Source organism: Streptomyces sp. NPDC012888 (genome assembly GCF_042900645.1).
Lineage (GTDB): Bacteria > Actinomycetota > Actinomycetes > Streptomycetales > Streptomycetaceae > Streptomyces.
Genome location: NZ_JBIBBM010000003.1, coordinates 1 through 57,377, shown reverse-complemented (window position 1 = coordinate 57,377; position 57,377 = coordinate 1). Strand labels below are relative to the sequence as shown.

Below are 57,377 nucleotides of genomic sequence, written 5' to 3'. Positions count from 1 at the left end.
TCGACGGAGGTGTAGGCGCCGTCCGGCCCGCGCTCGCCGTCCTTGCCCAGCACGAGGTCGATCCGCCCGAAGAGGAAGTCCTCGAACTCGTTGTTGAGCCGGTTGAGGTGGATGCCGGCCCGGTAGACCTGCGCGTCGCGCTCGGCGAGCGCCCCCGGGGTGCCGACCTGGCCCCGCTTGGCCGCGTCGTTCATCAGGAACTCCGCCTCGTCGATCTTCTCTTCGAGGCGGCGGTACACCTGGTCCAGGTGAGTCTGCTCCACCGCGATCTCCCGATCGCGGACGGAGTCCGCCGTGCTGTCGACTGCGTCTACAGCGGCATCCTGCGCGGCCACCAAGGCCCCCTTCTGACGTGCGTGGGCGACCGTCAACCGTACGCGAACCGACCGGCCGTCCGCACGCCCGTCCCGCGCACCCCCTTACGGGCTGCGTGCCGCCCCGGCGCGCCGGCGGTGCCGGGCGACCCGCTCGCGGTTGCCGCACAGCTCGCTGGAGCACCAGCGGCGGCGCCGCCCGCGCGAGGTGTCCAGATAGATCCGCGTGCAGCCGTCGCCCTCGCAGGCCCGGAGCAGGGCGAGGTCGGCGGGGGCGGTGAGCAGCTCCACGGCGTCCCGCGCGACCGCGGCGAGCAGCGCGGCGCGGTCCACGCGGCCGCTCAACTCCCTTACGAGCCGCCCCTCTTGTCCGCGTACGGCACACAGTCCGGGGGGTGGCCCGGCCGCCGCCGCGTTGACCCGCTCCAGGGCCGGTTCCTCGGGCCGGCTGCCGCCGAGCTCCGCGCGCACCAGGGTCCGGAGGTCGGCGCGAAGGTCCCGGAACGCGGCCGGCCAGTCGGCGCCGAGACCGCCGAGGGGGGTGCCGTACGGGACGAGCCCGGCACCGGTCAGCCACAGGCGCAGCGCGGCGCCGTCCCGGAGGCCCTCGGGGGGCCCGGCGGTGGCCACCAGGTCGAGGCAGACCCGCCCGGAGTCGAACCACATGCCCGTCACCCGCCCAGAGTGCCCCCGGCGGGGGCCGGGCGGAAGACCCCCTACACGGGCGGGGGGTCGTCGTGCAGCAGGCGCTGGAAGAGGTGGTGGTCGCGCCAGGCGCCGGCGACGTGGAGGTAGCGCGGGGCAGTGCCGTACCGCTCGAACCCCGCCTTGGCGAGGACGCGCTGGGAGGCCAGGTTGTCGACGAGCGTGCCCGCCTCCACGCGGTGCAGGCCGACCTCGTCGCGGGCGATCCGGAGGACCTCCTCCAGGCCCGCGTGGGCCAGGCCGCGGCCACGCCGGGCGTGGTCGACCCAGTAGCCGACGCCGCCGCTGCACAGCGGGCCCAGCGTGATGCTCCCCAGATTGATCGCGCCGACGACGCGGCCGGTGGCGGCCTCGACGAACAGGAACGGCCGCAGCCGGCCGTCGTCCTGCTCGGCGAGCATCCCCTCGATCCGGGCGGCCTGCCCGGCCTCGGTGTAGTAGGAGTCGGGCCGGTCCGGCTCGACGCCCCGCATGTTCTCCCGGTTCCGCACCAGCGCCTCGGCCAGCCCGGCCGCGTCCCCGGCCCGCAGCCCCCGCATCTCCACCCCGTCAAAGATCACCCCCGCACGCTACGCCGCCCCCCGCCCAGGCCGGTACCCCTGCCGCCCCTCACCCCCGCCCCCGCGGGGCGGCCACCCCGGGCCCCGCCCAGCCGACCGGCGCCGCCGACGATTGAGGCGCGGGGCACGGGGCAGCGCCCCGCCCGGCCGGGTCACGCCGTGTCGTACTTCGCCGCCGTCGACGGGTCCAGCGACAGCCGGTACCCCCGCTTGACCACCGTCTGGATCATCTTCGGCGCCCCCAGCGCCCCCCGCAGCCGCGCCATCGCCGTCTCCACCGCGTGCTCGTCCCGCCCCGCCCCCGGCAGCGCCCGCAGCAGCTCCGCCCGGGGCACCACCCAGCCCGGCCGGCGGGACAGTGCCCGCAGCAGTGACATGCCGGCCGGCGGCACCGCCCGGAGCTCGCCGTCGACCAGTACGGCGTGGCCGCGGATCTCCAGCCGCCGGCCGGCCACCGGCAGGGTCCTGGCCCGCGCCGGCAGCTCCTGGCACAGCAGCTGCACCAGGGGCCCCAGCCGGAACCGGTCCGGCTGCACCGTGGGCACGTCCCGCGCCTGCAGCGGCAGCGCGGTGACCGGCCCCACGCAGGCCGCCAGCACCCCGCCCCGCAGCGCGCCCAGCACCAGCTCCCCCATGTCCCGCTCCTCCGCCCGGGAGATCAGCGAGGCCGCGGCCGGGGCCGAGGTGAAGCTGACCGCGTCCACACCGCCCGCGGCCACCGCGTCCAGCAGCCGGTCCAGCGGTCCGAGGTCCTCGGGCGCCATCCACCGGTACACCGGTACGACGACCACGTCCGCGCCGGCCGCCCGGAGCGCCTCCACGAACCCGGGCAGCGGCTCCCCGTGGAGTTGCAGGGCGACCCGCCGCCCGGCCACCCCGGCGGCCAGCATCCGTTCCAGCACCTCCGCCAGCGACTCCGACTCCGGGGACCACTCCTCCACGAGCCCGGCGGCCCGGATCGCCCCCTTCACCTTCGGCCCGCGGGCCAGGAGTTCGGCCCCGCGGAGCCGCGCCAGGAGTTCCTCCCCGATCCCCCAGCCGTCCGCCGCCTCGATCCAGCCGCGGAACCCGATCGCGGTGGTGGCGACGACGACGTCCGGCGCGCAGCCGATGAGTTCCTTGGTCGCGGCGAGCAGTTCGCTGTCGTCGGCCAGCGGCACGATCCGCAGGGCCGGCGCGTGCAGTACCGCCGCTCCGCGCCTGCGGAGCAGCGCGATGAGTTCGTCGGCCCGCCGGGCCGCGGTGACCCCGACGGTGAATCCGGCGAGCGGCCCGGGTCCGGCGGTGTGGGCGTCGATCATCGTGACCTGCCTAGTGGCGCAAATGTGGTGGCGGCTGCGGCGAGAACGAGCCTGCCAAGGTGGCATGTCAGGCTCGGTTCACGCGTATTTCGCCCCGGTTACACGCTGGCCCGCCCGCTCACACCGTCGTGAGCTGCGGCTCGGCCCTTTCTCCGGCCGAGGGGGCCGGCCCTGGCCCGACCGGCCGGCGAAGGTATACCGCCCAGGTGACCAGGCAGCACGCGGCGTAGAAGGCGAGGAAGGCGGTGAACGCCGCCGTCCCGGAGCCGGACGTCGCGAACGCCTCCCGGAACGCCAGGTTGATGCCCAGCCCGCCGACCGCCCCGACCGCCCCGATGAGCCCCATCGCGGCCCCGGAAAGCCGCCGCCCGTACGCCGCGGCCTCCTCCCCGGCCATCCCGCGGGCCAGCGCCTTCGCCTGGAAGATGCCCGGGATCATCTTGTACGTGGAGCCGTTGCCCAGCCCGCTCAGCAAGAACAGCGCCATGAACCCGCCGAGGAACACGGGCAGCGACTCCCGCAGCGAGGCCGCGATGACCACCCCCGTGGCGGCGGCCATCGCCACGAACGTGGCCAGGGTGATCCGGGCCCCGCCGAAGCGGTCCGCGAGGGCGCCGCCGACCGGCCGGATCAGCGAGCCCAGCAGTGGTCCGGTGAAGGTGAGCGAGGCGGCCTGGAGCGGGGTCCGCCCGAACTGCGTCTGCAGCACCAGCCCGAAGGCGAAGCCGTACCCGATGAAGGAACCGAAGGTCCCGGTGTAGAGGAAGGCCATGATCCAGGTGTGGCGGTCGCGCAGTGCCTCGCGGACCGCGCCGGTGTCGTTGCGCACCGGCGCCAGGTTGTCCATACGCAGCCAGGCCAGCGCGGCCGCCACCACGATCAGCGGGACGTACGCGGCGAGCAGCAACCGCGGGTGGCCGGCCCCGGCCGTGCCGATGACCAGCAGGCCGGCCAGCTGGATGACGGGCACGCCGATGTTGCCGCCGCCCGCGTTGAGGCCGAGCGCCCAGCCCTTCCGGCGGAGCGGGAAGAAGGCGTTGATGTTGGTCATGGAGGAGGCGAAGTTGCCGCCGCCGACGCCGGTGAGCGCGGCCACCAGCAGGAAGGTGCCGTACGAGGTGCCCGGTTCCATCACCACCAGCGCGGCGACGGTCGGGGCGAGCAGCATCAGCGCGCTGCAGACGGTCCAGTTGCGGCCGCCGAAGCGGGCGACGGCGAAGGTGTACGGCACCCGCACCAGGGCCCCGACGAAGGTGGCGGTGGCGATCAGGAAGAACTTCCCGGCCGGGTCGACCCCGTACTCCGGGCCCATGAAGAGGACCATCACGGACCACAGGGACCAGACGGAGAACCCGATGTGCTCGGAGAACACCGAGTAGACCAGGTTCCGCCGGGCGGTCCGCTCCCCGGTCTCCTTCCAGAACACCTCGTCCTCGGGGTCCCACCGCTCGATCCAGCGTCCCCCGGTGCGGGCCGGCTTTCCGGTCATCACGCCTCCACAGCTGTCGCGTCCGTAGAGCCAGACCGTAGGGTCGGCGCGTTTCGCGCCCGGTCCCCGGACGGTGACCGCCGGGAAACCTTGCTCTCACCCCCGGCCGGTGCCGGATGTGAGCGGTTCCGGCCGCCAGCTGCCGGCCGGTACGTCGAGCCAGCCGTGCGCGGCGGCGAGCTCCGCGGCGGCGGTGCGCAGCGCGTCGATGCCGGGGTGGTGGACGCCCCTGCGCCACACCATGGACAGCGGGGACAGCGGGACCGGGTCTACCAGGGGCCGGTTGACGCTGCCCGGCATGCGGACGAAGTCGACGGTCGCCAGGACCGGGTTGCGGGTCTTGGCCATGACCCTGCGGAACTCCTCCTTGCCGACGGCCACCGGCGCGGGCGGGGCGATCTTGATGTCCCGGCCTTCGAACAGGGCCTCGGCGAGGTCGGTCCACTCCAGGGTGCGCGGGTTGCCGGCGCCCGCGTAGACGGACTCCCCGGTCAGTGCGGCCAGCGGTACGGTCTCCAGCCCGGCCAGCGGGTGGTCGTCGGGCAGCAGCACGGCCAGCGGCTCGTACCGTACGGGGTGCCGGTCGAGCCGGGCCCGCACTCCGGCGGGCAGGCCGCCGGCCCGGCCGAAGGACACGTCGAGCCGGCCCGCGAGGATCTCGGCGGCCGCGTGGGTCAGACCGCTCTCGAAGCGGGCCATCAGCTCGACGCCGGGGGCGAGTTCGCGGGCGCGTTCCAGGACGGTGCGGGCGGTGCTGGGCCCGTCGGTGTTCAGGTCGACCAGCAGCGGCCGCGCGTGGCCGGCCGGGCCGGCGAAGGCGGCGGCGAGCTCCTCGTGGGCGCGCAGCACCCGTCGGGCGTGGGGGACCAGCCGTTGTCCGTCGGGGGTCAGTTCGACGTGGCGGGTGCTCCGCACGAACAGCTCGGCGCCCAGTTCCCGCTCCAGCCGGCGCACGTCGCGGCTCAGCGCCTGCTGGGCGACGTACAGGCGGGCGGCGGCGCGGGTGAAGTGCAGCTCTTCGGCGACGGCGAGGAAGCCGCGCAGCAGCCGGGGTTCGAGATCGGGGATCGGCACCGCAGGAGATTAACAACACGGGCGCGTGAACGGAGCCCGGACAGGTGTTGGACCGCCCGGCCCGGGCCCGGCGAAGGTGGGGGCATGACCGTTTCGGCCCCCACCCGCTCCCCCGCCCCGTCCACCCGTCCGCCCGTACGCCCCGCCGCGGGGCGGCCGTTGATGACGGCCACCGGCCAGACGCTGGTGCTGGTCGCCCCCGGGCCGGGCCCGGGAGGCGGGCCGCGGCGCGCGCCCCGGACGCCCCGTGGCCGCGGCCCGGTCGCCCCCTACCGGGAGCTGTTCCGGCTGCCCGGGACCCGCGGGTTCACCGCCGGCAACCTGATCGCGCGGCTGCCGATGGGCATGTTCGGGGTCAGCGCGGTGATGATGATCGCCGGTGAGCGCGGCTCGTACGCCCTGGCCGGGGCCGTCACCGCCACCGGTCTCGCGGCCACCGCGCTGGTCGCGCCGTGGACCGCCCGGCTCGTCGACCGCCACGGTCAGGCCCGGGTCGCCCTTCCGGCCACCGTGCTCGCCGTACTGGGCAGCCTGGCCCTCGTGCTCTGCGTCCGTACCGGGGCGCCCGACTGGACCTTGTTCGCCTGCTACGCGGCCACCGCGACCACCCCCAACATCGGCGGCATGTCCCGGGCGCGCTGGACGCACCTGCTGCGCGGCGACAGCCGGGCCCACCACACCGCGATGTCCTTCGAACAGGCCGCCGACGAGGCCTGTTTCATGCTGGGGCCGGTGGTGGCGGCCGCCCTGTGCAGCGGGCTGTTCCCGGAGGCGGGGACGCTGGCCGGGGCGGTCCTGCTGCTCGCCGGCATGCTGCTGTTCCTCTCCCGGCGGGCCACCGAACCGCCGGTCGCTGCCGCGGCCGCCGGCACGCGCTCGCGCTCTCCGCTGCGGACCCCGGGCATGCGGCCGCTGCTCGTGCTGTTCCTCGCCCTCGGCACGGTGTTCGGTTCGATGGAGATCGCCTCCATCGCCCATCTCGACGAGCGCGGACTGGGCGCCGCCGCCGGGCCGGTGCTCGCCCTGCAGGCAGCCGGTTCCTGCGCGGCCGGCCTGCTGTACGGCACGCTGCGCCCGCGCGGGCTGGGCACCTGTCTGGTCGCGCTGGCCTGCGCGATGTGCCTGCCGGCGGTCGCGGCGGCGGCGGGTCCGCTGCCGGTGCTGGCCGCGGCCCTGCTGGTGGCGGGCATGGCGACGGCGCCGACCATGGTCACCGCCATGTCGCGGGTCCACCGGCTCACGCCGCCGGAGCGGCTGAACGAGGGCATGACCCTGGCCGTGACGGCGATCCTGGCCGGGATCGCGGGCGGGGCGGCGGCGGGCGGCTGGGCGGTGGAGCACCTCGGCCCGGTGACGGCGTACGCGGTGCCCGCCGCGGCGGCCCTGATCGCCCTGGTGACCGGCTCGGCCCAACGCGGCTCCGGCGTCCGGGTGACCCGGGTCGCGCGTTGACGGAGGCGGTGTCATCATCCGCTCTCTACTGGGGGGACCTTCACCCACCGGCCCGGTCGCGCCCCCTCGGGGCCCGGTCCCGGGCCCGTGCCGTTCCCTTGCGGAGGAACCCCCTTGCCTGCTTCCCGCTGCCTTCCCGCGGCCATGGTCGTCGCGGCCGTCACCGCGACCTGTCTGGTGCCGGCCGCCCCGGCCCTGGCCGACTCGTCGAGCATCCGCTTCGCGCAGCCGTACCTGCCCTCGATCGCTCCCGGCCGGACCGGACGGATCGTGATCGTGGCGTCCAACGGCGCCGACGCGGCGACGAGTTCCGCGTTCCGGATCACCGCGCCGGAGCGCACCACGTTCCCGGAGGCCCGCTTCTACTGGAACGACCAGCGGGCCGCAGTACCGTGCACCCGGTCCGCGGACGCGCGCCGGCTGACCTGCCAGGCGGGCAGCCGGGCCGGGTTCCTGTTCCCGGCGAACACGCGGACGCGGCTGGGCGTGGTGCTGAAGGTGGACGCGAACGCGCCCGAGGGCACCACCCTGGACGGCGGCGAGTGGGCGACGGGCACCGACGAGCCGGTGCTGTTCGGGGTGGCCACGCCGGTCACCGGCCCGCGCGGGGAGAAGGGCGACCGCGGCGACGACGGCCGCCCCGGCCACGACGGCCGTCCCGGTCACGACGGGAAGCCGGGCCGCCCGGGTCACGACGGCGAGCCGGGCCGCCCCGGCCCCAAGGGCGAGAAGGGCGACAAGGGGGACAAGGGAGACCGGGGCGAGCGCGGCCCGCAGGGCGAGCCCGGCGACCGCGGCCCGCGCGGCGACGAGGGCCCCCGCGGCCACGAGGGCCCGACCGGCCCCCGGGGCCCCGCCGGACCTCAGGGCCCCGCCGGACCTCAGGGCCCGACCGGACCTCAGGGCCCTGCCGGCCCCGCCGGAGGCCCCGCCGGGCCGCAGGGTCCCGCCGGCCCCCAGGGACCGCAGGGCCCGGCCGGCCCCCAGGGCCCCAGGGGCGAGCAGGGCCCCAAGGGCGAGAAGGGACACCCGGGCCGCAAGGGCGAGAAGGGCGAGAGGGGCGACCAGGGCAAGCCGGGACGCCCGGGCCCCAAGGGCGACCAGGGCAAGCGCGGCCCCGTCGGCCCCCAGGGCCCCCAGGGCCCGCAAGGCCCCGCCGGCCCCGGAGGCGGACCCCAGGGCCCGGCCGGCCCGCAGGGACCCCAGGGCCCGGCCGGCCCCCGCGGCCCCAAGGGCGACGACGGCAAGCCGGGCGACTGCAAGTGCGGCAAGCACGACGACGGCAAGGGCGGGCACAGGGTCAGGAACAAGGCCCGTGTCGTCTCGTCCGCCCACAAGCTGACGGTCCGCTCCGGCCCCGGCACGACCTACCGCCTGACCGGCACCGTCAAGAACGGCTCGGTCGTCCCGGTCCAGTGCAAGGTCAAGGGGCAGACCGTCGACGGCAACGCGATCTGGTACAAGCTCGCCGACGGCCGCGGCTGGATCCCCGCCCGCCACGCCCTCAACCTGAACAAGATCCCCTACTGCTGACCCTGTCGTCGGACATGACGAAGGCCCCGCGACCGACCGGTCGCGGGGCCTTCGCGGGCCGCGACCCCCTGGCGAGTGACTGCAAGATGACTGCACTGACGATAAAATGCAGTCATGACTGCATTCACGATCCGGGAAGTCCCCGACGACATCGCCCGCCGGATAAAGGTCCGCGCCGCTGAGGCCGGACAGTCCCTCCAGAGTTACCTGCTCGCCCTCGTCACCCGAGACGCGACCCAGCCCACGCTCGGCGAGATGGCCGACCGTGCCGAGCGCTACGCCACCGAGGACATCGACATCCAGGACGTTCTCGACGCCATCGACGCAGGACGAGCGGCCCGTTGATCGTCGTGGACGCCTCCGCCCTCGTCCTGTTCCTCACGGACAGGGGCTCCCGTGGCGCCGCAGCCCGCCGGCGCATCGGCGAGGAAGACGCTCTCGCCGCTCCCTACCTCCTGGACACGGAGGTCGCATCCGCACTGCTGGGCTTGGCCCGCGGCGCCAGAATCGACCCCCTGAGCCTCGACGACCACTTCAGGACCTACGAGGGGCTGCGCGTACAGCGGCACGAGACAAGCTCGCTACTCCCCCGGATCCGGAAGCTGTACGCCAACCTGTCCGCCTACGACGCCACGTACGTCGCCCTCGCCGAGGCACTGGGCGTCCCCCTGCTGACGGCGGACGCTCGCATCAAGCGGGGCGTCCGGAACCCGCGTTGCGAGATCGAGGTCATCACCGCCAACGGCGACCAGCCCCCGCACCCGGGATGACGAAGGCCCCGCGACCGACCGGTCGCGGGGCCTTCGCCCACATGGGATGAGTGGAGATGGCGGGAATCGAACCCGCGTCCAACGGTGCAGAACCAGGGCTTCTCCGTGTGCAGTCCGCTGCGCTTTTCTCGGCCCCGGAGATCACGCGGACAAGTCTCCGACGGGCCCAGTCACTGTTTGGTTTCCCTCCAACCCCCGTGACCGGGGCTAGAGGTTTAGTTCCCTAGCTGATGCCAGGATCCGGGTCGGGAACAGCCCCGGGCTGACACTTCGCGAGTCGCTACTTAGGCAGCGAGGGCGAAGGAATCGCGCTTGGTGTTGGCGATTATTGGTTTCGGCGCGTGGTTTACGAGATCATTGCCGCTTCCTCGACACGCTTCCCCTGCTTCGACATCCGCTGTCGAAACCGATCATCCCCATGTTGATTTATCAAGGTGTGCACCCGCTGTGGGGTGCGGGGCCCATCGTACGTGACCAACACGTACGGTCGCCAGCCTATTCCGCGTGGGTCAGCCGAGCTGGGCCGCGCGCTGCCGGCGGCGGGCCGCCGCGATGGCCCGGCTCGCCTCGCGCGTGTCCTGCTTCTCGCGCAGCGTCTGGCGCTTGTCGAACTCCTTCTTGCCCTTGGCCAGCGCGATCTCGCACTTCACCCGGCCGGACAGGAAGTACAGCGAGAGGGGCACGATCGTGTGACCCGTCTCGGAGGACTTCTGCTCCAGCTTGTCGATCTCCTCGCGGTGCAGCAGCAGCTTCCGCTTCCGCTTCGCGTGGTGGTTGGTCCAGCTGCCCTGGAGGTACTCGGGGACGTGGATGTTGTGCAGCCACGCCTCGCCGCCGTCGATCTGCACGAAGCCGTCCACCAGCGAGGCCCGGCCCATCCGCAGCGACTTCACCTCGGTGCCCATCAGGACCACGCCGCACTCGTACGTGTCGAGGATGTGGTAGTCGTGCCGCGCCTTCTTGTTCTGCGCGATGAGCTTGCGCTCCGGCCCCTTGTCCGGGGTCTTCTTCTTGGCAGGCTTGCCCTGCACGTTCACGAGTCCCTTTGCCATAGTGCGGTCATTTTCGCACTACGAGCCCCCTCTGAGGCCACTCAATACCGTCCGGGCCCGCTCCTCGGCCCGGGCCCCGCCCGCCGCCAGGTCCGGGGTGATCCCGCACGCGTCCAGGCTGCGGCCGCCCGGGGTGCGGTACGTGCCCACCGTGAGCTCGGCCACCGAGCCGTCCGGCAGCTCGGTCGGCATCTGGACGGAACCCTTGCCGAAGGTGCGGCTGCCCACCGTGACGGCCCTGCCGCGGTCCTGGAGGGCGCCGGTGACCAGCTCCGCCGCGCTCATCGTGCCCCCGTCGACGAGGGCGACCAGGGGGCGGGCGGTGTCCCCGCCGGGCTCGGCGTACAGGGCGCGCTGGGAGCCCCGTACGTCGTAGGTGGCGACCAGGCCGCCGTCCAGGAAGGCGGACGCGGCCTGCACGGCCTCGGTGACCAGGCCTCCGGGGTTTCCGCGCAGGTCCAGCAGCACACCGGCGCCCGGCGGCGCGGCCCGTACCGCCTCGCGGACCAGGGCGCCCGAGCCCCGGGTGAAGGCGGCGACCTTGATCAGGGTGATGCCGCCGGGCAGCGGGCGGACGGTCACCGGGTCCGCGCGGAGTTCCTCGCGGAGCAGGGTCCGGGTGGACTCGCGGCCGTCGCGGGTGAAGCCGATCACCACCGGGGTGCCGGCGGATCCGCGGAGCAGGGCGACCACCTCGGCGGCCGGCATGCCGGTGACCCGGTGGCCGTCGACGGTGAGGAGCCGGTCCCCGGCCCGCAGGCCGGCCCGGGCGGCGGGGCCGCCGGGCTGCACCCGGTCGATCTCGACGCGGCCGTCGTCGCGGCGGCCGGCCCACAGACCGACGCCGGTCCAGCGACCGTCCAGGTCCTCGGCGAAGGCGGCGTACTCGGTGCGGTCGTAGACCACGCCCCAGCGGTCACCGCTGCGGCTGACCACCTCCTGGGCGGCCTTCTTGCCGGACTTGCCGTCGGCCGCGGCCTCGGCGGCGGCCCGGGCCACCGCCTCGCGGTCGGCGGTACCGGGGCGCGGGGCCGGTACGGCGGGGGCGGCGGGGGCGGCTGACGCCGCGTACGCGCCGCCCGCCTGGGCGAAGTCGGTCGTACGGTCCTGGCGGGCGCCTAAGCAGCCGGTGCTGGCCGCCGTGCCGAGGGCACCGAGCAGAGCCAGCGTGAGAACGGCCCCGCGACGCAGGTCACGGGGCCGGGGACAGAAGGCTGGGGGACCCGGCATGGCGCCGAGTCTAGGACAAGCCCCGTGACGGCACGCCCGGTTGGCCGTCCCCCTCACGGGGCGCTCGTCACACCTTCAGGTACTTGCGCAACGCGATGAACGCGGCCAACGAGGGCATCAGCACCCCGATGACCAGCACCAGCGGCAGCTTGGTGAGCACCGAGTCCCAGCCGATGAAGTTGATCAGCTCCATCTTGTCGCGCAGGGCGGCACCGTGGTCGATCACGAAGTACTGGCCGGCCCCGAGCATGCCGCAGGCCAGTACGGCGCCGATCAGACCGGCGAAGGCGGCCTCCATGATGAACGGCACCTGGATGTAGAAGCTGGAGGCGCCCACCAGGCGCATGATCCCGGTCTCCCGCCGACGGCTGAACGCCGAGACCCGCACCGTGTTGACGATCAGCAGCAGCGCCACGACCAGCATGATCAGCATGATGCCGAGGGCGGCGTAGTTGAGGTAGTTCAGCATCCGGAACAGGTTGTCCAGGTAGGAACGCTGGTCCTGCACCGAGTGCACGCCCGCCCGGCCGGCGAAGGCACTGGTGATGACCTTGTACTGCTCGGGGTCCTTGAGCTTGACCCGGAACGACTCCTGCATCTGGTCCGGGGTGATGGTCGAGGCCAGCGCGGTGTGCCCGTACTGCTCCTTGTAGTGCTTGTACGCCTCGTCCGCCGACTCGTACCGCACCGACTCGACGATCTGGAGCTTCTTCAGCTCGCCCTCGATCTGCTGTTTCTGCTCCCCGGTCACCGCGCCCCTGGAGCAGACCCCCGCGCCGGTTCCGGCCGCCCCGGAGGCCTCGGAGCCCGCCGCGGCCCTGCCGCTGTCCTCGGCGTCGTTCTTGTTGCAGAGGTAGATGGTGACGTTGACCTTGTCGTACCAGTAGCCCTTCATCTTGCTCACCTGGTCGCGCATGAGCAGGGAGCCACCGAAAAGGGCCAGCGAGAGGGCGACGGAAATGATGACGGCGAAGGTCATCGTCAGGTTGCGGCGGAGACCGACGCCGATCTCCGACATGACGAACTGGGCGCGCATGGCGTCTCTACGGCCTTCCGGGGTTCTGGTCTTTCAGTGCTGGTAGCCGTAGACGCCGCGCGACTGGTCGCGGACGAGACGGCCCTGTTCGAGCTCGATGACGCGCTTGCGCATCTGGTCGACGATCTGCTGGTCGTGCGTCGCCATGATGACGGTGGTGCCCGTGCGGTTGATGCGGTCCAGCAGCTTCATGATCCCGACGGAGGTCTGGGGGTCCAGGTTTCCGGTGGGCTCGTCCGCGATCAGCAGGGCCGGCCGGTTGACGAAGGCCCGGGCGATGGCCACGCGCTGCTGCTCGCCGCCGGACAGCTCGCCGGGCATGCGGTTCTCCTTGCCGCCCAGGCCGACCAGCTCCAGGACCTGCGGGACGGCCTTGCGGATCTCGCCGCGCGGCTTGCCGATGACCTCCTGCGCGAAGGCCACGTTCTCGGCGACGGTCTTGTTGGGGAGCAGCCGGAAGTCCTGGAACACGGTGCCCAGCTGGCGCCGCATGTGCGGGACCTTCCAGTTGGAGAGCCTGGCCAGGTCCTTGCCGAGGACGTGGACCTGGCCGTGGCTGGCCCGCTCCTCGCGGAGGATCAGTCTGAGGAAGGTGGACTTCCCGGACCCGGAGGAACCGACCAGGAAGACGAACTCACCCTTGGTGATCTCCAGGGACACGTCCCTGAGTGCGGGGCGATTCTGCTTCGGATAGGACTTGGAGACGCTGTCGAATCGGATCACGGTGCACCACGGTCGCCGGGAGTAGGTGTGCGAGACCATACGCGAACCGGCGCGGGGCCGGGACCCGGCGTCACGAGTTGCCCGATATATCCCCGGGATGTCCTGACGGGCCGCGCCCGATCCCTCGGGAGCTGGCACAGTGGTAGGGGGAACGCTTGGGTTCCCCCCACCGTTGTACGAGGGGACGAGAGGAGGAGAGCGCATGACGTATGACCGGCTCGTGTGCGCGAACTGCGCGGCGCCCGTCAGTCAAGGCCGCTGCCCGGTGTGCCGGGCGAACCGGGAGCGCCTCCAGCAGGAGGGCCCCTTCGCCGGCCTGAACCCCATGGCGCTCGTCGCGCTCATGGTGGTGCTGGTGGCGGCTCTGGCCCTGGTGGCGCACCAGGCGGCGTAGCAGCCGCCCGGGTGGCTCTCCGCCGCGTCCCGATCATGCATACCGGAAGGGCCCGGACGTCCTAGGACGTCCGGGCCCTTCTCGGATCACTCGTGGGATCACTCGTGGGATCCCCACCACGCTCACGCGTCGGCGGTCTCCTGCTGCTTGCGCCAGCGGATGCCGGCCTCCAGGAAGCCGTCGATCTCGCCGTCCAGCACGGACTGCGGGTTGCCGACCTCGAACTCGGTCCGCAGGTCCTTGACCATCTGGTACGGGTGCAGCACGTAGGAGCGCATCTGGTTGCCCCAGGAGTTGCCGCCGTCACCCTTGAGGGCGTCCATCTTGGCCTGCTCCTCCTGGCGGCGCCGCTCCAGCAGCTTGGCCTGGAGGACGTTCATGGCGCTGGCCTTGTTCTGGATCTGCGAGCGCTCGTTCTGGCAGGACACCACGATGCCGGTCGGGATGTGCGTGATGCGCACCGCCGAGTCGGTGGTGTTGACGCCCTGGCCACCGGGGCCGGAGGCCCGGTAGACGTCGATGCGCAGCTCGGTCTCGTCGATCTCGACGTGGTCGGACTGCTCGACGACGGGCAGCACCTCGACGCCGGCGAAGGAGGTCTGGCGGCGGCCCTGGTTGTCGAAGGGCGAGATGCGCACCAGGCGGTGGGTGCCCTGCTCGACGGAGAGGGTGCCGTAGGCGTACGGCGCCTTGACCACGAAGGTGGTGGACTTGATGCCGGCCTCCTCCGCGTACGAGGTCTCGTAGACCTCGGTGGAGTAGCCGTGGCGCTCGGCCCAGCGCAGGTACATGCGCTGGAGGCGCTCGGCGAAGTCGGAGGCGTCGACGCCGCCGGCCTCGGCCCGGATGTTGACCAGGGCCTCCCGCTCGTCGTACTCGCCGGAGAGGAGGGTACGGACCTCCATCTCGTCCAGCGCCTTGCGGACGGAGACCAGCTCGGTCTCGGCCTCGGCGCGGGTCTCCGCGTCGTCCATCTCCTCGGCCAGCTCGAACATGACCGCGAGGTCGTCGATGCGGCTGCGCAGCGCCTCGGTCTTGCGGACCTCGGCCTGGAGGTGGGAAAGACGGCTCGTGATCTTCTGGGCAGCCTCGGGGTCGTCCCACAGGGACGGGGCCGCGGCCTGCTCCTCGAGCACGGCGATGTCTGCCCTCAGCTTGTCGAGGTCCAGGACGGCCTCGATCGACCCCATGGTCGAGGAGAGGGACTTCAGCTCTTCGGATACGTCGACGACTGCCACGGGTCCAGCGTAGCCGGTCCTCAGACGGGGCCGGTCGGCGTACCCTCAGGGCTATGCCCCTTCTCCTCGTGAAGCGACGCCATGTGGATCTCATGCGTGTCACCACCACGAGCTGTCCGCCGCCGGGCCAGAACCAGCATTGAGCCTGATTCGTCTTGGTCCTGTGAGCGGCTCCCGCGGCCCGGCGCCCACCCCGCGCGCGCGGCCCCACCCACCCGCTCCTCCCACCACCCCTGGGAGTCAGGACCCCGTGACATCCGAAACGGAGCTGTCATGCCGTCCGCGCACACGTCCCTCACTTCCCGTTCCTCCTCTTCCTCCCTGCCCGTGCTCGACCTCTCGCTGGCGGACGATCCCGCCCGGCGGGACGCCTTCCGCGAGGAGCTGCACGCGGCCGCCCGGGACACCGGGTTCCTGCACCTGACCGGGCATGGCGTCACCGACGCCGAGATGGCCCGCATCCTCGAGCTGACCAGGGCCTTCTTCGCGCTCCCGGAGGCCGACCGGCTGTCCGTGAGCAATCTGGACTCGCCGCACTTCCGCGGCTACACCCGCATAGGGCACGAGCTGACCGGCGGCGCCTCGGACTGGCGCGACCAGCTGGACGTGGGCGCGGAACGACCGGCCCCCGTGGTGGGCCCGGACGACCCGCCGTACCTGTGGCTGGAAGGGCCGAACCAGTGGCCGGCGGCGCTGCCGGAGCTGCGGGACGTGGTCCTGGGCTGGCAGGAACGGCTGGCGGCGGTGGCGCACCGGCTGCTGCGGGAGCTGCTGGCGTCCATCGGGGCGCCGGAAGGTTTCTTCGACGAGGCCTTCGCGGACCGGCCGCACCTGCACACGAAGCTGGTCCGCTATCCGGGGTCGGCGCCGTCGGGTGCGGACCAGGGCGTGGGCGCGCACAAGGACTACGGCTTCCTGACGCTGCTGCTCCAGGACGCGGTGGGCGGGCTCCAGGTGGTCAAGGACGGCGGGTTCCTGGACGTGCCGCCGATGCCGGGGGCGTTCGTGGTGAACCTGGGCGAGCTGCTGGAGATCGCGACGGAGGGCTACCTGAAGGCGACCGACCACCGGGTGGTGAGCCCGCCGGGGTCGGTGGAGCGGTACTCGGTGCCGTTCTTCTACAACCCGCGGCTGGACACGGTGGTGGAGACGGTGCCGGGGGACTACCTGAAGAAGGCGCCGGGACTGTCGGCTGACGAGGCGAATCCGCTGTACCGGGAGTTCGGGCGGAACGAGCTGAAGGGCTACGTCCGCGCCCACCCGGCGGTGGCCCGCCGCTGGCACCCGGACCTCCTCGCCTAGCCCCCGCCGGGTGCTCCGCCCGGGCCCGCGCATCAAGCCCGACCGGCGCCTGAGCGGGCCCGACCGGGGCACCGCCCGGGCGCGTGGAGCGGCGCCCCGCAGCGCCGGTCCTGAGCGCCGAGCAGGCTAAGGGCCGGGCAGGGGGGCCGTCGGGGTCGAGGTGGGGTTGGGGCGCGGGGGCGGGGCGTCGTCGGTGGTGGCGAGCCAGCCGCCCAGGCCCACCGCCGCGGCCAGCGCGGCGGCCGCGCCGCCGAGGACCAGGCGCCGCCGGCGCACCGTGTCGGCGCGGTGCCGCGCCGAGCCGGGCCGGTGGCCGCCGGCCGGGCGCGGCACCCGGGCGGTGCCCAGCGCGCCGCCCGCCAGCTCGTCCGGCCCCGGCACGCGCATGGAGGTGTGGGTGTCCCGGTTGGAGTCCGTCGCGGAGCCCGGCACCAGCGGCACCACACCCCGCCGCCGCACCGGTTCGGCCGCCGCCGGCTCCTCCGCCGCGACCGGCTCGGCCGTCTCCAGGTCGTCCGGCTCGTCCACGTCCAGCGGCGGCATCCCGGCCAGCAGCGGCTGGAGCTCGCGCAGCCGCGCGGAGAGCTCGGAGGCCCGCAGCCGCGAGGCCGGCCCCTTGGCCAGGCACTGGACGATCAGCTGCCACAGCTCGTCCGGGATGCCGGGCAGGGGTACGACCGTCTCCGTGACGTGGCGGCGCAGCACCGCGCCGGGGTGCCCGCCACCGAACGGCGTGAAGCCGGCCAGCAGCTCGTACAGGACCGTGGCCAGCGCGTATATGTCCACCGCGGCGCGCGGCGGCAGGCCTTCGACGATCTCGGGGGCGAGGTAGTCGGGCGTGCCGATGATGCGGGTGCGGTTGGCGGTGGCCGGCGCCCCGCCCCGCCCCGGCGCGTCGATCAGCTTGGCGACGCCGAAGTCGGTGAGGAGGGCCGGGTGGGCGCCGCCGGGCCCGAGCGGGCCCTGCATGTCGAGCAGGACGTTCTCGGGCTTGACGTCGCGGTGCACGACCCCGGCCGCGTGCGCCGCGGCCAGCGCGTCCGCGACGTCGGCGACGATCGCCACGGCCGCCTCGGGGGCCAGCCTGCGTTCGCGGTCGAGCCGGGTCCGCAGGTCGGTGCCGCGGACCAGGTCCATGACGAGGGCGAGGTCGTTGCCGTCCACGACCAGGTCGCGGACGGAGACCACGTGCGGATGTTCCAGGCCGAGCAGCGCGCTGCGCTCCTGGACGAAACGTCCCACCAGTTCCTGGTCGGACGCGAGGTCCTCGCGGAGGAGCTTGACGGCGACGGGTCCGTCCGGGCCCTCCCCGAGCCACACCGTGCCGGCACTGCCGCGTCCCAGGATCTGGTGGGCGGTGTACCGGCTGCCGATCTTCCGTGCCACGACTGCTCCCTCAGCGGCTGGCGTACGTGCCAAAACTACGCGGCCGAGCGGGTGTCGGGCGCCACCAGGGCGCTCGATTCGTGGTGACCTTCACTTCTGCGGGCGAAATCACGCCCCGGATGTCGACAAATCCACGAACTGGGCGCTACTGGGCGCCGGAACCAGTCCCTCCGGTGCCTCCGCCGCCGCCCGTGCCGCTGCCGAGCTCGCCGATCCAGTCCACGATCCCGGAGCCCCAGGACCACAGCTGGTCCCACCAGCCGCGGCCGGTGCCCACCCACTCCTGGAGCGGGGTCAGCTCCCAGACCAGCCAGCCCGCGACCACGAAGATCACGATCATGAACAGGCAGCCCTTGAGGCAGCCGAGCCCCGGGATGTGCATCGGGTTGGCGCTGCGGCGGCGCGGCTCGCGCGGCTCGCGGGGCGCCGGCGCGGGCCGCTGCGGGGGCGGGGCCTGCGGGGGCTGGTACTGCTGCCGGGGCGGCTGGGGGTGCTGGGGCTGGGGGTGCTGCGGCGGGTGCGCCACCGACGGCTGCGGCTGGTAGGCCTGCGGCGGCGGGTAGCCGTAACCCTGCGGAGGCTGCTGCTGCGGGTAGCCGTAACCCTGCGGAGGCTGCTGCGGGTACGGCTGGGGCTGCCGCGGGGGCTGCGGCTGCGGGCGGGGCCTGCGGGCGCCGGGCTCCTGGTACGGCGGGGCCGGCGGCGGCGTCTGGCGCTGCGGGCGGCGGCGCAGCGGGTCCTCGCTGGGGTCGAGGTACTGGATCTGCGTCTGCTCGTTGCGGTCCCGCGCGGCCCGCATCTGCGTCTGCCACGGGTGCGGCGCGTCCGGCCGCTGTACGGGCGGCATGACGGAGGTCGCGTCGGCGGCCCCCGGCGCCCCGGTGGCGGGCAGTACGGAGGTGGCGTCCTCGGATCCGGGCGCGCCGACCGGCGGGAGCACGCTGGTCGCGGCGTTCGGGTCGTACGCGCCGGCCGGCGCGGGCGAGGCACTGCCGGCGGGCAGCACCTGGGTGGCGTCGGCGGTGCTCGGCGTCTCGGGGACGGGGGCCGGCGACGGGTCGGGGGCCAGCAGCGCGCCGACCCCGAGGGCGGCCTCGATGTCGGCGGGGGCGGAGTGCACGCCGATGCCTGCGGCGACCACGCGCAGGCCGCGGGCCAGGGACTGGGCGCTGGGGCGCTCGTCCGGCTCCTTGCGCAGGCAGCGCTCGATCACGGTCCACAGCGGCTCGGGCACGCTCGACGGGCGGCGCGGCTCCTCGCTGAGGTGGCGGTGCAGGACCTCCAGGGCGGTGCCGCCGGCGAACGGCGGGCGGCCGGTGACCAGCTCGTAGAGCAGGATGCCGGCGCCGTAGATGTCCACGGCGGAGGTCTGCGGGCGGCCCTCGGCCGATTCGGGGGCGACGTAGGCGGGGGTGCCGACGAACTCGTGGGTGCGGGTCAGACCCGGGGAGTCGGCGAGCCGGGCGATGCCGAAGTCGGTGAGCATCGGCCGCATCTGCCCGCCGCTCTCGTCGAGCAGGACGTTGGCGGGCTTGAGGTCCCGGTGGACCACGCCGTCGGCGTGGCTGGCGGCGAGGGCGTCCGCGATCTGGGCGGTCAGCAGGCTCGCGGCGACCGGGGTGAACGGGCCGTTCTCCCGGATGTACCGGTGCAGGTCGGGGCCGTCGACCAGGTCCATCACCAGGGCGAGGAGGTCTCCCTCGACGACGAGGTCGCGGGTGCGGACGATGTTGGGGTGGGTGAGGCGCAGGAGTACCGACCGCTCGCGCAGGAAGCGCATCACGATGTCGGCGTCGTTGGCCAGCTCCTCCTTGAGGACCTTGATGGCGACGACCTCGCCGGGCCCGCCGGGCTGGCCGGCGTCCTGCTGGCGCGCACGCCAGACGGTGCCCGTGGCGCCGCGTCCGAGCGGCTCCTCGAGCAGGTACTTGCTGCCGACTGGCCGCACGTCTCGCGCTCCCCTGCTGTCGTTTGTTGCTGTCGGCCCACTCTAGGGGGTGTCCCCGGGATAGACGCGGGGTACCGGGCGTTGGTTGCCGTACACATGTGCGAAGGGTGACGTCCCCGGTGTATGCCGGAGGCGGTTTACGTCCGTACTTGCACGACGGGGCGATCGATCAAGATCATTTGTTGCCGGGTGCCGGGCGTGTTGCGCGCGACAGGTGCGAGGATGCACCCAGTACGACGGAACGAGGGGACGGGAGCCCCGAGTTCCGCCAGACCTGACCGGACGGAGGCGTCCGCGCCGGGTGGGGGGCGGACCGGGCGGCGCAGCCGGCCGTCCGGGACCCCGCCGGGCGTCGCACGCACCGCGCAGAAGGGACCGCGACGGCGATGCAGATCCGGCTGACCGTCATCGGGCCGCGCCACGGCCACCAGACCGCGCCGGCTGCCTGTGACGTGCTCGTCACCGCGCCGGCCGGCACCCCGCTCTCCGCGGTCGCCTCGGGCCTCGCCGCGACCGTCGGCGGCCCCGAGACGCCCGCCGCGGGCGCGGCCGGGTCCCCGCGCGGCGGCACGGTCGTCCTCTACGCGGGTGCGGAGCGCCTCGACGCGCAGCGCCGGATACTCGGCGAGCCCCCGCTGGTGGACGGTGCCGTGCTCGGCCTGCACGCGCCGGTGCCGGACGACGCGTACGACGCCTACGCCGCGCAGCCCGGCCCGCCGGCCCAGCTCCAGGTGGTGGCCGGCCCCGACGCGGGCGGGGTGCACCTGCTCCACCCCGGCCGGATCCGCGTCGGCCGGTCCGCCGGGGCCGACGTACCGCTGGACGATCCCGACGTGTCGCGGCTGCACTGCGAGGTGCTGGTCGGCGAGGACGGGCGGGTCGGCGTGGCCGACCTCGGCTCCACCAACGGCACCGCGGTGGACGGCGTGCCGGTGGGCGCCGACCCCGTGCTGCTGCCCCCCGGCGCGCTGCTCCGGGTGGGCGAGTCCACCCTGCGGCTGTGCGCGGCGGCGGCGCGGGCGCTGCCGCTGACCCCGGACCTGGAGGGGCACCTGATCCTCCCGGGCCGGGCGCCGGCCGCGGGCGGGAACGACGGCCCGGGCGACTCGGCTGCGGGCGGCGCGGGTGCGGCCGCCCCGGGCGCGGGCTCGGGCGGCGCGGCCCCGGGCGGACCGGGCGCGGCGGGCCCGGCCCCGGGCGGACCGGGCGCGGTGGCGGTGCCGTCCGTCGCGGCCGGCCACTTGCGGGTCCCGGCGGCCGTGGAGCCGGAGGGCCGCCCCCTCCCCCACCCGCCCCTCGCCGGGGAATCCCCCGGCCGGGCCGCCGCCCCCGGGCCCGTCCCGGGCCACCTCCCCGGGGCCCCCGGCCCCGCCCATCACCCCGCCCATGGCCTCGCCCATGACCCCGCCCATGGCCTCGCCCATGACCCCGTCCAGGACCCGGCCCGCGACCCCGCCCGCGGTGGCGCGAAGCCCGAGGGCGGCCGCCGGCGCGGGATCGGGGCCTGGGCACGGAAGTGGGTCGGCCGGGAGACCGCCGCCGAGGAGGAGCCGGTCGCCGGTGGAACTCCGGCCGCGCACCTGCCCGGTCCCGACAACCCCGCCGCTCTGCTGCTCGCGGCACTGGGCCCGACCGGCCGACTGTGGCCGGGCGTCCACGACCACGGCGGGGCCCCCGGCCCGGCCGGACCCGCAGGCCCGGCCCCCGCCGCCGGGCACGCCGCCGGCCCGGCACAGGGCCCGCACCCCGCCGGCCCGGCACAGGGCCCTCGCCCCGGCGGACCGGAGCAGGGCGCCCCGGGGGCGTCCGGGCTCTCCTCCGTGACGCTCGGGGTCGGTTGCCGGGTGTCGCTGCGCGCGACGGCCTCCCTCGCGCTGGGCGGCCCCCGGCCGCGGGTCGTCGGCCTGGCCCGCGCCGTCCTGGCCCAGCTCGCCGCCGCCCACGCCCCCGGCGAGCTGGAGATCGTCCTGCTGGCCTGCGACCGGGCCCGGACCCCGCAGGAGCGGCTGGGTGACTGGGGCTGGCTCGGCTGGCTGCCGCACACCCGCCCCGCGCACGGCCAGGACTGCCGGCTGCTGCTCGCCTACGACCGCGAGCAGGCGGCCGCCCGTACCGCCGAACTGTCCCGGCGGCTCGACGACGGCCCGCTCGGCCCCGGCTGGGCCGCCGCCGACGCCGGAGCGGTCCGGCGGGCCGCCGCCGGGTACCGCGGCCCGGCCACCGTCGTCCTGCTCGACGGCGACCCCGGGCCCGGGCCGCTGCGCGACCTGACCGGCCGGCTGGCCTCGCACGGGCCCGCCGCCGGCATCCACCTGGTCGTACTGGCCGAGACCGCGGCCGCCTCCCCCGCCTCGCCGGTCACCGACACCTTCGAGGCGGCCTGCGCCGCGGCCCCCGCCTTCCGGGACTGCGGGACCGCCGCCCTGCTGAGCGGGGACGTGGCCACCGCCGTCCGCTGCTTCACGGTGGCCGGCGGACGGCTCCAGGGCCCCGGCCCGGCCGCCACCGCCGACGCGGTCTCCGCCGCCTGGGCCGAACGGTTCGCCCGGGCCCTCGCCCCGCTTCGGCCCGCCGCGGGCGGCGCCGAACGGGCCCGACCGGCAGCCGCCGAACTGCCGCAGAGCGCCCGGCTGCTGGACGAACTGGGTCTGGCACGGGCCACCCCGGCCTCCCTGATGGCACGCTGGGCCGCCGCCACCGACCAGGGTCAGGCCGTCGGCGGGCACGCCGAGGTCGTGCTCGGCAGCGGGCGGCGCGGCCCGGTCGGCGCCGAACTCGTCGCCGAGGGGCCGCACCTGCTGATCGAAGGGCCGCCCGGCAGCGGCCGCACCGAGCTGCTGCGCTCCGTCGCCGCCTCCCTGTCCTCGGCCGCCCGTCCCGACCGGCTCGGGCTGGTCCTGCTCGACGGGGCCGGCGGGGAACGCGGCGAGGGCCTGGGCCCCTGCACCGACCTGCCGCACGTCTCCGCCCACCTGGTCGCCTCCGACCCGCTGCGGATGCGCGAGTTCGCGCAGGCCCTCGGGGCCGAGCTGAAGCGGCGCGCCGAGCTGCTGGCCGCCGACGGCGGGCTGACGTTCGGCGAGTGGCACGCCCGCCGCGAGGTCGGCGAGCGGCTCGTCCCCCCGCGCCAGCCCAGCGCCGGCGAGCTGCGCGGCGACCTCGACCCGCCGCGCTCGGGCACCCTGCGGCTGCGGGCCGGCACCCGCACCGAGCAGGCCGCCGGCCCCAGCCCGCTGCCCCGGCTGGTGGTGCTGGTCGACGACTTCGACGCGCTGGTCGCCCCCGGCCTCGGGAGCGCCGGCCGCCCGGCCGCCGGCTCGGTCGTACGGGCCCTGGAGGCGGTGGCCCGCGAGGGCGGCCGCCTCGGGGTGCACCTGGTGGCCGCCAGCGCCCGCCCGGAACGCACCGCCGCCACCGAGCTGGCCCGGCTCACCACGCTCCGCGCGGAGCTGGGCGCCCCGGACGAGCCGGGCCCGGGCCGGGGCGTACTGCGGTACGCGGACGGCCGGAGCGTGCCCTTCCAGGCCGGCCGGGTGACCGGCCGGATCCCCCGTACGGCGACCCAGCGGCCCACCGTGGTGCCGTTGGAGTGGGACCGGATGGGCGACCCGCCCGCCCGCCGCCCGGTGCGCGAGCTGGGCAACGGTCCGACCGACCTCGCGTTGCTGGCCAGCGCCCTGGAACGGGCGTCCCACCTGGTGTCGGCGGTGCCGGTGCTGTTCCCGCCGGCGCCGTGACGGGAGCCGCCGGCAGGGGCACGCGGTATTGCGGGGGGCGGGCGGACCGGCGTATGCCTTGTGGCACGGAACACATCACCGGCATCGGGGGCCAACCATGCGCAGCCGCGGACGGAGCCGTACGACCAAGCACGCCTGGGTGGCGCTCGCCGCCACCGGGGCACTCGCGCTGAGTGCCTGCGGCGGCGGGGGGACGAAGGACGGGACCTCGCCGGGCGGGACGCCCGGCCCGGCCGCCCCCGGGGTGTCCTTACCCTCGCTGTCCGGCGAGAAGGTCGAGGTCGCGGCGGTGTGGACGGGCCCGGAGCAGGAGAACTTCGGCAAGGTCCTGAAGGAGTTCGAGAAGCGCACGGGGGCCACGGTCAGCTTCGTGCCGGCCCAGGACCCGATCGTCAACTTCCTCGGCACGAAGGTGGCGGGCGGGCAGCCGCCGGACGTGGCGCTGCTGCCGCAGGTCGGGGCGCTGGTGTCGGCGGTGCAGAACAAGTGGGCGCAGCCGGTCGGCCCGGAGGCGCGGGCGCAGCTCGACAAGCACTACTCCAAGGGCTGGAAGGAGCTCGGCGCGGTCGGCGGCACCCAGTACGGGGTGTACTACAAGGCCGCCAACAAGTCCCTGGTCTGGTACAACGCGAAGGCGTTCGAGGCGGCGGGCGCGAAGGTGCCCAAGACGTGGGCGGAGTTCCTCGCGACGGCGGACACCCTGTCCGCCTCCGGTGTGCCGGCCGTGTCGGTGGCGGGCGCCGACGGCTGGACCCTGACCGACTGGTTCGAGAACGTCTACCTGTCCCAGAGCGGCCCGGACATGTACGACAAGCTGGCCAAGCACGAGATCAAGTGGACCGATCCCAGTGTCGGCGAGGCGCTGCGGACCCTCGCCTCGCTCTTCGGCCGGAAGGACTTCCTGGCGGGCGGTCAGACGGGGGCCCTGGCGACGGAGTTCCCCAAGTCGGTGACCCAGACCTTCACGGGCGGGGACCGGCCCGCCGCGGCCATGGTGTTCGAGGGCGACTTCGTGGCGGTGAACATCGGCCAGACCGACGCGAAGATCGGTGAGGACGCGCTGGTGTTCCCGTTCCCGGCGGTCGGCGCCAAGGCGCCGGTGGTGTCGGGCGGTGACGTGGCGGTGGCGCTGAAGCCGTCGAAGGGCGCGCAGGCGCTGCTGACGTTCCTGGCGTCACCGGACGCGGCGGAGATCCAGGCCCGTGAGGGCGGCTTCGTGTCGCCGAACAAGTCGGTGCGGCCGGAGGCGTACCCGAACGACATCCAGCGGGAGATCGCCGGGGCTCTGATCGCGGCGGGCGACGACTTCCGGTTCGACATGTCCGACCAGGCTCCGGCGGCGTTCGGCGGGACGCCCGGCTCGGGCGAGTGGAAGGCGCTGCAGGACTTCCTGAAGAACCCGTCCGACGTGTCGGGGACGCAGGCCAGGCTGGAGGCCGACGCGGCCAAGGCGTTCGGGCGCTGATCTCCGGTGTCGGGACGCATGGCGGCGCCCGTCCGGCCGGGCCGCCGGGGCCGGGATCAGGATCGGGGCGGGGATCAGGGCCGGCGCCGGGGTCAGGGCCGGGCCCGGGGTCAGGGGCGGCGGCAGCGGCTGGTGGCGGCGGCGTTCCTGCTGCCGGCGCTGGTGCTGCTGGGCGCCCTGGTGGTGCAGCCCATCGGCTTCTCCGTCTACCGCAGCCTGTTCGACACCTCCGGCACGGAGTTCGTGGGGCTGGGCAACTACGCGGAGCTGCTGCGTGACGAGGCCACCCGTACCGCCCTGGGCAACACGGCGGTGTGGGTGGTGCTCGCACCGGTGACGGCGACCGCGCTGGGACTGGTCTTCGCGGTGCTGACGGAACGGGTGCGCTGGGGCACGGCGTTCAAGCTGCTGGTGTTCATGCCGATGGCGGTCTCGATGCTGGCGGCGGGGATCATCTTCCGGCTGGTGTACGAGCAGGACCCGGACCGGGGCGTCGCCAACGCGGTGTGGGTCGGGGTCCACGACACCTTCGCGGAGGCCTCGGCGTTCCCGAAGGCCCGGCCGGGGCGGGACTCGCCGCTGGTGCCGGCCGGCGGGGGCGCCTACGTGACCCGGGATCCGGTGCGGGCCGGTGCGCCGGTACTGCTGCCGCTGGTCGGTGTGGCCCCGGACGCGCTGCCGGCGGGCACGCGGCCCGCCCGCTCGGCGGAGGCCGAGCCGGGACGGGTGACCGGGACGGCCTGGCAGGACTTCACCCGTGGTGGCGGCGGGCGGACCAACGCGGTGGACCCGTCGGAGTCGGGGTACGCGGGGATGCGGATCGAGGCGGTGAAGGACGGGAAGGTGGTGGACTCCGCCCGGGCGCGGGCGGACGGCACGTTCACGATGTCGGCCGACGCCGACGGGGCGCGGCTGCGGCTGCCGGCCGACAACTTCCGCGAGGCCTACGCGGGGGTGGACTGGCTGGGGCCGGCGCTGGTGACCCCGGCGGTGATCGGGGCGTACGTCTGGATGTGGGCCGGGTTCGCGATGGTGCTGATCGGGGCCGGGCTGGCCGCGGTGCCGCGGGAGCTGCTGGAGGCGGCCCGGGTGGACGGGGCGAACGAGTGGCAGGTGTTCCGGCGGATCACCGTGCCGGTGCTGGCACCGGTGCTGGTGGTGGTGCTGGTGACCCTGGTGATCAACGTGATGAAGGTGTTCGACCTGGTCTTCGTGATCGCTCCGGGGTCGGTGCAGGACGACGCGAACGTGCTGGCGCTCCAGCTGTACCGGACGGCGTTCGGCACGGACGCCGACCAGGGGCTGGGCAGCGCGATCGCGGTGGTGCTGCTGGTGCTGGTGGTGCCCGTGATGCTGGTCAACATCCGCAGGCTGCGCAGGGAGGGGAAGCGGTGAGCGTCCGCGCACAGCAGTCCTGGGCGGCCCGGCTGGCCGGACGGGCCGCCGGCGGGGCGGTCCGCGTCTTCCTGGTCCTGGCCGCCCTGTTCTGGCTGCTGCCCACGCTGGGGCTGCTGGCCTCCTCGTTCCTGGCGCCGACCGACCTGAACCGGGAGGGCTGGTGGCAGGTGCTGGGCGCGCCGGCCCGGCTGACCGTCGAGAACTACCGGAACCTGCTGGCCGACGACACGGTGACGGGGGCCCTGCTGAGCACGGTCGCCATCACCGTGCCGGCGACCGTGCTGGTGGTGGTGCTGGGCGCGTTCGCCGGATACGCCTTCGCCTGGCTGGAGTTCCCCGGCCGGGACTGGCTGTTCCTGCTGGTGGTGGGCCTGTTGGTGGTCCCGGTGCAGGTCGCGCTGATCCCGGTGTCCGAACTCTTCGGGGCGGTCGGACTGTTCGAGACCACGGCGGGGGTGGTGCTGTTCCACACGGCTTTCGGCCTGCCGTTCGCGGTGTTCCTGCTGCGGAACTTCTTCGCCGAGATCCCGCGTGAGCTGCTGGAGGCGGCCCGGCTCGACGGCGCGGGTGAACTGCGGCTGTTCACCCGGGTGGTGCTGCCGCTGGGCGGGCCGGCGATCGCCTCGCTGGGCATCTTCCAGTTCCTGTGGGTGTGGAACGACATGCTGGTCGCGCTGGTCTTCGCGGACTCCGCGAACCCGCCGATCACGGTCGCCCTGCAGCAGCAGGTGAGGCAGTTCGGCAACAACATCGACGTGCTCGCGCCCGGCGCGTTCCTGTCGATGGTGATCCCGCTCGTCGTGTTCTTCGCGTTCCAGCGGCAGTTCGTGACGGGGGTGATGGCGGGGGCGGTGAAGTAGGCCCCTCGGCGCCGGGACGCCACGATGTTGACGCTCCGTAACCCGATTGCCACGTCCCGCGTAACCCGGTGATCTCCAGGACGGTTCCCGGGCAATATGCCCGCGCCGACCAACCCTGGATGTGCCGTGCCCCGGTTCAGCGTCATCGTGCCCGCGTACAAGGTCCAGGCGTACCTGCAGGAGTGCCTGGACTCGGTCCTGTCCCAGTCGTACCCGGACCTGGAACTGATCGCGGTGGACGACGCCTCCCCGGACGCCTGCGGTGAGATCGTCGACGAGTACGCGGCGCGGGACCCGCGGGTCACGGCCGTCCACCTGGCGCACAACCTGGGCCTCGGTCCGGCCCGCAACGCCGGCGTGGCCCGGGCCACCGGGGACTACCTGCTCTTCCTGGACGGCGACGACACCCTGACGCCCGGGGCCCTGACGGCCATCGCGGACCGGCTGAAGGCCACCGGCTCCCCGGACGTGCTGGTGTACGACTACGCCCGCACGTACTGGACCGGGGAGACCGTCCGCAACCAGCTGGCCCACCGGCTCGGCGAGGAGGGTCCGGCCAGCTTCCGGCTGTCCGACCGGCCCGCGCTGCTCGGCATGCTGATGGTGGTGTGGAACAAGGCGTACCGGCGGGAGTTCGTGGAGCGCGAGGCCCTCCGCTTCCCGAGCGGGCTGTACGAGGACACCCCCTGGACCTATCCGGCGCTGCTGGCGGCGGAGTCGGTGGCCGTCCTGGACCGGGTGTGCGTGCACTACCGCCAGCGGCGGACGGGCTCCATCCTCACCACCACCAGCGCCAGGCACCTGGAGATCTTCGACCAGTACGACCGGGTGTTCGCCTTCCTCGACGGCCGGCCCGAACTGGCCCGCTGGCGGCCGGTGGTGCACCGGCGGATGGCCGAGCACTACTGCGCGCTGTTCGCCGACCGGGTGCGGCTGCCGCGGGCTTCGCGGGCCGAGTTCTTCCGGCGTGCGGCGGAGCAGCTGCGGCGGCACCGGCCGCCGGGGCGCGGGGGCGCGCCTGCCACGGCCGGGCGGGCGGACCGGCTGCGGCACCTGCTGATGCGGCTGGGTGCCCGGCGTACGTACCGGACGCTGTCCCGGCTGCGGAAGGCCGGCCTGGCGGCGGGCGGCTGGGCGGCGTCGGGCCGGCGGGGGCTGCGGGAGACCCTGGGCCGGCTGCACTACCGGACGCAGCGGCTGCTGCCGCTCCGCTCGGACCTGGCGGTGTTCAGCGCGTACTGGCACGGCGGGTACGCCTGCAACCCGGCGGCGATCGAGGCGAAGCTGCGGGAGCTGGCGCCGGGGATGCGGACTGCGTGGATCTGCGGGCCCGGGCACGCCTCCTCCCTCCCCGCGGCGACGACCGCGCTGACTCCGGGGTCCTTCGCGTACTGGACGGCGCTGGCCCGGGCCCGCTACCTGGTCACCAACGTCAACTTCGACCGCTCCCTGGTGAAGCGGCGGGGCCAGGTCATGGTGCAGACCCAGCACGGGACCCCGCTGAAGCGGGTCGGGCTGGACCTCCAGGACCGGCCGGCGGCGACGCCCACGGGCGACTTCGCGGGCCTGCTGCGCAGCGCGGACCAGTGGGACTACCTGCTGTCCGCGAACCGGCACTCGACCCTGGTGTGGGAGAAGGCGCTCCCGGCCTCGTACACCACGCTCGAGTACGGCTATCCGCGCAACGACGTGTTCCACCGTGCCACCGCCGAGGAAGTGGCGGAGCTGCGGGACCGCCTCGGTGTGCCGGCCGGCTCCACGGTCGTCCTGTACGCGCCGACCCACCGCGACTACCGGCGCAGCCGGCCGGAGCACCTGGACTTCGAGCGGGTGCTCCGGGGTCTGGGGCCGCGCTTCACCATTCTGGCCCGCGCGCACCTCACGTACGGGGACGTGCCGCTGTCGGCGGACCCGCACCCGCGGCTGATCGACGTGTCCGGGTACCCGTCGGTGGAGGAGCTGTGCCTGGCGTCCGACGCGCTGGTCACCGACTACTCCTCGCTGATGTTCGACTACGCGGTGCTGGACCGGCCCGTGGTGATCCACGCGGACGACTGGGAGGCCTACGAGGCGGCGCGCGGCACGTACTTCGACCTCCGGGCGTTCCCGCCGGGCGCGATCGCCCGGACCGAGGACGAACTGGTGGACATCTTCACCACCGGGCACTGGCAGGGGTCGCGCTCGGCGCAGCTGCGGGCGGCGTTCCGGGCGAGGTTCTGTGCGCTGGACGACGGGTACGCGGCGGAGCGGGTGGTGCGGCGGGTCTTCCTGGGCCAGACCGCCGACCTCCCGCCGGTCGTCCCCCTGCACGCCCGCCGCCCCTGCCCCCTCCCGCCCCCACCCCTCCCCGCCCTCACCCCCACGCTCTGGCCCTGACCCCACCGCCGCGTCCGGCCCGAGCAGCGCTCGAACGGCCCCGGCGGAAGCTCTGCCCCGAACCCCCAGCGCCCCGAACGCCGGCGAGACCGGAATCGCCGGGCCACAGCACGAAGCAGGGCCGCACCTCGAGCCCGAGCGGCGATCGAGCGGGCCGGTCCGGAAATAGAGACGGCCTAGGCGCGAAGGCCCGCCACGACCGCGGCGGCCAGGTCGTCGAGGTAGCGGGGGGACACCGCGTCCCGGACCACGGTCTGGCGCCAGTACAGCGGCCCGATCGCCAGGTCGAGCGCGTGGTCCGGGTCGGTGCCCGGCGCCAGCTCACCCCTGGCGACGGCTTCGGCCACGATGCCCTCGGCCATCCGCCGCTGCCCCTCCAGCAGCGCCCCCCGCACCGCCTCCGCGATCTCCGGGTTCCGCGCCGCCTCGACCAGCAGGTCGGGGATGACCGCCGAGGCGACCGGGTGCCGCAGCACCTGGGACATGACCTCCAGCAGGGCACGTACGTCCCCGTGCAGCGACCCCGTCGCCGGTACCGGCAGCCCCTCCTCCGCGAACGCGCCGATCAGGTCCAGCACCAGGTGCAGCTTCGACTTCCAGCGGCGGTACACCGCCGTCTTGCCCACGCCGGCCCGCCGGGCGATCGCCTCGACCGACATGCGGGAGAAACCGACCGCCGCCAGCTCCGCCAGCACCGCCGCCCTGATCGCCTCGGTGACGTCCTCGCGGAGGACGGCGGCGCCCGCCGGAGCCCGACGGGGCTGCGGACTGGCGGCGGCAGACGGCGGCGACGGCTGGTTGGTCATGGACAGAGCATAGCCGCGTACGACGCCACCCTACCGTCACGACGATACGGTTGCGTTCCGTCGCACCCGGCCCTAGTCTCGCCGTAGCGACGATACGGACCCGTTCCATCCCGTTCCCTCATCGGCGAAAGCGACCCACCCGTGCCCACCACGACCCCGCTCCGCTCCTCCGGGCAGCTCGCGGAACTCGCGGCCGCCCACGGCCTGACCGTCAGCGGCGCCCGCCCCACCCTCCCTGCGTACGTCCGGGAGCTGTGGGGCCGCCGCCAGTTCGTCACCGCGTTCGCGACGGCGCGCATGACCTCGCAGTACAGCACCGCCAGACTCGGCCGGCTCTGGCACCTGGTCACCCCGAAGCTCAACGCCCTCGTCTACTACTTCGTCTTCGGCGTGGTCCTGCACGCGAGCAAGGGCGTCCCCGACTACGTCCCCTTCCTCCTCACCGGCGTCTTCGTGTGGGACTTCATCAGCAGTTCCGTCAGCGCCGGCACCCGCGCCGTCCACGCCAACCTCGGCCTGGTCCGCGCGCTGCACTTCCCCCGCGCCGGCCTCCCCCTCGCCGTCGTGCTGCAGCACTTCCAGCAGCTGCTGGTCACCATGCTCACGCTGGTCGTCGTCCTGATCGGTTTCGGGCAGACGCCCGGCCCCGCCTGGCTGCTGGCCGTGCCCGCCCTGCTCCTGATGGCCGTCTTCTGCGCGGGCTGCGCCCTGGTCACGGCGCGGATCGGCAGCAGGATCCCGGACGTCAGCCAGCTGATGCCGTTCGTCCTGCGCACCTGGATGTACGCCTCGGGGGTGATGTGGTCCATCGACCGGTTCCTGCGGCACGACGACCTGCCCCGCTGGGTCTCGACGGCGCTCGAGTGCAACCCGGCGGCGGTCTACATCGACCTCGTCCGCTTCGCCCTGATCGGCAGTTTCGGCGCGCAGGACCTCCCGCCGCACGTCTGGCCGCTCGCCGCCGGCTGGGCCCTCCTCGCGGGCGCCGGCGGATTCGTCTACTTCTGGAGGGCGGAGGAGGACTACGGCCGTGGCTAGCCCGACGACGGCCCCGGCGGCCACCCGCGTCCCCACCGTTCCCACCGTCATCGCCGACGACGTCCACGTCGTCTACCGGGTCCACGGCGGCGGTGCCCGCGGCGGCGCCACCGCCGCGCTCGGCCGGATCCTCGGCCGCCGCCGGCGCGCCGAGCACGCCGTCCGCGAGGTGCACGCCGTGCGCGGGGTCAGCTTCACCGCGTACCGGGGCGAGGCCATCGGCCTGGTCGGCACCAACGGCTCCGGGAAGTCCACCCTGCTCAAGGCGATCGCGGGCCTCCAGCCCGTCACCGCGGGGCGGGTCTACTCCCATGGCCGGCCCTCGCTGCTCGGCGTCAACGCCGCCCTGATGAACGACCTCACCGGGGAACGCAACGTCATCCTCGGCGGCCTGGCCATGGGCATGACCCGGCGGCAGATCGACGAGCGCTACCAGGGCATCGTCGACTTCTCCGGGATCAACGAGAAGGACGACTTCGTCTCCCTGCCCATGCGCACGTACTCCTCCGGCATGGCCGCCCGGCTGCGGTTCTCCATCGCCGCCGCGAAGGACCACGACGTACTGATGATCGACGAGGCCCTGGCCACGGGCGACGCGGCGTTCCAGCGCCGCAGCCGGAAGCGCATCGAGGAGCTCCGCGCCACGGCCGGCACCGTCTTCCTGGTCAGCCACGGCCTCGGCACGGTCCGCGAGACCTGTGACCGGGCGATCTGGCTGGAACGGGGCGTCGTGCGCATGGACGGTCCGTCGGCGGAGGTCTGCGACGCGTACGAGGCCTTCACTCGCCGCTAGGCAAACCCGCGCAAGCGGAAGGCCCCGCCCCACCCGGTCACGGGGGAGGCGGGGCCTTCGCGGCCGGGACAGGTCAGGCGTGGGCGCGGAGCAGGGAGCGCATCGTCCGCATGGCCACCGACAGGTTGGCCAGGTCGAAGTCGTCCGAGCCCTGGATCTCGTCCAGCGTGGTCCGGGCACGGCCGATGATCGCCGAGTTCCGCTCCTCCCAGGACTTGAACCGCTGCTCGGGCGTCGAGTCGCCGTCGCCCACCGCCAGCACGTCCGACGTCAGGGCGGCGTGCGCGGCGAACAGGTCCTCGCGGATGGCGGCGCGGGCCATGGACTGCCAGCGGTCGGCCCGCGGCAGCTCGATGATCCGGTCCATCAGCTCGGTGATGTCCAGCCGGTCGGCCAGGTCGTAGTACACCTCGGCGACGTCCAGCGGGGCCTTGCCGGTGCGGTCCGCGATCGCGACCACGTCGAGCGTCGGGAAGGCGGAGGAGAACCCAGCCACCTTGGCCGCCAGCTCCTCGGGCACGCCCGCGTCCGTCAGCTCGTCCATCACCTGCTGGTACCACTCCTGGTCCGCGCCGCGCAGCAGCTTGGGCAGCTCGGCCCAGACCTGCGCCACCCGGTCACCGAAGAACTCGATCGTCTCGGTGATCTGGAGCGGCTGCGGCCGGTTGTTGAGCAGCCAGCGGGTGCCGCGCTCGACCAGGCGGCGGGAGTGCAGCCGGATCCGGGTCTGGACGTCGGCCGCGACGTGCGTGTCGAGGGCCTCCACCGCGTCCCACACCTCGGCCAGGCCGAAGATCTCACGGGCCGACAGCTGGGCCCGGACGATCTCCTCCAGGGAGGCGCCCGTCTCCTCGCGGAGGCGGTGCAGGAAGGTCGAACCACCGGTGTTGACGGTGTCGTTGACCAGCAGGGTGGTGATGATCTCGCGGCGCAGCGCGTGCGCGTCGATCTGCTCGGCGAACCGGTCCCGCAGCGCGGCCGGGAAGTAGGCGTGCAGCAGGCGGCGCAGGTAGGGGTCGTCCGGCAGCCCGGTGTGGATCAGCTCGTCCGCCACCGTGATCTTGGTGTAGGCGAACAGGACGGCCAGCTCGGGCTGGCTCAGGCCCTTGCCCGAGTTGAGCAGCTCCCGGATCTGCCGGTCGTTGGGCAGGAACTCCAGGGCGCGGTCGAGCTTGCCGTCCCGGCCCAGGCGGCGCATGAAGCGCTGCTGGGCGTGGAGCAGGCTGGGCGCCTGGGCGGCGCCGTTGGCCAGGGCGGTGTTCTGCGCGTAGTTGTTGCGCAGCACCAGCCGGCCGACCTCGTCGGTCATCTCGGCGAGCAGCTTGTTGCGCTGCTTGACGGTCATGTCGCCCTCGGTGACGAGCGAGTTGAGCAGGATCTTGATGTTCACCTCGTGGTCGGAGGTGTCCACGCCCGCGCTGTTGTCGATGGCGTCGGTGTTGACCTTGCCGCCCTCGCCGCCGGCGCCGGAGCGGGCGAACTCGATCCGGCCCAGCTGGGTCAGGCCGAGGTTGCCGCCCTCGCCGACGACCTTCACGCGCAGGTCGGCGCCGTTGACGCGGATGGCGTCGTTGGCCTTGTCGCCGACGTCCGCGTGGGATTCGCCGGACGCCTTGACGTACGTGCCGATGCCGCCGTTCCACAGCAGGTCGACCGGGGCCTTCAGGACGGCCTGCATCAGCTCGGCCGGGGTCATCTTGGTGACGCCGTCCTCGATGCCGAGGGCCTCGCGCACGTGGGCGTTGACCGGGATGGACTTGGCCGAGCGGGGGTGGATCCCGCCGCCGGCCGACAGCAGCTCGGTGTCGTAGTCGGCCCAGGAGGAGCGGGGCAGGTCGAACAGGCGGCGGCGCTCGGCGTACGAGGTGGCCGCGTCCGGGTTCGGGTCGATGAAGATGTGCCGGTGGTCGAAGGCGGCGACCAGGCGGATGTGCTCGGAGAGCAGCATGCCGTTGCCGAAGACGTCGCCCGACATGTCGCCGACGCCGACGACGGTGAAGTCCTGCGTCTGGGTGTCGTGGCCGAGCTCGCGGAAGTGCCGCTTCACGGACTCCCAGGCGCCGCGGGCGGTGATGCCCATGCCCTTGTGGTCGTAGCCGGCGGAGCCGCCGGAGGCGAACGCGTCGCCGAGCCAGAAGCCGTACGCCTCCGCAACGCCGTTGGCGATGTCGGAGAAGGTGGCGGTGCCCTTGTCGGCGGCGACGACGAGGTAGGTGTCGTCCTCGTCGTGGCGGACGACGTCGCGCGGCGGCACGACCTCGCCGCCGACCATGTTGTCGGTGATGTCCAGCAGCGCCGAGATGAAGATCTTGTACGAGGCGATGCCCTCGGCCAGCCACGCGTCACGGTCCACCGACGGGTCCGGCAGGTTCTTCGCGACGAAGCCGCCCTTGGCGCCGACCGGCACGATGACGGTGTTCTTCACCATCTGCGCCTTGACCAGGCCGAGGATCTCCGTACGGAAGTCCTCGCGGCGGTCGGACCAGCGCAGGCCGCCCCGGGCTACCTTGCCGAAGCGCAGGTGGACGCCCTCGACGCGCGGCGAGTACACCCAGATCTCGAACGCCGGGCGCGGGGCCGGCAGGTCCGGGATGGCCTGCGGGTCGAACTTCATCGACACGTAGGGGTGCGGCTCGCCGGCCGCGTCGTTCTGGAAGAAGTTGGTGCGGAGGGTGGCCTTGATGAGGGTGAGGAAGGAGCGCAGGATGCGGTCCTCGTCCAGCGAGGCGACCTGCTCCAGGGCCCCGTCCAGCTCCTCCAGCATGGCGTCGATCAGCTCGGTGCCGGCGGCCTGGCGGCCGGGCGACATCCGGGCCTCGAAGAGCGAGATCAGCAGCCGCGTGGTGTGGACGTTGTTGCGGAGGGTGTCCTCCATGTAGTCCTGGGAGAACGTGGAGCCCGCCTGGCGCAGGTACTTGGCGTACGCGCGCAGGACGACGGCCTGCCGCCAGGTCAGGCCGGCGCGCAGCACCAGGGTGTTGAAGTTGTCGTTCTCCGCCTCGCCCCGCCATACCGCGGCGAAGGCCTCCTGGAAGCGCTCGCGGGCGTCGTCGCCGAGGTAGTTGTCGCCGTTGCCGGCGGGCGCGGGCAGTCGCAGGCCGAAGTCGTAGATCCAGGCGTTGGTGCGGTCCGATCGGCGCAGCTCGTACGGGCGCTCGTCGGTGACCTCGACGCCCAGGCGCTGGAGGACCGGCAGGACGGCGGAGAGGGAGACCTGCTCACCGGTGCGGTAGATCTTGAACCGGCGCTCGCCGGGGCCGGCGCCGACCGGCTCGTACAGGGAGAGCGCGAAGTCGCTGTCGGAGGCGGCCAGCCGCTCCAGGTGCATCAGGTCGGCGACGGCCGCGCGCGGGGAGTGGTCGGCCTTGTAGCCCTCGGAGAAGGCGGAGCCGTAGCGGCGCAGCAGCTCGGCGGCGCGCTCCTCGCCGCACTCGGCGATCAGCGCCTCCTGGAAGCCGTCGGCCCAGGAGCGGGCGGCCTCGACGAGGCGGCCCTCGATCCGCTCGACGTCGCTGTCGGTCAGGACGGGCAGCTCGGTGCCCTGCGGGACGCGGACGACGAAGTGGATCCGGGACAGGATCGACTCGGTGTTCCAGGCGGTGAAGTCGACGCTGGTGCCGCCCAGGTCCTCCTTGAGGATGTCCATCAGGCGGAGGCGGACGCCGGTGGTGAAGCGGTCCCGGGGCAGGTAGACGAGCGCCGAGTAGTAGCGGCCGTACTCGTCCTGGCGCAGGTACAGCCGCAGCCGGCGGCGTTCCTGGAGGTACAGCACCGAGGTGACGATGGACTGGAGCTGGTCGACGGGCGTCTGGAACAGCTCGTCGCGCGGGTAGGTCTCCAGGATCTGGAGGAGGTCGCGGCCGTCGTGGCTGGCGGGCGAGAAGCCGGCCCGCTCCAGGACCTCGGCGACCTTGCGGCGGATCACCGGGACGCGGCGCACCGACTCGGTGTACGCGGCGGAGGAGAACAGGCCGAGGAAGCGGCGCTCGCCGACCACGTTGCCTTCGGCGTCGAACTTCTTGACGCCCACGTAGTCGAGGTAGCTCGGGCGGTGCACGGTGGCGCGGCTGTTGGCCTTGGTCAGCACCAGCAGCCGGTGCTCGCGGGCCTTGGCGCGGGCGTCGGCGGGCAGCCGGTTGAACGACGGCGAGACCGGGTGGGAGTCCTCCTGGCCGCTGTGGTGCGGGTCGGAACGCAGGATGCCGAGGCCGGTGCCGGGGACTGCCGTGAGGGCGTCGCCGTCGACCAGGTCGTACTCGCGGTAGCCGAGGAAGGTGAAGTTGTCGTCGGCGAGCCAGTACAGCAGCTCGCAGGCCTCTTCCAGCTCGTGCTCGCTCAGGTCGCCGGCGGTGGGCTCCTCGACCAGGTCCGCGGCGATGCGGCGGGCCTTCTCCCGCATCTTCTCCCAGTCCTCGACGGCCTCGCGGACGTCGGACAGGACGCGGAGCAGGTCGGCGGTGATCTGCTTGAGGTCGGCGCGGTCGGTCTCGCGGTCGATCTCGACGTGGATCCAGGACTCGACGAGGGAGTCGTGCGGCCGCGCGGTCCGGGGGCCGTGGGCGTCGCAGTCCGGGCCGAGGATCTCGATCAGCCTGCCGGTGACGTCGCGGCGGACGACGACCTGCGGGTGGATCACCAGATGGATGCCGCGGCCCTGGCGGGACAGCTCGTTGGTCACGGAGTCGACCAGGAAGGGCATGTCGTCGGTGACGACCTCCACCACGGAGTGGCTGGAGGTCCAGCCGTTCTCCTCGACGGTGGGGGTGTGGACGCGTACGTTCGCGGTGCCCTGAGGGCGGTTCTCGGCGAGCCGGTAGTGCGACAGGGCGGCCCCGAAGACGTCGACCGGGTCCCGGTCGGTGAGGTCCTCGGGCGCGGTGTGCAGGTAGTAGCGCTGGAGATAGGCGAGCACCGTGTCCTGGTCGGGGCGCTCGGCCTGGTCGGACCCAGTCGGAAGTAGCCCCCCGGCCGGGCTGTTCTCAGCTACCCGGGCCGCCCGTGCGAGCAGCTCGGCCTTTGCTTCGTCCAGCTTGGTCTGCATGTCCTCATGGCTCCTGTCGCGCGCCGTTGCGTGACGTAGGTGAAGGAAGGAATCGCGAGAATCGCGGCATCTCCGTCGACGCTATGTCGTCGACGGCCGCTACCGGAACGGAATCGGCCAAGATCGTCAAGTCGATCGGCGGGCGGTTCCGGAAACGGGGATCAGCGAAGACCCGGGCACCGGGGTGCGCCGGGCGCAGGCCGGGGGCCACAGTGCCCCCGAGGACTATCGCGCTGATCACGGGTACAAGGCTATCTCGCCCCACCCCCGGGCCGTCATGAGCTGTATGTGTACAAAACCGGGGGTGGAACTTTGACACTCTGGACAGCGACGTGCGCGCCGACCCGTGCGAGTGACTATCCGGCCAGGTCGCGGGCGGTGCGGACGGCTTCCTCCAGGGTGTCCACGACCGGCACGCCGGCCGCTTCCAGGCTGGTCCGGCTGTGCGACCCGCCGGTGTAGAGCACGGCCCGGGCACCCACGTGGGCGGCGGCCGCCGCGTCGTCCAGGGCGTCTCCGATGAGGACCGTACGTGCGGCGGTCACACCCGTCGGCGCCAGGGCCTCCAGATGGCGTACCAGGTGTCCGGCCTTGGTGGTGTGCGAGGGGCCGGTGCGGCCGTCGACGCGGAGGAAGCGGCCCTCGATGCCGAAGGTCCGCACGAGCGGGACCAGCCGGTCGTGGGGCGCGAGGGAGAGCAGGGACTGGCTCAGCCCCTGCCGCTGCCAGTCCCCGAGCAGCCGGTCCACCCCGTCGGCGAGGCCGGCGTCGGCCGCGGCGGCCCAGTAGTGCCGGTGGAAGGTCTCGTCCATGACCTCCCACTCCTCCTCGGTGGGGAGCCGGCCCATGATCCGCTCGTAGAAGCGGGGGACGGGCACGACGTAGAGGTCGCGGTAGCGCTCCAGGGTGAGCGGCTCGAAGCCGAACTCGGCGAAGGAGGCGTTGGTGGCGGTGATGACGGCGTCGATGTCGTGCAGCAGGGTGCCGTTCCAGTCCCACACGATGTGCGTCATCGGAGCAGCCCCGGGATCTCCTGCACGCCGAACCACAGCAGGTCGTGGTCCTCGGCGCCGTCCACGGCGGCCAGCGCGTCCGCGTCGCCGGCGTCGGCGGCCGCCAGCGCCGACACGGCGGCCGTCACGTCCGCCTCCGCGTCGGGCGCGTCGACGTGCACGGCGGCGGCGACGGCGAGCCGCACGGGGCCGTCCAGCCCGACGCGGCCGACCGCGTCCTCATCCGTCTGCGGACCGGTCACGGCCGACACCACCCGGTCGTTCACGTCCACGGCGACGACCACGCGCTTGCGGGGCGCGCCCGGGTCCCCGGCGAGCATCCGCAGGGAGGCGGCGGCGGCCCGGCCGAGGGCGGCGTACTCCAGCTCCTCGACGTCGTCCGAGCCGTACCACTCGCGCAGGGCCGGGGTGACGGCGTAGGCGGGCAGCGGGGCGGGGCCCAGTTCGCCCGCCTTGTGCGCCTCGGCGAGCCCGGGCAGGGTCAGGGGGACGTACACGCGCATGGCCGGCTGCTTTCCGTAGTCGGGGACGCCCTCAGGATACGGCCGTTCCGCCGTCCGGGGAGGCTCGCGGTCCCCCTTCGTGCAGCTCCGGCCCCTCCCCGGCCCGTCCACCCGACGCCCCGCGGAACCGCCGGCGGCGGGCCGTGGCCTGGGCCCGCTCACCCGGATAGGTGAACCGCGACCCCCCTCCCCGCGCTCCTCCCCCGCCATTGCGGCACGTTCCGCCCACCGCCTAAACCATCCCCACCCACCCGAGACGACGGACCAGGGAACGACGCGATGGACACGATCACCAGCACCCACGGCGGCGGGGGCACCGCCCGGCGGCGTACGGCGGGTACCCGCCCGCGGGGCCGCCGCGACACCCGGCGCCCGGGCGGACCGGGCCGCCCGCCCGCCGAACCCCAGACGTGGTTCGCGCACGCGCTGCTGGCGGTGCTGAGCGGGCAGCGCCCGGTGCACTTCCTGCTGGGCCACACCATCGGCCCCGCGTACGAGCAGCTGATCGACCTCACCAGCACCCCGCCCGACCGGGCGGCACTGCGGCCGGTGCTGCGGCACTGCGGCCGGTTCCGGCCGGGGCCGGGGGTCATCGAGGCGTTCGCGCGGGTGGCGGTCGGCGACCGTGTCACGGCGATGGCCTTCCGCCTGGAACGCGGCCAGGACCTCCGCTGGCGCTGCGCCGCGATCGAAGTGGGCCCCCGCCCATGACCCCTGCCCACCCCCGCCGACACCCGCGGGCCCAGGGCGCGCGACAGACCCCCGTGAGTCCCGTGAGCCCCGGCCGAGCCCATCGGCAACGCACCGGCTCCGCCCGGCCCCGCTCGAACGCCGCTCGGGCCGGACGGCCCCGCCGGGGCCGGAAACGGCGCGGCCGGGGCCGGAAACGGCGCGGCCGGGGCCGGGCCCCTGGGAGGAGGGACCGGCCCCGGCCGGAAGCGCCGAGGGGGGTTACTTCTTGCGGCGGCGGCCACCCGCGGCCTTCGCCGCCTTCCGCCGCTCCGCCCGCGTGAGCCCGTCACCCGAGGCGGGCAGCCCGTCCGCGTCGTAGTCGCTCTCGATCGTGCCCCCCTCCCCGTCCACCGTCGGCGCGGAGAAGTGCAGCCGGTCCGGACGCTGCGGCGCCTCCAGCCCCTTCGCCTTGATCTCGGTGCGCGGCGCCGGCGGCGCGTCCTGCACGGGGACCTCCTCGACCTGCTGCTCGACCTGGACCTCCAGGTTGAACAGGTAGCCGACGGACTCCTCCTTGATGCCCTCCATCATGGCGTTGAACATGTCGAAGCCCTCGCGCTGGTACTCGACCAGCGGGTCCTTCTGGGCCATCGCCCGCAGGCCGATGCCCTCCTGCAGGTAGTCCATCTCGTACAGGTGCTCGCGCCACTTGCGGTCCAGCACCGACAGCACGACCCGCCGCTCCAGCTCGCGCATCACCTCGGAGCCCAGCTGCTTCTCGCGCGCCTCGTACTGCTCGTGGATGTCGTCCTTGACGGACTCCGCGATGAACTCGGCGGTGATCCCGGCCCGGTCGCCGGCCGCGTCCTCCAGCTCTTCCACGGTCACCTTGACCGGGTACAGCTGCTTGAACGCGCCCCACAGCCGGTCCAGGTCCCAGTCCTCGGCGAAGCCCTCGACCGTCTCCGCCGCGATGTACGCGTCGATGGTGTCGTCCATGAAGTGGCGCACCTGCTCGTGCAGGTCCTCGCCCTCCAGCACGCGGCGCCGCTCGCCGTAGATGACCTCGCGCTGCTTGTTCAGCACCTCGTCGTACTTCAGGACGTTCTTGCGGGTCTCGAAGTTCTGCGTCTCGACCTGCGACTGCGCCGACGCGATCGCCCGCGTCACCATCTTGTTCTCGATCGGGACGTCGTCCGGGACGTTGGCCATCGCCATGACCCGCTCGACCATCTGCGCCTTGAACAGCCGCATCAGGTCGTCGCCGAGCGACAGGTAGAAGCGGGACTCGCCCGGGTCGCCCTGACGGCCGGAGCGGCCGCGCAGCTGGTTGTCGATGCGCCGCGACTCGTGGCGCTCGGTGCCCAGCACGTACAGCCCGCCGAGCTCCTTGACCTCCTCGAACTCGGCCTTCACGGCCGCCTCCGCCCGGGAGAGCGCGTCGGGCAGGGCGTGCGCCCACTCCTCGATGTGCTCCTCGGGGTCGAGGCCGCGCTGGCGCAGCTCCGCCTCGGCGAGGTCGTCGGGGTTGCCGCCGAGCTTGATGTCGGTACCGCGGCCGGCCATGTTCGTGGCGACGGTGACCGCGCCGCGGCGGCCGGCCTGGGCGACGATCTGCGCCTCGCGCTCGTGGTGCTTGGCGTTCAGCACCTCGTGCGGGATGCCGCGCTTGCTGAGCTGCTGCGAGAGGTACTCGGACTTCTCGACCGAGGTGGTGCCGACGAGGATCGGCTGGCCCTTCTCGTGCTTCTCGGCGATGTCGTCGACGACGGCGGCGAACTTGGCGACCTCGGTCCGGTAGATGAGGTCCGGCTGGTCCTTGCGCTGCATGGGCCGGTTCGTCGGGATCGGGACGACGCCCAGCTTGTAGATCTGGTGGAACTCGGCGGCCTCGGTCATGGCCGTACCGGTCATGCCCGACAGCTTCGAGTACAGGCGGAAGAAGTTCTGCAGGGTGATCGTGGCGAGGGTCTGGTTCTCGTCCTTGATGTCCACCCCTTCCTTCGCCTCGATCGCCTGGTGCATGCCCTCGTTGTAGCGGCGGCCGGCGAGGATACGGCCGGTGTGCTCGTCGACGATCATGACTTCGCCGTCGATGACGACGTAGTCCTTGTCCTTCTTGAACAGTTCCTTCGCCTTGATGGCGTTGTTCAGGTAGCCGACGAGCGGGGTGTTCACCGACTCGTAGAGGTTGTCGATGCCGAGCCAGTCCTCGACCTTGGCGACACCGGCCTCGTGGATGCCGACGGTGCGCTTCTTCTCGTCGACCTCGTAGTCGCCGGTCTCCTCGATGCCCTTCAGCGGCTGACCGGGCTCGCCCTTGGTCAGGCGGGTGACCAGCTTGGCGAAGTCGCCGTACCACTTGGTGGCCTGGTCGGCCGGGCCGGAGATGATCAGCGGGGTGCGGGCCTCGTCGACGAGGATGGAGTCGACCTCGTCGACCACGGCGAAGTTGTGGCCGCGCTGCACCAGCTCGTCCTTCGACCACGCCATGTTGTCGCGCAGGTAGTCGAAGCCGAACTCGTTGTTCGTGCCGTAGGTGATGTCGCAGGCGTACTGCTCGCGGCGCTGCGCCGGCGTCATGTTCGCCAGGATGCAGCCGACGGACAGGCCCAGGAACTTGTGGACCCGGCCCATCATCTCGGAGTCGCGCTCCGCGAGGTAGTCGTTCACCGTGATCAGGTGGACGCCCTTGCCGGACAGCGCGTTCAGGTAGGCGGGGAGGGTGCCGACGAGGGTCTTGCCCTCACCGGTCTTCATCTCGGCCACGTAGCCGAGGTGCAGCGCCGCGCCGCCCATCAGCTGGACGTCGTAGTGCCGCTGGCCGAGGACGCGCTTGGCGGACTCGCGGACGGTGGCGAACGCCTCCGGGAGCAGGTCGTCCAGGCTCTCGCCGTCCTGGTAGCGCTGCTTGTACTCGTCCGTGAGCGCCCGCAACTCGGCGTCGGAGAGGTTGACGAAGTCCTCTTCGATGGAGTTGACCTGGTCCGCGATGCGGTGCAGTTTGCGCAGGATCTTGCCTTCGCCTGCACGCATGAGCTTGTTGAAGACGGACACCGAGGTTTGTCTCCTTGCCGGTCGGGCCTGGCACTGGTTCGTGACGGGCACGGCAGGTGGACCCCACCGCAACGGTCATCGTAAGCGAGGACGCCGCCGCGCCGGGAGGTCTGCCGTCGCCGCCGGGCGGCACATCGCCCGGAATGAGAACGTACGGGGGACACGGAAGGTGCCGCCCGGCCAGAAAAGTGTTCGCCCGGGACCCTCCGCGGCCGCAGAATGCCCGCATGGAGCCCGTGACCCTCACCACCGACCGCCTCGTGCTGCGGCCCTTCGGACCGGACGATGCCGGCGAGGTGCACGCCGCCTGCCAGGACCCCGACATCCACCGCTGGACCGCCGTGCCCTCCCCCTACGGCCGGGAGCAGGCCGAGGGCTGGGTGACCGAGGTGATGCCGCGCGCCTGGGCCGAGGACACCGAGTACGGCTTCGCCGTCCGCCCGCGCGGGGGCGGGCCGCTGCTCGCCTCGGTCGGCGTCCACGTATCCGGCGTGCCCGGCGCCCGCGCGTACGAGATCGGCTACTGGGCCACCCGCGAGCACCGCGGCCGCGGTTACGTGAGCGAGGCCGTGACGGGCGTGGCCCGCTGGCTGTTCACGGACGTCGGCGCGGCCCGGCTGCAGTGGCGGGCGGAGGTCGGCAACACGGCCTCGCGGGCCGCCGCCGAGAAGGCCGGGTTCCGCTTCGAGGGCACCCTGCGCGCGGCCCTGGACGTCCGGGGGACCCGGCGCGACGCCTGGGTGGGCGGCCTGCTACCGGCCGACCTGGGGCTGCCCGCTCCGGTCCCGTACCTGCCCGCTGTCAGTGCCGGGGCCTAGGCTGCGGCCATGACCGTCCTCTCGCTGTCCGCCGACGAAGCACGACGCATCGCCCTGCGCGCCCAGGGGTTCCTCGGGGCCCCCGACCGGCGCGGCGGGGTCCGGGGGGTGCTGCGGCACCTGGGCGCCGTGCAGCTGGACACGATCTCGGTGCTGGCGCGCTCGCACGAGCTGGTCCCGTACGCCCGGCTGGGCGCGGTGGGCCGTGCCGAGGTCGAGCGCGCGTACTGGAGCGACGGTCACGCCTTCGAGTACTGGTCCCACGCGGCCTGCATCCTGCCCATCGAGGAATGGCCACATTTCGCCTTCCGACGGCGGGCCCGCCGGGAGCACGGCTACCGCTGGCACCGGATGAAGGACCGCGAGGCCTCCTGCGCGCTCGTACTGGACCGGCTCAAGGCCGAGGGCCCGCTGACCTCGACCGAGCTGGGCGGTGCCAAGAACGGCGGCCCGTGGTGGGACTGGTCCGAGACCAAGATCGCGGTGGAGTGGCTGCTGGACGCCGGTGACGTGGTCTGCACCCAGCGGCGGAGCTGGAAGCGGGTCTACGACCTGGCCGAGCGGGCCGTGCCGGACGCGCTGCTGCACGACGACCTGGACGACGCCGAGTGCCTGCGCCGCCTCGTCGCGCTGGCCGGCCGGTCCCTGGGCGTGGGCACCCGCGCGGACATCGCCGACTACCACCGCATCAAGGGCGAGCAGTTCGACGCGGTGATCGCCGACTCCGGGCTGGTTCCGGTGCGGGTCGAGGGCTGGGACAAGCCGGCCTGGGCCGACCCGGAGGCGCTGGCGGCTCCCGTGCGCGGCCGGCACCGGACGACCCTGCTCTCCCCGTTCGACTCCCTGGTCTGGGAGCGCCCGCGGACCGAGCGGATCTTCGGCTTCAGCCACAAGCTGGAGGCGTACGTCCCCAAGCCGCAGCGGATACACGGCTACTTCGCGATGCCGCTGCTGAGCGGCGGCCGGCTCCAGGGGCGGGTCGACCCGGCCCGCGAGGGCCGCACGCTGGTGGCCCGGCAGCTCTCGCTCACCTCGCCGAAGGCCGCGCCCGCCATGGCGGCGGCCCTGCGGGAGGCGGCGGAGTGGGTGGGATGCGACGCGGTGCGGGTGGAACGCGCCCAGACCCCCGCGGAGGCGGCGGCGGTCACCGCCGAGCTGGCCGTCCTCGGCGCCTAGCGGGGAGCGACCGGACGCTAGCGGATCTCCAGGATCTTCTCCCGCATCGCGTACACCACGGCTTCCATCCGGGAATGCAGCTGCAGTTTCTCCAGGATGTTCCGGACGTGGTTCTTGACCGTGTTCTCGGAGATGAACAACTCCTTGGCGATGTCCCGGTTGTTCATCCCCGTGGCCACCAGTTTGAGGACCTCCAGCTCGCGGTCGGTCAGCCTCGGCGCCGGGAGCAGCCGCTTCTCGTCGGTGCGCTGGATCATCGACTTGAACTCGGTCAGCAGTTTCGACGCCATCGAAGGGCTGATCTGCGACTGTCCGTCCGCCACGGCGCGGATGGCGGTCGCCACCTCGTCCGTCGAGATCTCCTTGAGCAGGTAGCCCGTGGCCCCCGCCTTGATCGCGTCGTAGAGGTCCGCCTCCTCGTCGCTGATCGTCAGCATGATGATCTTCGCGGAGGGTGCGACTTCCTTGATCGAGGTGCACGCCTCGATCCCGCCCCGCCGCGGCATCCGCACGTCCATCAGCACGATGTCCGGAAGCAGGTCGGCGGCCTTGTCGACGGCCTCCGCCCCGTCCCCGGCCTCGCCGACGACCTGGATGTCCTCCTCCTGTGCGAGGACGATTTCCAGGCCGCGCCGGAACAGCGCGTGGTCGTCCACCACGAGCACCCGGATCGGCTCACCGCCGGCCGCCTCTCGCACCGGTGCGAAGGTGTCCGCCATCGTTCCTCCCCCTGAAGCCCTGTGCCGGGCCAACCGGGCAGGTCCGGCCGCCGGTTGACTGCCCGCCATGATTCCACGTCCGGGCGCCCCGGAATCGCCTCATTCGGCCCGCTTGGCTCATACGGGTGCCCCCGCGGGGGCGCCGGAGCGTCCCGCAGGGGCACCGATGGGCGTGGACGTCAGCCGCCGAGCGCGCCGCCCGCGCCGCCGGCCTCGAAGCTGCCGGAGGTCGCGGCGTCGGGGCTCAGGTGGATGACGCCGTAGTCGTAGGCGTGGCGCCGGTAGACGACGCTGGGCTGCTTGGTGTCCGAGTCGACGAACAGGTAGAAGTCGTGGCCGACCAGCTCCATCTCGTACAGGGCCTGGTCCAGCGACATGGGCGCGGCCGCGTGCGTCTTCTCGCGGACGATCAGCGGGCCCTCGCCCTGCACTTCGAGCGATCCGATCCGGGTCGTCGGGATCGCGTCCAGCTGCTCTTCGGAGACCACCTCTCCGTTTCCGTTCAACGTCGCGGCGTCCGGGACGTGGTCGGCGACCTCGGCCGCCGAGAGCCGCCCGGTACCGCGGCGGGTGTGGCGCTTGTCGTGCTGCTTGCGCAGCCGGGCTTCGAGCTTGTCCTGGGCCAGGTCCAGTGCCGCGTACGGATCGGCGGCGGAGGCCTCGGCACGGATCACCGGGCCCCGCGAACGAAGGGTGATCTCGACGCGGTCGGAACGGTCGGCCTGGCGCGGGTTGTGCTCCTTGGACACCTCGACGTCCAGGCTGATCACCTTGGCGTCGAGCTTCTGGATCCGCTCCGGATTCAGCTTCTCGGCCACGTGCTTGCGGAACCGCTCGGGCACTTCGGTCTTGCGGCCCTTGACGACGATGTCCACGCAGAACTCCGTTCCCGGATTGCCCCGCCCTTCGCCGGGCGAAGCGTCTCCCTCTTGCACCAGACTCCGGTGGGCACCGGAGTCTCGGACTTGGCGACTTTCACCTCCTCCTCCCCCATCGGCAAGATCACCACCCCACCGACTCGGGAGTCGAGGGACACGCACACCTGCATACGTATCCCGACTGCGTCGGTACCCAAGGATCGCCAGTTCCTTACAACCGAACATATCTCTGATGGCCGGTTGTCGGCACCCGCTACCGGGACGTACCTCCCGTCACGTGTTCGTTCCCTCGTACTACCTGCAACGATGCGCGTTCCCCGGCAGTTCCGAATCCATTCACGGATTTTCCTGCTCCGTACGGTGCCCGGCTTCCTCCCCGCGCTTCCGGAACGCTCCCGCCGGTGCCGCCACGACCGCCGCCGAGGCCACCGCGACACCCGCCTCGCGCAGCGCCCGCGCCGCCTCGGCGAGCGTCGCCCCCGTCGTCACCACGTCGTCCACGAGCACGACCGGAAGCCCGGCCACCGCGCCCGGCACCCGCCCGCGCACCCGCAGCGCACCCGCGAGGTTCTCCCGGCGCTCCCGCGCCCGCAGCCCCGCCTGGTCCGCCACCGCCCGCCCGAGGGCCAGTACGGGCACCACCCGGGCCCGCGCCCCGCCACTCCGGAGCTCCGCCGCGGCCGCCGCGGCGATCCGCCGCACCGGGTCGTGGCCCCGCGCCCGGACCTGCCGCCCCGCCGACGGCACGGGCACCAGCACCGGCCCCGGCCCGCACGGCGGCCCAGCCGTCGGCCCGGCGCGGCCACCGCCCCGCACCGCAGCCGCCAGCGCCCCGCCCAGCGCCCCGGCCAGCGGCAGCGCCCCGCGCTCCTTGTGGGCCAGCACGACGGCCCGTACGACCCCCTCGTACGCGGCGGCCGCCCACACCCCCGGCAGCCCGGCCGGCGCCGCCCGCGGCCGCACCGGCCCGCCCCCCGGCCCGGCCAGGGCCTCCCGGCACCGCGTGCACAGCACGCTGCCGCCCCGCCCGCAGCCGGCGCACTCCGCCGGCAGGACGAGCCCCGTCATCTCCTGCCACCATCCCCGCACGGCTCCCACTCTGGCCGCCGGGGCACCCGCCCGCGACCCCTGTGGAAAACCGCGGGAGCGGAACCGGGACCGGGACCGGGACTGTCCCGCCCCGCCACGCTCAGCCCGGGTAGACCGGGGCGCTGCCGCTCGCCGACACGGTGCGCCACTGGGCGCCCGGCGGCAGCCACACGATGTTGTCGTCCGCCGAGTAGGCGACCACCGGCTGCCGCTCGTCCTCCGACGCGGCGATCTGCAGCAGCCCCGTCGCGCCCGGCAGGCTGCCCGCAGCCATCGAGCCGTCGGCCTGGATGTAGCGGGCCTGCATGACCCCGCCGCTCTCCCGGCCGACCACCAGCAGCCGCCCGCGCGGCGCCCAGCTCATCGCCGTCACGTCCGCCATCGTCGGGGCGCCCGGCCGCAGCCCGCGCACCGTGACCCGGCCCGCGTCCGCCGGGTCCCCGGACCGCTCGACCCGCCCGATCAGCAGTTCCTTGCGGGCCCCGTCCTTCGACACCAGCAGCGCCAGCCGGACCCCGTCGGAGGAGATCCGCAGCGACTCGATCCGCCCGCCGAGCCCGGTCACCTCCACCTTCTGCGGGGCGCCGACACCGGACGGGATCCGCCACAGCGCCGGCTGCTGCTCGTCCCGGTCGGCGACCCACAGGTCGCCGTGGCCGTCCCAGGTGGGCGCCGACAGCCCGCCCCGGACCCGGCTGGTCAGGGCCGGCCCCGGCAGCGGACCCGCCGTGGTCAGCGAGACCACGTACAGGTGGTGGCCGTCCTCGCTGACCACCGCCGCCCGCTTCTCCTCGTGCGCGACCGCGGCCGTGCCCACCTTCAGCTGGGCCGCGGTGGACAGCGGGCCGCTCACCGGCACCGCGACCGGGCTGGACTGCTGCTCGGGATCGCGGGGCAGGGTGATCCGCATCAGCTTGTGGCCGTCGACGAAGTACTGGTGGTCGGGGATCGGGACCCGGTTGGCGATGGTGGCGGCCACCCCCTCGTCCAGCCCGCACAGCGTCTTGCCGTCCTCGCCGACCAGCTCGACCCGGCCGACCCTGGACGAGGTCAGGTCGTGCACGGTGTACATGACCTGCGTGGCCATGCGCTGGCACTGCGGCTCGGCGACGTCGTCGGCCTTGTCGTTCAGCGGCACCCGCAGCGTGTTCTGCCCGTCGTACGCGAGGGACGTGGTGCCCTCCCGCAGGGCCGTCCCGGCCGGGAAGCCCGACGTGACCACCGGATCCAGCCAGGCCGAGGGGCCGGCGAGCAGCGAGGTCAGGGTCTGCGTCATCCGGTCCATGCGCGAGTCCGGGTCGGTGCGCTGCCGGACGTAGACCGGGTCGGCGACGAGCGTCCCCGAAGCGAAGTAGTACTTGTTGACCGGCATGAAGATCCGCTGGAAGTCGGACTCGCCGAGGACGAGGCCGTCCGGCAGCGACGCGATGCGCCACTGGTTTTCCTTGTTCTTCACCAGCTGGAGGTACTTCTCGTAGGGCACGCCGCCGGTGTCCGGGTGGTAGGCGTTCCGCTCGTCGACGGTGGCGACCTTCTTGCCGGACAGCTTGAACCGGGGCGCCTCGTCGTCCTTGTCCTTCTCCCGCTTGTCGGGGGTGAGGTCGCGGCCGGAGGCGAGCACGGTGATGCCCGAGCTCGGCTTCCAGGCCTTCGCCGCCTCGTCCGTCAGGTACTGGCGGGCCGTGGACAGCCGCGGGTCGTCCGAGGTCATCGCCTCCAGGAACCCGCCGACGATCTCGGCGGGGCCCGCGTTGGGGGCCGGCGGCACCCCGAACACCCGGACCTGCGAGTCCACGCCCTGGGTGGCCGAAACCTTGCGGACCTCTCCCCGGTCGGGCATGGAAGCGCAGCCGGCCAGCAGCAGCCCGGCACCGCCCAGGGCGAGGCCGCCCCGCACCCGTCGCCGCCGCCTAGCGTCCACGTGCTTCGTCCTCTCGGTCGCTGCTGTCGCCCGCGCCGCCGGTCCGCGGCACCACACGCGCCCCGCTGCCCGGAAGGGCGGTCGGATCGGCCGGTACCGGCACCGCGGTGGTCACGGCCGGCCGCGGCGGTATCGGCGACCGGTCGGCGCCGGGATCGACGGCCGGCCGGGCCGGTACGTCGGCCTCCGCGGCCGCCCGGGCCCGGTTCGCCCGGGAGTCCTCGGGCTCCAGCGGGATCGGCGAGCCGCGCAGCGGCTCGTCCGCGGTGCGCGGCAGCGTCAGCCGGAACTGCGAGCCGCCGCCCGGCTCGCCCCAGGCCTGGAGCCAGCCGCCGTGCAGCCGTGCGTCCTCGACGGCGATGGACAGGCCGAGGCCGGTGCCGCCGGTGGTACGGGCGCGGGCCGGGTCGGCCCGCCAGAACCGGTTGAAGACCCGGGTGGCCTCACCGGGCTTCAGCCCCACGCCGTAGTCGCGGACGGCGACCGCGACGGCCCCGCCCGCGGAGGCCAGGCGTACGACGACGTCCCGGCCCTCACCGTGCTCGACGGCGTTGACGACCAGGTTGCGCAGCACCCGCTCGACCCGCCGGGCGTCGGCCTCGGCCACCACCGGCTGGCTGTCGCCGAGCACCCGGATCCGGGTGCCCTTGGCCTCGGCCAGCGGCTCCGCGCCGTCGATGACCCGGCGTACGACGTCCCGCAGGTCTATCGGCTCGGCCTCCAGGGCAGCGGCGCCCGCGTCGAACCGGCTGATCTCCAGCAGGTCGGCGAGCAGCGACTCGAACCGGTCCAGCTGGCCCGCCAGCAGCTCGGCGGAGCGGGCGGTGACCGGGTCGAAGTCGGCCCGGGCCTCGTGGATGACGTCGGCCGCCATCCGGACCGTGGTCAGCGGGGTGCGCAGCTCGTGCGAGACGTCCGAGACGAACCGGCGCTGCATCCGGGACAGGTCCTCCAGCTGCTGGATCTTGGTCTGGAGGTTCTGGGCCATCTTGTTGAAGGCCTCGCCGAGCCGGGCGATGTCGTCCTCGCCGGTGACCTTCATCCGCTCCTGCAGCTTGCCCGCGGAGAGCCGCTCGGCGACCCCGGCGGCCATCCGCACCGGCGTGACGACCTGCCGCACCACCAGCCAGGCGATCGCGCCGAGCAGCACCACCACGAACAGGCCCGCGGTGGCGATGGTGCCCCTGACCAGGTTGAGGGACTGCTCCTCGTGGGTCAGCGGGAACAGGTAGTACAGGTGGTACGGGTCGCCGTTGATGTCGGTCAGCCGCTTGCCGATGACCAGCGCGGGCTCCGACGCCGCCTTCGGCGTGCTGTACCGGATCCGCGAGAAGGTCTGGTAGGGGCCCGACCGGTTGTCCACGGCGGTGCGCAGCGAGGCCGGGATGCTGGTGGCGGGGTCGACGTCGCCGGAGGCACGGGCACCGCGGACGCCCTCACCGGGGTCGTCGGTACCGGCGCCCAGCGCGACCACCTCGAAGGCCGTCTGGCCCCCACTGGCGAGCTGCTTGACCAGGCCGTTCATCCAGGTACTGGCGTCGCGGCCGACCTTGACGTCCACCGCCGCCGGATCCTGGCCGTCGGCCGCCGACGGCACGTTGGCGCGTTCCTGGGCGACCGCGAACCCACCCGCGGCCTGGCTCTGCGCGGCCTTCTGCTTGGCGTCGAGGAGGCCGGCGCTGACCTGCCCGATGACCACGAACCCGAGCAGCAGGACCACGCCCAGCGACATCAGCAGGGTGGCTGCGACCACCCGGAGCTGGATGTTGCGCCGCCACAGCCGGACCGCCGGCAGCAGCGGCCTGCGCACCAGTCGTACGAGGAGTCGCAGTACGGGGCCGCCGGGCGCCCCGTCCTGGAGCAGCCGACCGGCCCGCCGGGACCTGCCGGAGGCCATGGTCAGCTCGGCCCGGCCTTGTAGCCGACGCCACGGACCGTCACGACGATCTCGGGACGCTCCGGGTCCCGCTCGACCTTGGAGCGCAGCCGCTGCACGTGCACGTTCACCAGGCGGGTGTCCGCGGCGTGCCGGTAACCCCACACCTGCTCCAGCAGCACCTCGCGGGTGAACACCTGCCAGGGCTTCCGGGCGAGCGCGACCAGCAGGTCGAACTCCAGCGGGGTCAGCGCGATGGACACGCCGTCCCGCTTCACGGAGTGACCGGCCACGTCGATGACCAGGTCACCGATGGTCAGCTGCTCCGGCGCGGGCTCCTCGGAGCGCCGCAGCCGGGCCCGGATCCGGGCCACCAGCTCCTTCGGCTTGAACGGCTTGACGATGTAGTCGTCGGCCCCGGACTCCAGGCCCACGACGACGTCGACGGTGTCGCTCTTCGCGGTCAGCATGACGATCGGCACGCCGGACTCGGCGCGGATCAGCCGGCAGACCTCTATGCCGTCCCGTCCGGGCAGCATGAGATCCAGCAGCACCAGGTCTGGCTTGGCCTCTCGAAAGGCAGCCAGGGCCTTGTCGCCGTCCGCTACGAACGACGGCTCGAAACCTTCTCCACGCAGCACAATGCCGAGCATCTCGGCCAGCGCGGTGTCGTCGTCGACGACAAGGACGCGTCCCTTCATGGTTGACATCATCCCATTAGCCAATCGTTACCCGGCGTGAGGTGGCACACAGCGGTGCCCCTGTGATCCAGTCGACCAGTCTGCCCGCTCGGCAGGTGACAATTGAAGCCGTGAGCAGGGCCGGGATACGGGGGAGGGCCGGTCCGCCCGGGAGATCACGTGGCACGATGACAGCCGACCACGCCCCCTGAAGGAGCGACGATGAACGACTCTCCGGGCTGGGCCTCGCCCGGGTCCGATCCGTCCGACGGCGACCGGCCTGCCGCACGACCCGAGCAGCCCGCCCAGCCGGCTCCGCAACCCCAGCAGCCCCAGCAGCCGCAGAAGTGGGCCGCCGAGCAGCCCCCGCCGGGCACCGGCGCCCCCCAGGAGGGCGTCTGGGGCTCGCCGAACGCGAACGCCACCGGCACCGGCACCGGCCCGGGCACCGCCCCCGGCCCGGGCACCCCGCCCCCCGCCCCGCCGCACCCCCGCACAGGCTGGAACGCCGGCACCACCCCCGGCACCGGCTGGGGCGCCCCCCAGTACCCCGGGCACGCCCCCGGCGGCTGGGGCAAGCCGCCCGCGGCCAAGCCCGGCGTGATCCCGCTGCGCCCCCTGGGCCTCGGCGAGATCCTCGACGGCGCGTTCTCCACCCTGCGCAGCCACTGGCGGTCCGTGCTGCCCATCAGCTTCGGCGTGGCCGTGGTCGCCGTCCTGGCGATCACCCTCGTCCAGGGCCTGATGCTCGACCGGATGGAAGCCCTGGACTCCGAGTCCGCCGACGTGGACGACCTCGTCAGCTTCCTGTCCGGCACCCTGCTGGCCGGCGCAGGCGCCCTCGTCATCACCTTCCTCGGCACGATCGTGGCCACCGCCATGCTCACGATGATCTACAGCCGTGCCGTCCTGGGCCGCCCGTCCTCCGTCGGCGAGGCCTGGCGCGAGTGCCGCCCGCAGCTGCTGCGACTGGCCGGCCTGACCGCCCTGGTCGCCATCGGTGGCGGCGTCATCGTCGCCCTCGGCTTCCTGCCGGCCGTCATAGCGGCCGCCGCCGGCATGGGCGGCGCGGGCGTCGCCGTCCTCGCCGTCCTCGGCGGACTGGCCGGCCTCGTCGTCTGGGTGTGGCTCTACATCCGGGTCAGCCTCGCCCCGTCCGCGCTGATGCTGGAACGCAGCGGCGTCTTCAAGAGCCTCGCCCGCTCCGACAAGCTGGTCCGCGGCGCCTGGTGGCGCATCCTCGGCATCTCGCTGCTCGCCTCCGTCATCGCCGGCGCCGTCGAGTTCATCATCGGCATCCCGTTCTCGGTCGTGGCGCTGATCTCCGAGGGCGTCAGCAACCCCGAAGGCATGGACGGCCTTGCCACGAGCTGGACCTACCTGGTCATCATCGGCATCGGCTCGGTCATCGCCATGACCATCACCCTGCCCTTCAAGGCCGGCGTCTCCGTCCTGCTCTACATCGACCAGCGCATCCGCCGCGAGGCCCTGGACCTGGAACTCGCCCGCGCCGCGGGCGTCCAGGACTACGGCACCACCCCCGGCGGCGGCACCCCGCCCCCGGCCGGGAGCTGATGCGATGACCGGCCCGGGGGGACTGCCCGTCAGCGAGACACCACCGGTGACGACACCGCGCGAAGCGGCCCGTGAGGCCGCCGAACGCGAGCTGTCCAAACCGATGTACCACGAGAACGACCCCAGCCTGCTCGACCGCGCCCTGCGCCGGGTCCTCGCCTGGGTCGACGACCTGTTCGCCGCCGCCGCCGGGGCCGCCCCCGGCGGCACCCTGGGCATCGTCGTGGTCGTCGTACTGATCGTGCTCGCCGTCGCCCTGCTGTGGTGGCGCCTCGGCACCCCCCGCCCGGTCGCCGCCCCCACCGGCGGCCTGCTGGGCGAACGGGCCCGCACCGCCGCCGACTACCGGTCCTCCGCCCAGGCCCACGCCGCCGCCGGCCACTGGACCGAAGCCGTCCAGGACCGCATGCGCGCCCTCGTCCGCTCCCTGGAGGAACGCGTCCTGCTGGAGCCCCGCCCCGGCCGCACCGCCGACGAGGCCGCCGCCGAAGCAGCCGTGCCCCTCCCGGCACACTCCGCGGAACTCCGCGCGGCCGCCCGCCTCTTCGACGACGTCACCTACGGCGGCCGCACCGCCGACCAGGCCATGTACGCCCGCCTCACCGCCCTCGACACCGCCGTCGAACGCACCAGGCCGGCCCTCTCCGGCACCGGGGCCGCCCAGTGACCACCACCCGGACCCCCGGCACCGCCGACCCCCGCCGCACCTCCACCGCGCCCGACGCCACCACCGTCTGGCGGCGCGCCCGCGGCTTCCTCCTCGCCCTCGCCGTGCTCATCGCCACCGGCGTGGCCATAGCCGCCTTCAACTCCGGCAAGAACCACGCCGCCCTCGACCCCCGCTCCACCGACGCCGCCGGCAGCCGCGCCCTCGCCGAACTCCTGGGGGAACGCGGCGTCACCACCCGTGTGGTCACCAGCACCCGGGAAGCCGCCCGGGCCGCCGGCCCGGACACCACCCTCCTGGTCACCTCGCCCGAACTCCTCTCCCCCGACCGGCTCTCCACCCTCAAGGCCGCCACCGACCGCTCCGGCGGCCGCACCGTCCTCGTGGAACCCGACAGCAGCAGCCTCGCCACCCTCGCCCCCGGCGTACGCACCCGGCCCGCCCGGTCCGACGAGGTCCGCGCCCCCGCCTGCACCCTCCCCGCCGCCGTCACCGCCGGCCCCGCCGCGACCGGCGGCGGCAACCGCTACACCACCGACACCCCCGGGGTCACCGCCTGTTACCCCGACGGCGACGAAGCCACCCTGCTCCTGCTCCCCGCCCCCTCGGGCGGCGACACCGTGCTCCTCGGCTCCGCCGGCATCCTGCTGAACGAGACCCTCGCCGAGGAAGGCAACGCCTCCCTCGCCCTGCACACCGTCGGCACCCGGCCCCAACTCGTCTGGTACCTCCCCTCCCTGGCCGAGGCCGCCGAGTCCGGCCGGCCCGACGAGGACAAGAGCCTCTTCCAGCTCATCCCGGCCGGCTGGGGCTGGGCCGTCTTCCAACTCGCCCTGGCCGCCGCCGTCGCCGCCCTCTGGCGCGGCCGTCGCCTCGGCCCCCTGGTCACCGAACGCCTGCCCGTCGTCGTCCGCGCCTCCGAGGCCACCGAGGGCCGCGCCCGCCTCTACCGCAAGGCGGGCGCCCGTGACCGCGCCGCCACCGTGCTGCGCGCCGCCACCCGCGAACGCCTCGCCGCGCTCCTCGGCGTACCGGCCGCCCAGACCCACGACCCGGCAGTCCTGCTGCCCGCCGTGTCGGCCAAACTCCCCGGTCCCGCACCGGAACTGACCACCCTTCTCTTCGGCGGCACCCCCGCCGACGACGCGGCGCTCGTCGCGCTCGCCGACCACCTCGACGCCCTCGAAAGAGAGGTCCGCACCTCATGACGTCCCCGACCACCGAGTCCGCCGCCGCCGACAGCGCCCGCGCCTCCCTGGAGGCGCTCCGCACCGAGATCGGCAAGGCCGTGGTCGGCCAGGACTCCACCGTCACCGGTCTGGTCGTAGCCCTCCTCTGCCGCGGCCACGTCCTCCTCGAAGGCGTCCCCGGAGTCGCGAAGACCCTCCTCGTGCGGGCCCTCGCCGCCTCCCTCGAACTCGACACCAAGCGCGTCCAGTTCACCCCCGACCTGATGCCCTCCGACGTCACCGGCTCCCTCGTCTACGACGCCCGGACCGCCGAGTTCTCCTTCCAGAACGGCCCGGTCTTCACCAACCTGCTGCTCGCCGACGAGATCAACCGCACCCCGCCCAAGACCCAGTCCTCCCTCCTGGAGGCGATGGAGGAACGCCAGGTCACCGTCGACGGCGTCCCCCGGCCCCTGCCGGAACCCTTCCTGGTCGCCGCCACCCAGAACCCCGTCGAGTACGAGGGCACCTATCCCCTCCCAGAGGCCCAACTCGACCGCTTCCTGCTCAAACTGACGGTCCCTCTTCCCTCGCGCGCCGACGAGATCGACGTCCTGACCCGGCACGCCGCCGGCTTCGACCCGCGCGACCTGAAGGCCGCCGGCGTCCGCCCGGTCGCCGGACCCGCCGACCTGGAAGCGGCCCGTCAGGCCGTCGCCCGCGTCTCCGTCTCCCCCGAGATCGCCGGCTACGTCGTCGACGTCTGCCGTGCCACCCGCGAATCGCCCTCCCTCACCCTGGGCGTCTCCCCCCGCGGCGCCACCGCCCTGCTCGCCACCTCGCGCGCCTGGGCCTGGCTCACCGGACGCGACTACGTCACCCCCGACGACGTGAAGGCCCTCGCCCTGCCCACCCTGCGGCACCGCATCCAGCTCCGCCCCGAGGCCGAGATGGAAGGGGTCACGGCCGACGCCGTCCTCACCGCGATCCTCTCCCACGTCCCCGTCCCCCGCTGATGGGTTTCACCGGACGCGCCGCCCTGATCGCGGCCCTCGGCAGCATCCCGGTCGGCATCCTCGAACCGAGCTGGACGGGGATCCTCGCGGTCAACGGACCCCTGGCCCTGGCCTGCGCGGCGGACGCCGCGCTGGCCGCCCCCGTCCGCTCGCTCGCGCTGGCCCGCTCCGGCGACACCTCCGTCCGCCTCGGCGAGACCGCCGACGTCCACCTCACCCTCACCAACCCGGGCACCCGCCCGCTCCGGGCCCTCCTGCGCGACGCCTGGCCGCCGAGCAGCTGGCTCCCGGGCACCGAGACCGACGCGTCCCGGCACCGCCTGACCGTCCCTGCCGGCGAACGCCGTCTCCTCACCACCCGGCTCCGCCCGACCCGCCGCGGCGACCACGAGGCGGACCGGATCACCGTCCGTTCGTACGGTCCGCTCGGCCTCTGGGCCCGCCAGGGCGCCCACGTCGCCCCCTGGACCGTCCGCGTACTGCCCCCCTTCGCCAGCCGCAAGCACCTGCCGTCCCGCCTGGCCCGGCTACGCGAACTCGACGGCCGCACCAGCGTGCTGACCCGCGGCGAGGGCACCGAGTTCGACAGCCTCCGCGACTACGTCCCCGGCGACGACACCCGTTCCATCGACTGGCGCGCCACGGCCCGCCAGCAGAGGGTCGCCGTCCGCACCTGGCGCCCGGAACGCGACCGCCACATCCTGATCTGCCTGGACACCGGCCGCACCTCGGCCGGCCGGGTCGGCGACGCCCCCCGCCTGGACGCCGCCATGGACGCGGCCCTGCTCCTCACCGCCCTGGCCACCCGCGCCGGTGACCGCGTGGACCTCCTGGCCCACGACCGCCGCACCCGCGCCCTCGTCCAGGGCCGCTCCGCCGCGGACACCCTGCCGGCGTTCGTGAACGCGATGGCCCCGCTGGAACCGGAGCTCGTCGAGACGGACTCCCGCAGCCTGGTCTCCACCATCCTGCGCAGCGCTCCGCGCCGCTCCCTGGTGGTCCTCCTGACCAGCCTGGACGCCGCCCCGATCGAGGAGGGCCTGCTGCCGCTCCTCACCCGCCTCACCCAGCGCCACACGGTGCTGCTGGCGTCGGTGGCCGACCCCCACGTCGAGGAGATGGCCACGTCCCGCGGTTCGGTCGACGAGGTGTACGAGGCGGCAGCCGCGACCCAGACCCGGTCCCAGCGCCGCCGTACCGCGGACCAGCTCTCCCGCCATGGCGTCCACGTCGTCGACGCCACCCCGGACACCCTGGCCCCCGCCTTGGCCGACGCGTACCTCTCCCTCAAAGCCGCCGGCCGCCTTTAGCCCGCAACCATGCCCCCGCCCGCTTTCGGCGGGGGCACCAGCAACGTCAGCCGGTCGCGTGCCCCAAACGCAGAAAAGCCCCGTACCAGATCACTCGATCGGTACGGGGCTTCCCGCAATGATTGTTCGGCGGCGTCCTACTCTCCCACAGGGTCCCCCCTGCAGTACCATCGGCGCTGAAAGGCTTAGCTTCCGGGTTCGGAATGTAACCGGGCGT

Annotated in this window: 45 protein-coding genes, 1 rRNA gene and 1 other RNA gene (1 of these 47 running past the window's edge); 21 read left to right on the top strand and 26 right to left on the bottom strand. The window is 73.6% G+C overall.

Annotated elements, in window-relative coordinates:
* The 6 genes from ACFY61_RS05120 to ACFY61_RS05095 all read right to left on the bottom strand — a co-directional run.
* Window positions 1–335: the 5' portion of a HelD family protein gene (locus ACFY61_RS05120; RefSeq protein WP_389467138.1), read on the bottom strand. Its footprint begins 1,963 nt before the window's first position; 335 of the gene's 2,298 nt are visible here — the first part of the coding sequence; it begins with the start codon at window positions 333–335; the stop codon falls past the left edge of the window.
* Window positions 336–419: 84 nt separating this feature from the next.
* Window positions 420–980: a CGNR zinc finger domain-containing protein gene (locus tag ACFY61_RS05115; RefSeq protein WP_389468137.1), complete on the bottom strand. Its 561-nt coding sequence runs from the start codon at window positions 978–980 to the stop codon at window positions 420–422.
* 50 nt (window positions 981–1,030) lie between these two features.
* Complete coding sequence (locus tag ACFY61_RS05110) at window positions 1,031–1,558, bottom strand: GNAT family N-acetyltransferase (RefSeq protein ID WP_389468134.1); 528 nt, start codon at window positions 1,556–1,558, stop codon at window positions 1,031–1,033.
* 173 nt (window positions 1,559–1,731) lie between these two features.
* Window positions 1,732–2,880 carry a uroporphyrinogen-III synthase gene (locus ACFY61_RS05105; RefSeq protein WP_389467135.1) on the bottom strand — a complete coding sequence of 383 codons (1,149 nt, stop codon included), beginning with the start codon at window positions 2,878–2,880 and terminating at the stop codon, window positions 1,732–1,734.
* Between the two features lie 118 nt (window positions 2,881–2,998).
* A complete protein-coding gene (locus tag ACFY61_RS05100; protein ID WP_389467132.1) occupies window positions 2,999–4,369 on the bottom strand; it encodes a nitrate/nitrite transporter in 1,371 nt (456 codons plus the stop codon).
* Between the two features lie 96 nt (window positions 4,370–4,465).
* The gene (locus ACFY61_RS05095; protein ID WP_389468131.1) at window positions 4,466–5,437 is read right to left on the bottom strand and encodes a LysR family transcriptional regulator; all 972 of its coding nucleotides are present in this window, start codon (window positions 5,435–5,437) and stop codon (window positions 4,466–4,468) included.
* 168 nt (window positions 5,438–5,605) lie between these two features.
* Here ACFY61_RS05095 and ACFY61_RS05090 point away from each other — a divergent pair, with 168 nt between their 5' ends.
* From ACFY61_RS05090 to ACFY61_RS05075, 4 genes are all read left to right on the top strand, one after another.
* Window positions 5,606–6,895, top strand: coding sequence for an MFS transporter (locus tag ACFY61_RS05090; RefSeq protein WP_389468129.1), 1,290 nt, complete (start codon window positions 5,606–5,608; stop codon window positions 6,893–6,895).
* 114 nt (window positions 6,896–7,009) lie between these two features.
* The gene (locus ACFY61_RS05085) at window positions 7,010–8,428 is read left to right on the top strand and encodes an SH3 domain-containing protein (protein WP_389467129.1); all 1,419 of its coding nucleotides are present in this window, start codon (window positions 7,010–7,012) and stop codon (window positions 8,426–8,428) included.
* 114 nt (window positions 8,429–8,542) lie between these two features.
* Entirely contained in the window at window positions 8,543–8,773 is a 231-nt protein-coding gene (locus ACFY61_RS05080; RefSeq protein ID WP_389467127.1) for an antitoxin, read from the top strand.
* Between the two features lie 5 nt (window positions 8,774–8,778).
* Window positions 8,779–9,198: a type II toxin-antitoxin system VapC family toxin gene (locus ACFY61_RS05075; protein ID WP_389468126.1), complete on the top strand. Its 420-nt coding sequence runs from the start codon at window positions 8,779–8,781 to the stop codon at window positions 9,196–9,198.
* A 48-nt stretch (window positions 9,199–9,246) separates the two neighbouring features.
* Here the strand turns inward: ACFY61_RS05075 and ssrA are convergent.
* From ssrA to ftsE, 5 genes are all read right to left on the bottom strand, one after another.
* Window positions 9,247–9,616, bottom strand: a transfer-messenger RNA (tmRNA) gene (gene ssrA / locus ACFY61_RS05070).
* A 91-nt stretch (window positions 9,617–9,707) separates the two neighbouring features.
* Window positions 9,708–10,250: an SsrA-binding protein SmpB gene (gene smpB / locus ACFY61_RS05065; protein WP_389467124.1), complete on the bottom strand. Its 543-nt coding sequence runs from the start codon at window positions 10,248–10,250 to the stop codon at window positions 9,708–9,710.
* Window positions 10,251–10,268: 18 nt separating this feature from the next.
* On the bottom strand, window positions 10,269–11,480 hold the full coding sequence (locus ACFY61_RS05060) for a S41 family peptidase (protein ID WP_389467122.1): 1,212 nt from the start codon (window positions 11,478–11,480) through the stop codon (window positions 10,269–10,271).
* Window positions 11,481–11,547: 67 nt separating this feature from the next.
* Window positions 11,548–12,516: a permease-like cell division protein FtsX gene (gene ftsX, locus ACFY61_RS05055; protein WP_389467120.1), complete on the bottom strand. Its 969-nt coding sequence runs from the start codon at window positions 12,514–12,516 to the stop codon at window positions 11,548–11,550.
* Between the two features lie 33 nt (window positions 12,517–12,549).
* The gene (gene ftsE / locus ACFY61_RS05050) at window positions 12,550–13,239 is read right to left on the bottom strand and encodes a cell division ATP-binding protein FtsE (protein ID WP_389467119.1); all 690 of its coding nucleotides are present in this window, start codon (window positions 13,237–13,239) and stop codon (window positions 12,550–12,552) included.
* A gap of 202 nt (window positions 13,240–13,441) precedes the next feature.
* On the opposite strand from ftsE, the gene ACFY61_RS05045 reads away from it, so the two are divergent.
* Entirely contained in the window at window positions 13,442–13,633 is a 192-nt protein-coding gene (locus tag ACFY61_RS05045; protein ID WP_389467117.1) for a hypothetical protein, read from the top strand.
* A 122-nt stretch (window positions 13,634–13,755) separates the two neighbouring features.
* Here ACFY61_RS05045 and prfB read toward each other — a convergent pair whose 3' ends face one another.
* Window positions 13,756–14,871, bottom strand: a complete 1,116-nt coding sequence (gene prfB / locus ACFY61_RS05040; RefSeq protein WP_389467113.1) for a peptide chain release factor 2 — start codon at window positions 14,869–14,871, stop codon at window positions 13,756–13,758.
* Between the two features lie 273 nt (window positions 14,872–15,144).
* On the opposite strand from prfB, the gene ACFY61_RS05035 reads away from it, so the two are divergent.
* Window positions 15,145–16,173 (top strand): isopenicillin N synthase family dioxygenase, encoded by a 1,029-nt coding sequence (locus ACFY61_RS05035; protein WP_389467111.1) that lies wholly within the window; start codon window positions 15,145–15,147, stop codon window positions 16,171–16,173.
* 126 nt (window positions 16,174–16,299) lie between these two features.
* On the opposite strand, the gene ACFY61_RS05030 is transcribed toward ACFY61_RS05035, so the two are convergent.
* Both ACFY61_RS05030 and ACFY61_RS05025 read right to left on the bottom strand, forming a co-directional pair.
* A complete protein-coding gene (locus ACFY61_RS05030) occupies window positions 16,300–17,559 on the bottom strand; it encodes a serine/threonine-protein kinase (protein ID WP_389467108.1) in 1,260 nt (419 codons plus the stop codon).
* 145 nt (window positions 17,560–17,704) lie between these two features.
* Window positions 17,705–19,507 (bottom strand): protein kinase, encoded by a 1,803-nt coding sequence (locus tag ACFY61_RS05025; protein WP_389467105.1) that lies wholly within the window; start codon window positions 19,505–19,507, stop codon window positions 17,705–17,707.
* 386 nt (window positions 19,508–19,893) lie between these two features.
* Between ACFY61_RS05025 and ACFY61_RS05020 the strand changes: the two genes are divergently transcribed.
* The 5 genes from ACFY61_RS05020 (at window position 19,894) to ACFY61_RS05000 (ending at window position 29,343) form a co-directional block, all read left to right on the top strand.
* Complete coding sequence (locus ACFY61_RS05020; RefSeq protein ID WP_389467102.1) at window positions 19,894–23,244, top strand: FtsK/SpoIIIE domain-containing protein; 3,351 nt, start codon at window positions 19,894–19,896, stop codon at window positions 23,242–23,244.
* A 97-nt stretch (window positions 23,245–23,341) separates the two neighbouring features.
* Window positions 23,342–24,709, top strand: a complete 1,368-nt coding sequence (locus ACFY61_RS05015) for an ABC transporter substrate-binding protein (RefSeq protein WP_389467100.1) — start codon at window positions 23,342–23,344, stop codon at window positions 24,707–24,709.
* 18 nt (window positions 24,710–24,727) lie between these two features.
* Window positions 24,728–26,104: a carbohydrate ABC transporter permease gene (locus ACFY61_RS05010; RefSeq protein ID WP_389467097.1), complete on the top strand. Its 1,377-nt coding sequence runs from the start codon at window positions 24,728–24,730 to the stop codon at window positions 26,102–26,104.
* Entirely contained in the window at window positions 26,101–26,967 is an 867-nt protein-coding gene (locus ACFY61_RS05005) for a carbohydrate ABC transporter permease (RefSeq protein WP_389467095.1), read from the top strand. Before ACFY61_RS05010 ends, ACFY61_RS05005 begins: the two co-directional genes overlap by 4 nt.
* Before the next feature lie 126 nt (window positions 26,968–27,093).
* Entirely contained in the window at window positions 27,094–29,343 is a 2,250-nt protein-coding gene (locus tag ACFY61_RS05000; protein WP_389467093.1) for a CDP-glycerol glycerophosphotransferase family protein, read from the top strand.
* 176 nt (window positions 29,344–29,519) lie between these two features.
* Here the strand turns inward: ACFY61_RS05000 and ACFY61_RS04995 are convergent, their stop codons facing one another.
* Entirely contained in the window at window positions 29,520–30,149 is a 630-nt protein-coding gene (locus tag ACFY61_RS04995; protein ID WP_389467092.1) for a TetR/AcrR family transcriptional regulator, read from the bottom strand.
* A 141-nt stretch (window positions 30,150–30,290) separates the two neighbouring features.
* Between ACFY61_RS04995 and ACFY61_RS04990 the strand changes: the two genes are divergently transcribed.
* Window positions 30,291–31,187: an ABC transporter permease gene (locus ACFY61_RS04990; RefSeq protein ID WP_389467090.1), complete on the top strand. Its 897-nt coding sequence runs from the start codon at window positions 30,291–30,293 to the stop codon at window positions 31,185–31,187.
* Window positions 31,180–31,980, top strand: coding sequence for an ABC transporter ATP-binding protein (locus ACFY61_RS04985; protein ID WP_389467088.1), 801 nt, complete (start codon window positions 31,180–31,182; stop codon window positions 31,978–31,980). Before ACFY61_RS04990 ends, ACFY61_RS04985 begins: the two co-directional genes overlap by 8 nt.
* 73 nt (window positions 31,981–32,053) lie before the next feature.
* Here the strand turns inward: ACFY61_RS04985 and ACFY61_RS04980 are convergent, their stop codons facing one another.
* The 3 genes from ACFY61_RS04980 to ACFY61_RS04970 form a co-directional block, all read right to left on the bottom strand.
* The gene (locus tag ACFY61_RS04980) at window positions 32,054–37,021 is read right to left on the bottom strand and encodes an NAD-glutamate dehydrogenase (protein WP_389467086.1); all 4,968 of its coding nucleotides are present in this window, start codon (window positions 37,019–37,021) and stop codon (window positions 32,054–32,056) included.
* A 356-nt stretch (window positions 37,022–37,377) separates the two neighbouring features.
* The gene (locus tag ACFY61_RS04975; RefSeq protein WP_389467084.1) at window positions 37,378–38,034 is read right to left on the bottom strand and encodes an HAD family hydrolase; all 657 of its coding nucleotides are present in this window, start codon (window positions 38,032–38,034) and stop codon (window positions 37,378–37,380) included.
* Window positions 38,031–38,537: a DUF6912 family protein gene (locus ACFY61_RS04970; protein WP_389467082.1), complete on the bottom strand. Its 507-nt coding sequence runs from the start codon at window positions 38,535–38,537 to the stop codon at window positions 38,031–38,033. Before ACFY61_RS04970 ends, ACFY61_RS04975 begins: the two co-directional genes overlap by 4 nt.
* Before the next feature lie 279 nt (window positions 38,538–38,816).
* Here ACFY61_RS04970 and ACFY61_RS04965 point away from each other — a divergent pair, with 279 nt between their 5' ends.
* Window positions 38,817–39,248, top strand: coding sequence for an Rv3235 family protein (locus ACFY61_RS04965; RefSeq protein ID WP_389467081.1), 432 nt, complete (start codon window positions 38,817–38,819; stop codon window positions 39,246–39,248).
* 240 nt (window positions 39,249–39,488) lie between these two features.
* Here the strand turns inward: ACFY61_RS04965 and secA are convergent, their stop codons facing one another.
* Window positions 39,489–42,266, bottom strand: coding sequence for a preprotein translocase subunit SecA (gene secA, locus ACFY61_RS04960; protein WP_389467079.1), 2,778 nt, complete (start codon window positions 42,264–42,266; stop codon window positions 39,489–39,491).
* 227 nt (window positions 42,267–42,493) lie between these two features.
* Here secA and ACFY61_RS04955 point away from each other — a divergent pair, with 227 nt between their 5' ends.
* Window positions 42,494–43,084, top strand: coding sequence for a GNAT family N-acetyltransferase (locus ACFY61_RS04955; protein ID WP_389467076.1), 591 nt, complete (start codon window positions 42,494–42,496; stop codon window positions 43,082–43,084).
* A gap of 9 nt (window positions 43,085–43,093) precedes the next feature.
* Window positions 43,094–44,260, top strand: a complete 1,167-nt coding sequence (locus ACFY61_RS04950; RefSeq protein WP_389467072.1) for a winged helix-turn-helix domain-containing protein — start codon at window positions 43,094–43,096, stop codon at window positions 44,258–44,260.
* Window positions 44,261–44,277: 17 nt separating this feature from the next.
* Here ACFY61_RS04950 and ACFY61_RS04945 read toward each other — a convergent pair whose 3' ends face one another.
* The 6 genes from ACFY61_RS04945 to mtrA form a co-directional block, all read right to left on the bottom strand.
* Window positions 44,278–44,979, bottom strand: coding sequence for a response regulator (locus tag ACFY61_RS04945; protein WP_389467069.1), 702 nt, complete (start codon window positions 44,977–44,979; stop codon window positions 44,278–44,280).
* Window positions 44,980–45,158: 179 nt separating this feature from the next.
* Window positions 45,159–45,854, bottom strand: a complete 696-nt coding sequence (gene hpf, locus ACFY61_RS04940) for a ribosome hibernation-promoting factor, HPF/YfiA family (protein ID WP_389467067.1) — start codon at window positions 45,852–45,854, stop codon at window positions 45,159–45,161.
* A gap of 339 nt (window positions 45,855–46,193) precedes the next feature.
* Window positions 46,194–46,925, bottom strand: coding sequence for a phosphoribosyltransferase family protein (locus ACFY61_RS04935; protein ID WP_389467065.1), 732 nt, complete (start codon window positions 46,923–46,925; stop codon window positions 46,194–46,196).
* A gap of 121 nt (window positions 46,926–47,046) precedes the next feature.
* Window positions 47,047–48,867: an LpqB family beta-propeller domain-containing protein gene (locus ACFY61_RS04930; RefSeq protein WP_389467062.1), complete on the bottom strand. Its 1,821-nt coding sequence runs from the start codon at window positions 48,865–48,867 to the stop codon at window positions 47,047–47,049.
* A complete protein-coding gene (gene mtrB, locus ACFY61_RS04925) occupies window positions 48,857–50,764 on the bottom strand; it encodes an MtrAB system histidine kinase MtrB (RefSeq protein WP_389467059.1) in 1,908 nt (635 codons plus the stop codon). Before mtrB ends, ACFY61_RS04930 begins: the two co-directional genes overlap by 11 nt.
* 2 nt (window positions 50,765–50,766) lie before the next feature.
* Entirely contained in the window at window positions 50,767–51,456 is a 690-nt protein-coding gene (gene mtrA, locus ACFY61_RS04920) for a two-component system response regulator MtrA (RefSeq protein ID WP_389467057.1), read from the bottom strand.
* Between the two features lie 189 nt (window positions 51,457–51,645).
* Here mtrA and ACFY61_RS04915 point away from each other — a divergent pair, with 189 nt between their 5' ends.
* From ACFY61_RS04915 to ACFY61_RS04895, 5 genes are read left to right on the top strand one after another with little or no spacing between them, the layout of a single operon-like run.
* A complete protein-coding gene (locus ACFY61_RS04915) occupies window positions 51,646–52,998 on the top strand; it encodes a hypothetical protein (RefSeq protein ID WP_389467054.1) in 1,353 nt (450 codons plus the stop codon).
* 4 nt (window positions 52,999–53,002) lie between these two features.
* Window positions 53,003–53,665 carry a DUF4129 domain-containing protein gene (locus ACFY61_RS04910; RefSeq protein WP_389467052.1) on the top strand — a complete coding sequence of 221 codons (663 nt, stop codon included), beginning with the start codon at window positions 53,003–53,005 and terminating at the stop codon, window positions 53,663–53,665.
* Window positions 53,662–54,873, top strand: a complete 1,212-nt coding sequence (locus tag ACFY61_RS04905) for a DUF4350 domain-containing protein (RefSeq protein ID WP_389467051.1) — start codon at window positions 53,662–53,664, stop codon at window positions 54,871–54,873. The genes ACFY61_RS04910 and ACFY61_RS04905 overlap by 4 nt, the downstream gene beginning before the upstream one ends.
* A complete protein-coding gene (locus ACFY61_RS04900) occupies window positions 54,870–55,850 on the top strand; it encodes an AAA family ATPase (protein WP_389467049.1) in 981 nt (326 codons plus the stop codon). The genes ACFY61_RS04905 and ACFY61_RS04900 overlap by 4 nt, the downstream gene beginning before the upstream one ends.
* A complete protein-coding gene (locus tag ACFY61_RS04895) occupies window positions 55,850–57,160 on the top strand; it encodes a DUF58 domain-containing protein (RefSeq protein ID WP_389467046.1) in 1,311 nt (436 codons plus the stop codon). Before ACFY61_RS04900 ends, ACFY61_RS04895 begins: the two co-directional genes overlap by 1 nt.
* A 124-nt stretch (window positions 57,161–57,284) precedes the next feature.
* Here ACFY61_RS04895 and rrf read toward each other — a convergent pair.
* Window positions 57,285–57,377 (bottom strand): 5S ribosomal RNA (gene rrf / locus ACFY61_RS04890); the annotation flags it as partial.

What these genes read in the sequence shown, in the direction of transcription:
- ACFY61_RS05115 (WP_389468137.1), bottom strand. Translation starts at nt 980, where the DNA reads ATGTGGTTCGACTCCGGGCGGGTCTGCCTCGACCTGGTGGCCACCGCC.
- ACFY61_RS05110 (WP_389468134.1), bottom strand. Translation starts at nt 1,558, where the DNA reads ATGCGGGGGCTGCGGGCCGGGGACGCGGCCGGGCTGGCCGAGGCGCTG.
- ACFY61_RS05105 (WP_389467135.1), bottom strand. Translation starts at nt 2,880, where the DNA reads ATGATCGACGCCCACACCGCCGGACCCGGGCCGCTCGCCGGATTCACC.
- ACFY61_RS05100 (WP_389467132.1), bottom strand. Translation starts at nt 4,369, where the DNA reads ATGACCGGAAAGCCGGCCCGCACCGGGGGACGCTGGATCGAGCGGTGG.
- ACFY61_RS05090 (WP_389468129.1), top strand. Translation starts at nt 5,606, where the DNA reads ATGACGGCCACCGGCCAGACGCTGGTGCTGGTCGCCCCCGGGCCGGGC.
- ACFY61_RS05080 (WP_389467127.1), top strand. Translation starts at nt 8,543, where the DNA reads ATGACTGCATTCACGATCCGGGAAGTCCCCGACGACATCGCCCGCCGG.
- smpB (WP_389467124.1), bottom strand. Translation starts at nt 10,250, where the DNA reads ATGGCAAAGGGACTCGTGAACGTGCAGGGCAAGCCTGCCAAGAAGAAG.
- ACFY61_RS05060 (WP_389467122.1), bottom strand. Translation starts at nt 11,480, where the DNA reads ATGCCGGGTCCCCCAGCCTTCTGTCCCCGGCCCCGTGACCTGCGTCGC.
- ftsX (WP_389467120.1), bottom strand. Translation starts at nt 12,516, where the DNA reads ATGCGCGCCCAGTTCGTCATGTCGGAGATCGGCGTCGGTCTCCGCCGC.
- ACFY61_RS05045 (WP_389467117.1), top strand. Translation starts at nt 13,442, where the DNA reads ATGACGTATGACCGGCTCGTGTGCGCGAACTGCGCGGCGCCCGTCAGT.
- ACFY61_RS05035 (WP_389467111.1), top strand. Translation starts at nt 15,145, where the DNA reads ATGCCGTCCGCGCACACGTCCCTCACTTCCCGTTCCTCCTCTTCCTCC.
- ACFY61_RS05020 (WP_389467102.1), top strand. Translation starts at nt 19,894, where the DNA reads ATGCAGATCCGGCTGACCGTCATCGGGCCGCGCCACGGCCACCAGACC.
- ACFY61_RS05015 (WP_389467100.1), top strand. Translation starts at nt 23,342, where the DNA reads ATGCGCAGCCGCGGACGGAGCCGTACGACCAAGCACGCCTGGGTGGCG.
- ACFY61_RS05010 (WP_389467097.1), top strand. Translation starts at nt 24,728, where the DNA reads ATGGCGGCGCCCGTCCGGCCGGGCCGCCGGGGCCGGGATCAGGATCGG.
- ACFY61_RS04995 (WP_389467092.1), bottom strand. Translation starts at nt 30,149, where the DNA reads ATGACCAACCAGCCGTCGCCGCCGTCTGCCGCCGCCAGTCCGCAGCCC.
- ACFY61_RS04980 (WP_389467086.1), bottom strand. Translation starts at nt 37,021, where the DNA reads ATGCAGACCAAGCTGGACGAAGCAAAGGCCGAGCTGCTCGCACGGGCG.
- ACFY61_RS04975 (WP_389467084.1), bottom strand. Translation starts at nt 38,034, where the DNA reads ATGACGCACATCGTGTGGGACTGGAACGGCACCCTGCTGCACGACATC.
- ACFY61_RS04970 (WP_389467082.1), bottom strand. Translation starts at nt 38,537, where the DNA reads ATGCGCGTGTACGTCCCCCTGACCCTGCCCGGGCTCGCCGAGGCGCAC.
- ACFY61_RS04965 (WP_389467081.1), top strand. Translation starts at nt 38,817, where the DNA reads ATGGACACGATCACCAGCACCCACGGCGGCGGGGGCACCGCCCGGCGG.
- ACFY61_RS04955 (WP_389467076.1), top strand. Translation starts at nt 42,494, where the DNA reads ATGGAGCCCGTGACCCTCACCACCGACCGCCTCGTGCTGCGGCCCTTC.
- ACFY61_RS04950 (WP_389467072.1), top strand. Translation starts at nt 43,094, where the DNA reads ATGACCGTCCTCTCGCTGTCCGCCGACGAAGCACGACGCATCGCCCTG.
- ACFY61_RS04945 (WP_389467069.1), bottom strand. Translation starts at nt 44,979, where the DNA reads ATGGCGGACACCTTCGCACCGGTGCGAGAGGCGGCCGGCGGTGAGCCG.
- ACFY61_RS04935 (WP_389467065.1), bottom strand. Translation starts at nt 46,925, where the DNA reads ATGACGGGGCTCGTCCTGCCGGCGGAGTGCGCCGGCTGCGGGCGGGGC.
- mtrB (WP_389467059.1), bottom strand. Translation starts at nt 50,764, where the DNA reads ATGGCCTCCGGCAGGTCCCGGCGGGCCGGTCGGCTGCTCCAGGACGGG.
- mtrA (WP_389467057.1), bottom strand. Translation starts at nt 51,456, where the DNA reads ATGATGTCAACCATGAAGGGACGCGTCCTTGTCGTCGACGACGACACC.
- ACFY61_RS04915 (WP_389467054.1), top strand. Translation starts at nt 51,646, where the DNA reads ATGAACGACTCTCCGGGCTGGGCCTCGCCCGGGTCCGATCCGTCCGAC.
- ACFY61_RS04910 (WP_389467052.1), top strand. Translation starts at nt 53,003, where the DNA reads ATGACCGGCCCGGGGGGACTGCCCGTCAGCGAGACACCACCGGTGACG.
- ACFY61_RS04900 (WP_389467049.1), top strand. Translation starts at nt 54,870, where the DNA reads ATGACGTCCCCGACCACCGAGTCCGCCGCCGCCGACAGCGCCCGCGCC.
- ACFY61_RS04895 (WP_389467046.1), top strand. Translation starts at nt 55,850, where the DNA reads ATGGGTTTCACCGGACGCGCCGCCCTGATCGCGGCCCTCGGCAGCATC.